This is a genomic window from Streptomyces sp. NPDC054796 (assembly GCF_053611545.1).
The window spans coordinates 57,672-114,474 of record NZ_JBSHAO010000025.1 but is presented as its reverse complement, the minus strand read 5'-3'; the positions used below and the strand labels follow the sequence as shown (position 1 = coordinate 114,474).

General features: G+C 72.5%; 46 protein-coding genes (2 of these 46 only partly in view). 26 read left to right on the top strand and 20 right to left on the bottom strand.

Annotation, left to right across the window (positions count from 1 at the left end):
- Together ACWGJ2_RS21570 and ACWGJ2_RS21565 are read right to left on the bottom strand one after the other, a co-directional pair.
- Window positions 1–343, bottom strand: the beginning of a protein-coding gene (locus ACWGJ2_RS21570; protein WP_453347770.1) for a DEAD/DEAH box helicase. It extends 1,178 nt beyond the left edge of the window; only the first 343 of its 1,521 coding nucleotides appear in the window; it begins with the start codon at window positions 341–343; its stop codon lies off the left edge, out of view.
- A gap of 373 nt (window positions 344–716) precedes the next feature.
- Window positions 717–920, bottom strand: coding sequence for a cold-shock protein (locus tag ACWGJ2_RS21565; RefSeq protein ID WP_453347769.1), 204 nt, complete (start codon window positions 918–920; stop codon window positions 717–719).
- 340 nt (window positions 921–1,260) lie between these two features.
- Between ACWGJ2_RS21565 and ACWGJ2_RS21560 the strand changes: the two genes are divergently transcribed.
- From ACWGJ2_RS21560 to ACWGJ2_RS21510, 11 genes are all read left to right on the top strand, one after another.
- On the top strand, window positions 1,261–1,407 hold the full coding sequence (locus ACWGJ2_RS21560; protein WP_453347768.1) for a hypothetical protein: 147 nt from the start codon (window positions 1,261–1,263) through the stop codon (window positions 1,405–1,407).
- 220 nt (window positions 1,408–1,627) lie between these two features.
- A complete protein-coding gene (locus ACWGJ2_RS21555; protein WP_453347793.1) occupies window positions 1,628–2,398 on the top strand; it encodes a YqjF family protein in 771 nt (256 codons plus the stop codon).
- Window positions 2,399–2,628: 230 nt separating this feature from the next.
- On the top strand, window positions 2,629–4,287 hold the full coding sequence (locus ACWGJ2_RS21550; protein WP_453347767.1) for an ABC-F family ATP-binding cassette domain-containing protein: 1,659 nt from the start codon (window positions 2,629–2,631) through the stop codon (window positions 4,285–4,287).
- A gap of 229 nt (window positions 4,288–4,516) precedes the next feature.
- Complete coding sequence (locus ACWGJ2_RS21545) at window positions 4,517–4,738, top strand: CarD family transcriptional regulator (protein WP_453347766.1); 222 nt, start codon at window positions 4,517–4,519, stop codon at window positions 4,736–4,738.
- Window positions 4,739–4,899: 161 nt separating this feature from the next.
- Window positions 4,900–5,082 (top strand): hypothetical protein, encoded by a 183-nt coding sequence (locus tag ACWGJ2_RS21540; RefSeq protein ID WP_453347765.1) that lies wholly within the window; start codon window positions 4,900–4,902, stop codon window positions 5,080–5,082.
- A gap of 748 nt (window positions 5,083–5,830) precedes the next feature.
- Window positions 5,831–7,423, top strand: coding sequence for a sensor histidine kinase (locus ACWGJ2_RS21535; RefSeq protein ID WP_453347764.1), 1,593 nt, complete (start codon window positions 5,831–5,833; stop codon window positions 7,421–7,423).
- Window positions 7,416–8,105: a response regulator gene (locus ACWGJ2_RS21530; RefSeq protein WP_453347763.1), complete on the top strand. Its 690-nt coding sequence runs from the start codon at window positions 7,416–7,418 to the stop codon at window positions 8,103–8,105. Before ACWGJ2_RS21535 ends, ACWGJ2_RS21530 begins: the two co-directional genes overlap by 8 nt.
- 205 nt (window positions 8,106–8,310) lie before the next feature.
- Window positions 8,311–9,150 carry a class I SAM-dependent methyltransferase gene (locus ACWGJ2_RS21525; protein WP_453347762.1) on the top strand — a complete coding sequence of 280 codons (840 nt, stop codon included), beginning with the start codon at window positions 8,311–8,313 and terminating at the stop codon, window positions 9,148–9,150.
- Window positions 9,151–9,310: 160 nt separating this feature from the next.
- Entirely contained in the window at window positions 9,311–10,126 is an 816-nt protein-coding gene (locus tag ACWGJ2_RS21520; protein WP_453347761.1) for an SAM-dependent methyltransferase, read from the top strand.
- 94 nt (window positions 10,127–10,220) lie between these two features.
- The gene (locus ACWGJ2_RS21515; RefSeq protein WP_453347760.1) at window positions 10,221–11,198 is read left to right on the top strand and encodes a zinc-binding dehydrogenase; all 978 of its coding nucleotides are present in this window, start codon (window positions 10,221–10,223) and stop codon (window positions 11,196–11,198) included.
- A 74-nt stretch (window positions 11,199–11,272) separates the two neighbouring features.
- Window positions 11,273–11,830: a hypothetical protein gene (locus ACWGJ2_RS21510; RefSeq protein ID WP_453347759.1), complete on the top strand. Its 558-nt coding sequence runs from the start codon at window positions 11,273–11,275 to the stop codon at window positions 11,828–11,830.
- A 66-nt stretch (window positions 11,831–11,896) separates the two neighbouring features.
- Here ACWGJ2_RS21510 and ACWGJ2_RS21505 read toward each other — a convergent pair whose 3' ends face one another.
- From ACWGJ2_RS21505 to ACWGJ2_RS21495, 3 genes are all read right to left on the bottom strand, one after another.
- A complete protein-coding gene (locus tag ACWGJ2_RS21505) occupies window positions 11,897–12,808 on the bottom strand; it encodes a helix-turn-helix domain-containing protein (RefSeq protein ID WP_453347758.1) in 912 nt (303 codons plus the stop codon).
- A gap of 100 nt (window positions 12,809–12,908) precedes the next feature.
- Window positions 12,909–13,760, bottom strand: a complete 852-nt coding sequence (locus ACWGJ2_RS21500; protein WP_453347792.1) for an aldo/keto reductase — start codon at window positions 13,758–13,760, stop codon at window positions 12,909–12,911.
- A 196-nt stretch (window positions 13,761–13,956) separates the two neighbouring features.
- Window positions 13,957–15,060 (bottom strand): peptidoglycan recognition protein family protein, encoded by a 1,104-nt coding sequence (locus ACWGJ2_RS21495; protein WP_453347757.1) that lies wholly within the window; start codon window positions 15,058–15,060, stop codon window positions 13,957–13,959.
- 621 nt (window positions 15,061–15,681) lie between these two features.
- Here ACWGJ2_RS21495 and ACWGJ2_RS21490 point away from each other — a divergent pair.
- A complete protein-coding gene (locus ACWGJ2_RS21490) occupies window positions 15,682–17,394 on the top strand; it encodes a chitinase (protein WP_453347756.1) in 1,713 nt (570 codons plus the stop codon).
- Window positions 17,395–17,532: 138 nt separating this feature from the next.
- Here the strand turns inward: ACWGJ2_RS21490 and ACWGJ2_RS21485 are convergent, their stop codons facing one another.
- From ACWGJ2_RS21485 to ACWGJ2_RS21475, 3 genes are read right to left on the bottom strand one after another with little or no spacing between them, the layout of a single operon-like run.
- Complete coding sequence (locus ACWGJ2_RS21485) at window positions 17,533–18,483, bottom strand: aldo/keto reductase (protein ID WP_453347755.1); 951 nt, start codon at window positions 18,481–18,483, stop codon at window positions 17,533–17,535.
- 44 nt (window positions 18,484–18,527) lie between these two features.
- Window positions 18,528–20,318 (bottom strand): IlvD/Edd family dehydratase, encoded by a 1,791-nt coding sequence (locus ACWGJ2_RS21480; protein WP_453347754.1) that lies wholly within the window; start codon window positions 20,316–20,318, stop codon window positions 18,528–18,530.
- A 58-nt stretch (window positions 20,319–20,376) separates the two neighbouring features.
- Window positions 20,377–21,894 carry an Nramp family divalent metal transporter gene (locus ACWGJ2_RS21475; RefSeq protein ID WP_453347753.1) on the bottom strand — a complete coding sequence of 506 codons (1,518 nt, stop codon included), beginning with the start codon at window positions 21,892–21,894 and terminating at the stop codon, window positions 20,377–20,379.
- Between the two features lie 111 nt (window positions 21,895–22,005).
- On the opposite strand from ACWGJ2_RS21475, the gene ACWGJ2_RS21470 reads away from it, so the two are divergent.
- Window positions 22,006–22,866: a FadR/GntR family transcriptional regulator gene (locus ACWGJ2_RS21470; protein WP_453347752.1), complete on the top strand. Its 861-nt coding sequence runs from the start codon at window positions 22,006–22,008 to the stop codon at window positions 22,864–22,866.
- 234 nt (window positions 22,867–23,100) lie between these two features.
- A complete protein-coding gene (locus tag ACWGJ2_RS21465) occupies window positions 23,101–26,250 on the top strand; it encodes a glycoside hydrolase family 2 TIM barrel-domain containing protein (RefSeq protein ID WP_453347751.1) in 3,150 nt (1,049 codons plus the stop codon).
- A gap of 77 nt (window positions 26,251–26,327) precedes the next feature.
- On the opposite strand, the gene ACWGJ2_RS21460 is transcribed toward ACWGJ2_RS21465, so the two are convergent.
- The 3 genes from ACWGJ2_RS21460 to ACWGJ2_RS21450 all read right to left on the bottom strand — a co-directional run bounded on the left by ACWGJ2_RS21460 (window position 26,328) and on the right by ACWGJ2_RS21450 (window position 29,520).
- Complete coding sequence (locus ACWGJ2_RS21460; RefSeq protein WP_453347750.1) at window positions 26,328–27,656, bottom strand: ABC transporter substrate-binding protein; 1,329 nt, start codon at window positions 27,654–27,656, stop codon at window positions 26,328–26,330.
- Window positions 27,656–28,447, bottom strand: a complete 792-nt coding sequence (locus ACWGJ2_RS21455; protein ID WP_453347791.1) for a carbohydrate ABC transporter permease — start codon at window positions 28,445–28,447, stop codon at window positions 27,656–27,658. The genes ACWGJ2_RS21460 and ACWGJ2_RS21455 overlap by 1 nt, the downstream gene beginning before the upstream one ends.
- 122 nt (window positions 28,448–28,569) lie before the next feature.
- Window positions 28,570–29,520 (bottom strand): carbohydrate ABC transporter permease, encoded by a 951-nt coding sequence (locus tag ACWGJ2_RS21450; protein ID WP_453347749.1) that lies wholly within the window; start codon window positions 29,518–29,520, stop codon window positions 28,570–28,572.
- A 362-nt stretch (window positions 29,521–29,882) separates the two neighbouring features.
- Between ACWGJ2_RS21450 and ACWGJ2_RS21445 the strand changes: the two genes are divergently transcribed.
- Together ACWGJ2_RS21445 and ACWGJ2_RS21440 are read left to right on the top strand one after the other, a co-directional pair.
- Entirely contained in the window at window positions 29,883–32,582 is a 2,700-nt protein-coding gene (locus tag ACWGJ2_RS21445; RefSeq protein WP_453347748.1) for a SpoIIE family protein phosphatase, read from the top strand.
- 59 nt (window positions 32,583–32,641) lie between these two features.
- A complete protein-coding gene (locus tag ACWGJ2_RS21440) occupies window positions 32,642–32,965 on the top strand; it encodes a putative quinol monooxygenase (protein ID WP_453347747.1) in 324 nt (107 codons plus the stop codon).
- Between the two features lie 73 nt (window positions 32,966–33,038).
- Here the strand turns inward: ACWGJ2_RS21440 and ACWGJ2_RS21435 are convergent, their stop codons facing one another.
- Window positions 33,039–33,899 carry a class I SAM-dependent methyltransferase gene (locus ACWGJ2_RS21435; RefSeq protein WP_453347746.1) on the bottom strand — a complete coding sequence of 287 codons (861 nt, stop codon included), beginning with the start codon at window positions 33,897–33,899 and terminating at the stop codon, window positions 33,039–33,041.
- 81 nt (window positions 33,900–33,980) lie between these two features.
- On the opposite strand from ACWGJ2_RS21435, the gene ACWGJ2_RS21430 reads away from it, so the two are divergent.
- Window positions 33,981–34,580: a TetR family transcriptional regulator gene (locus ACWGJ2_RS21430; protein WP_453347745.1), complete on the top strand. Its 600-nt coding sequence runs from the start codon at window positions 33,981–33,983 to the stop codon at window positions 34,578–34,580.
- 68 nt (window positions 34,581–34,648) lie between these two features.
- Window positions 34,649–38,185, top strand: coding sequence for an NB-ARC domain-containing protein (locus ACWGJ2_RS21425; protein ID WP_453347744.1), 3,537 nt, complete (start codon window positions 34,649–34,651; stop codon window positions 38,183–38,185).
- A gap of 28 nt (window positions 38,186–38,213) precedes the next feature.
- On the opposite strand, the gene ACWGJ2_RS21420 is transcribed toward ACWGJ2_RS21425, so the two are convergent.
- Window positions 38,214–38,675, bottom strand: coding sequence for a MarR family winged helix-turn-helix transcriptional regulator (locus tag ACWGJ2_RS21420; protein WP_453347790.1), 462 nt, complete (start codon window positions 38,673–38,675; stop codon window positions 38,214–38,216).
- Window positions 38,676–38,945: 270 nt separating this feature from the next.
- Here ACWGJ2_RS21420 and ACWGJ2_RS21415 point away from each other — a divergent pair, with 270 nt between their 5' ends.
- Window positions 38,946–40,475 carry an acyl-CoA synthetase gene (locus ACWGJ2_RS21415; protein ID WP_453347743.1) on the top strand — a complete coding sequence of 510 codons (1,530 nt, stop codon included), beginning with the start codon at window positions 38,946–38,948 and terminating at the stop codon, window positions 40,473–40,475.
- Between the two features lie 65 nt (window positions 40,476–40,540).
- Entirely contained in the window at window positions 40,541–41,986 is a 1,446-nt protein-coding gene (locus ACWGJ2_RS21410; RefSeq protein ID WP_453347742.1) for an MFS transporter, read from the top strand.
- Between the two features lie 35 nt (window positions 41,987–42,021).
- Here the strand turns inward: ACWGJ2_RS21410 and ACWGJ2_RS21405 are convergent, their stop codons facing one another.
- The 3 genes from ACWGJ2_RS21405 to ACWGJ2_RS21395 all read right to left on the bottom strand — a co-directional run bounded on the left by ACWGJ2_RS21405 (window position 42,022) and on the right by ACWGJ2_RS21395 (window position 45,775).
- Window positions 42,022–42,837, bottom strand: coding sequence for a DeoR/GlpR family DNA-binding transcription regulator (locus ACWGJ2_RS21405; protein WP_453347741.1), 816 nt, complete (start codon window positions 42,835–42,837; stop codon window positions 42,022–42,024).
- Between the two features lie 167 nt (window positions 42,838–43,004).
- Complete coding sequence (locus tag ACWGJ2_RS21400) at window positions 43,005–44,360, bottom strand: GntT/GntP/DsdX family permease (protein WP_453347740.1); 1,356 nt, start codon at window positions 44,358–44,360, stop codon at window positions 43,005–43,007.
- A complete protein-coding gene (locus ACWGJ2_RS21395; protein WP_453347739.1) occupies window positions 44,357–45,775 on the bottom strand; it encodes a homoserine dehydrogenase in 1,419 nt (472 codons plus the stop codon). Before ACWGJ2_RS21395 ends, ACWGJ2_RS21400 begins: the two co-directional genes overlap by 4 nt.
- 220 nt (window positions 45,776–45,995) lie before the next feature.
- Between ACWGJ2_RS21395 and otnK the strand changes: the two genes are divergently transcribed.
- Both otnK and ACWGJ2_RS21385 read left to right on the top strand, forming a co-directional pair.
- Window positions 45,996–47,306 carry a 3-oxo-tetronate kinase gene (otnK, locus tag ACWGJ2_RS21390; RefSeq protein ID WP_453347738.1) on the top strand — a complete coding sequence of 437 codons (1,311 nt, stop codon included), beginning with the start codon at window positions 45,996–45,998 and terminating at the stop codon, window positions 47,304–47,306.
- The gene (locus ACWGJ2_RS21385; protein WP_453347737.1) at window positions 47,303–47,950 is read left to right on the top strand and encodes a class II aldolase/adducin family protein; all 648 of its coding nucleotides are present in this window, start codon (window positions 47,303–47,305) and stop codon (window positions 47,948–47,950) included. Before otnK ends, ACWGJ2_RS21385 begins: the two co-directional genes overlap by 4 nt.
- Window positions 47,951–48,068: 118 nt before the next feature.
- Here the strand turns inward: ACWGJ2_RS21385 and ACWGJ2_RS21380 are convergent, their stop codons facing one another.
- Window positions 48,069–49,193 (bottom strand): CDP-alcohol phosphatidyltransferase family protein, encoded by a 1,125-nt coding sequence (locus ACWGJ2_RS21380; RefSeq protein WP_453347736.1) that lies wholly within the window; start codon window positions 49,191–49,193, stop codon window positions 48,069–48,071.
- 157 nt (window positions 49,194–49,350) lie between these two features.
- A complete protein-coding gene (locus tag ACWGJ2_RS21375; RefSeq protein WP_453347735.1) occupies window positions 49,351–50,253 on the bottom strand; it encodes a LysR substrate-binding domain-containing protein in 903 nt (300 codons plus the stop codon).
- A 168-nt stretch (window positions 50,254–50,421) separates the two neighbouring features.
- Between ACWGJ2_RS21375 and ACWGJ2_RS21370 the strand changes: the two genes are divergently transcribed.
- The 4 genes from ACWGJ2_RS21370 to ACWGJ2_RS21355 all read left to right on the top strand — a co-directional run bounded on the left by ACWGJ2_RS21370 (window position 50,422) and on the right by ACWGJ2_RS21355 (window position 55,010).
- Window positions 50,422–51,249: an enoyl-CoA hydratase/isomerase family protein gene (locus tag ACWGJ2_RS21370; protein WP_453347734.1), complete on the top strand. Its 828-nt coding sequence runs from the start codon at window positions 50,422–50,424 to the stop codon at window positions 51,247–51,249.
- A 23-nt stretch (window positions 51,250–51,272) separates the two neighbouring features.
- On the top strand, window positions 51,273–52,898 hold the full coding sequence (locus ACWGJ2_RS21365) for an acyl-CoA synthetase (RefSeq protein ID WP_453347733.1): 1,626 nt from the start codon (window positions 51,273–51,275) through the stop codon (window positions 52,896–52,898).
- Between the two features lie 11 nt (window positions 52,899–52,909).
- Entirely contained in the window at window positions 52,910–54,391 is a 1,482-nt protein-coding gene (locus ACWGJ2_RS21360; RefSeq protein WP_453347732.1) for an MFS transporter, read from the top strand.
- A gap of 124 nt (window positions 54,392–54,515) precedes the next feature.
- Complete coding sequence (locus ACWGJ2_RS21355) at window positions 54,516–55,010, top strand: peptidylprolyl isomerase (protein ID WP_453347731.1); 495 nt, start codon at window positions 54,516–54,518, stop codon at window positions 55,008–55,010.
- Window positions 55,011–55,121: 111 nt separating this feature from the next.
- Here ACWGJ2_RS21355 and ACWGJ2_RS21350 read toward each other — a convergent pair whose 3' ends face one another.
- A complete protein-coding gene (locus tag ACWGJ2_RS21350; RefSeq protein ID WP_453347730.1) occupies window positions 55,122–56,315 on the bottom strand; it encodes an L-talarate/galactarate dehydratase in 1,194 nt (397 codons plus the stop codon).
- Between the two features lie 142 nt (window positions 56,316–56,457).
- On the bottom strand, window positions 56,458–56,803 hold the end of the coding sequence (gene kdgD, locus ACWGJ2_RS21345; protein WP_453347729.1) for a 5-dehydro-4-deoxyglucarate dehydratase. The gene runs 569 nt beyond the window's last position; 346 of the gene's 915 nt are visible here — the last part of the coding sequence; its start codon lies off the right edge, out of view; it ends in the stop codon at window positions 56,458–56,460.

Genomic DNA, 56,803 nt, shown 5'->3' with positions numbered 1-56,803 from the left:
GGCCGAGCACGTCGCGGCCCGCGAGCGAGTTGGGCAGGGTCGCGCCCTGGATCGGGAACGGCTCGGTCACCCCGAGCCGGGTGAGCGTGGCCAACAGCGGCGCGGGCATGTCGAGTTCCGCGAAGGTCGCGGCGGCGGGCAGCGCCGGGGTCTTGGTCTCGGGCAGGGCGAACTCGCCCTGCGGAGCGGCGGAACGGGGACGGCGCGTGGCCTTGCCGCGCTGACGGCCGCCACCGCCACCGCCAAAGCCGCCGCCGTTGCCGCCCGGCCTTCCGCCGCGCGCGGCGTGGCCGCCACCGCGGGAATAGCGGTCGCGGTCCTGCGAACGTGTACTGCGGTTCATGTGGAACCTTCCTCGATACGGCGCGTGTCGAGGAAGACTTGGCGGCGCACAGGCCGCGCGAAGAATCGCAAGAACGAGCCGGGAAACGGTGGCCGAAGCGTGCCGGAGAAGACCGTACGAGAAGCTTCGGAAGCGGTCTGCACGGGGACCGGAGGGGCACCCGGAGGGGTGTCCGGTACCCCGGACCGCGAGATCGGGCAGCCGCGGCTGTCGCGCTGCCCGCCGGCGGGCGGACGGCTGTCGTCCGTCGCCGGGGGAGACGTCGGCGCCGGAAGCCCCGAGGGGCGCGGCGCGTCGTGGCGGGTCAGCGGCCCGCGTGGACAGGCAGAGCCCGCACCGTGCGGTGCGGGCCCCGACCGTACTGAGTCCGGGATCAAGCCGGAACGATGTTCTCCGCCTGCGGGCCCTTCTGGCCCTGCGTGACGTCGAAGCTGACCTTCTGGCCTTCGTGGAGCTCACGGAAACCGTGACCCGCGATGTTCGAGTAGTGGGCGAAGACGTCAGCGCCGCCACCCTCCTGCTCGATGAAGCCGAAGCCCTTTTCCGCGTTGAACCACTTCACTGTGCCGAGTGCCATGTCGAATCTCCTTCGATAGGGGGCAAGGTCGGAAACCGCACTGCGCGGAATCCGTGTCGCCGCAATGAGCCCATCCGGAGATGACCGGTAAACAAAAATACGCCCGCGGGTCACATCCCGTCAGGCGCACAAAAATGATGGGTACCAAAACTGCAACTGACACGAAGGTAGCACGGATCCGCGATCAGTGCGCGGGCCCGTGGGAGCGCGTGGGTCACCGTGGGACACATCACCCGCGGTCGCCGGGGTAGGAGGTGGACGGGCGCCGTGCCGACAGCGGCGTGCCCGTGACCCGCGGCGTCGGCCGTCGCGGGCGAGGGAGAAATCGAGAGGAGGGGTCATGGCAGGAATCGTGAGCCGTATCAAGGCGTTCGCCCGGAGCCCGCAGGGGCGCCGGATCGTGGACTCGGGCAGGCGCGCAGCGGCCGACCCCAGGAAACGTGCCCAGGCGAAGCAGTTTCTGCGGAAGCTGCGCAAGCGCCACTGAGAACCGGCCTCTCGTGCATGCGCCGGGAGCGCCCGGCGCATGACCGCGGCGAGGCAAGCTGAGCGCTGAGTGACGGTGCGTGCCGCTCCGTGATCGCGACGGGGCGGCGCGCACGGCGACGGGGCGGGCGGTGGCGGACGGTGCCCGGGGCCGGGGCCGGGGCCAGGGGGCGGGCCGGAGTGGTGTCCGAGGGGCCTGCGATGCTGGGGCGGTGCCCTCCATACCGGTCACCCCGCAACCCCCGCAGCCCATCACGACCGCCCCGCCCAGCTCCCCCTCCGCGCCCCTGCTCACGCAGTCCTGGCTCGATCTCGCCTTCCTCCACTGGGCGGCCGACTCCGCCGATGTCGCCCCGCTGCTGCCCGAGGGGACCACGCCCGATGTGCACGAGGGGGTGACGTACGTCGGTCTCGTCGCCTTCCGGATGCACCGGGTCGGATGGTTCCGGCTGCCGGGCGTGCCGTACCTGGGGAGCTTCCCCGAGACCAACGTGCGCCTGTACTCGGTGGACGAGCACGGACGGCGCGGGGTGGTCTTCCGCTCCCTCGACGCCTCCCGGCTGATCCCGGTGGCCGTCGCGCGCGCCCTGTTCCGGCTCCCGTACCTGTGGTCGCGCATGGCCGTACGCCACGACAGGGACAGTGGCACCCTCACCTACACCAGCTCCCGGCGCTGGCCGGGGCCGCGTGGCGCGCACAGCCGGATCACGGTCAAGGCCGGCGCGCGCATCGAGGAGCCGACGGAACTGGAGCACTTCCTGACCGCACGCTGGGGCATGCACAACGCGTTCCTGGGGCGCCCGCTCTACCTCCCCAACGCGCACCCCACCTGGCCGCTGCACCGGGCCGAGCTGATCGAGTGCGACGAGAACCTGGTGACGGCGGCCGGACTGCCGGCCCCGGCCGGTGAGCCCGTCAGCGTCCTGTACTCGCCCGGCGTCCCCGTCCGCTTCGGCCTCCCCGCACGCCCCGGCGGCATTCCGACCCCCTGAGCCCAGCGGAAAACCATTGGGCGGCGCCCGAGGCGCGTGCTTACACTCGGCGGCATGGCCAGGTTCTTCTACTTTCTCTGATTCCGGCCGCGGACGCGGCGTGACCGGCTGACCCCTCGCGGTCGGCGCGCGGTCCCCGCATGTCCTCTTCCGCGACCGGCCGACCCCAGCTCCGCCGCCCCCGCGCTCCGTGCGCGGGATCGCGGGCGTGTCACATCAGGGAAAGAACCATGCGCGAACGCGCTCAACTGACCATGAAGGACGTATCCAAGGCGTACGGCGACCGCGCGGTCCTCGACCAGGTGTCGCTGACCGTGCGCCCCGGCGAACGGGCCGCCGTCATCGGCGAGAACGGCTCGGGCAAGTCGACGCTGCTCAGACTGCTGGCCGGTGCCGACCTGCCGGACACCGGAGAGGTCACCGTCCGCTTCCCCGGCGGCGTGGGCCACCTCGCCCAGACCCTCGGCCTCGCCCCCGGGGACCGGGTGCGTGACGCCGTCGACGCTGCCCTGTCCGAGCTGCGGGACCTGGAGCGGCGCATCGCGTCGGCGGAGGCGGCACTCGGCGAGGCGGGGCCCGATGAACTCGCCGCGTACGGCGATCTGCTGACCGCGTACGAGGAACGCGGCGGCTATCAGGCCGCAGCCCGGGTGGACGCGGCCCTGCGCGGCCTCGGGCTCGCCCATGTCACCCGGGAGCGGCTGCTCGGGTCGCTCTCCGGCGGGGAGCTGGCCCGGCTCGCGCTCGCGTGCGTCCTGGCCTCGGCGCCCGAGCTGCTGCTCCTGGACGAGCCCACCAACCACCTCGACGCGCGTGCGACCGAGTGGCTGGAGGGCCGGCTCAGGGCGTATCGCGGCACCGTCGTGGCCGTCACCCACGACCGTGCCTTCCTGGAGCGGATCGCCACGACGATCCTCGACGTCGACCGCGACACCCGCTCGGTGACCCGTTACGGGGACGGCTGGGAGGGCTACCGGAAGGCGAAGGCCGCCGCGCGGTGGCGCTGGGAACAGCGCCACCAGGAGTGGCTGACGGAGGTGGCCCGCACGGAGGAGCTGGTCGCCGCCTCGGGGCAGCGGCTGGCGGCCTCGGGCAAGGATCCGGGGCAGGGCTTCGGCAAGCACCGCAGGTCGCACGAGGCGAAGCTGTCCGGGCAGGTGCGGGCGGCCAGGGAACGCCTGTGGCGGCTCCGTGAGAACCCCGTCCCGGCTCCTCCCGACCCCCTCGCGTTCCGCGCCAGGCCGCTCACCGGAGACGGGGGCGGCGGCGAGGGCGGCGACGGGACCGGCGCGGGTTCCGTCGCGGGTGAGGGCGTGCGCGTGGCCGAGCTGGAAGGGGTCGTGGTCGGGGACCGGCTGCGGGTGGACGGACTGCGCGTGAAGCCCGGCGGGCGGCTGCTGGTGACGGGGCCCAACGGCGCGGGCAAGACCACGCTGCTGCGTGTCCTGGCCGGTGACATCGCGCCGGACGAGGGCACCGTGCGTACCACGGACCGCGTCGGCTACCTGGCGCAGGAGCTGCCGCCCGCCGCGCCACGGCTGCCGCTGCTGGGCGCCTTCGCGGCCGGACGGCCTGGGCAGCCGGAGGAGTACGCGGGGGAGCTGCTGGGCCTCGGGCTCTTCCGGGAGGAGGATCTGGCCGTTCCCGTCGCCTCGCTCTCGGTCGGCCAGCGGCGCAGGCTGGAACTGGCCCGCCTGGTGACCGCGCCGGCGGATCTGCTCGTCCTCGACGAGCCCACCAACCATCTCGCGCTGAGCCTGGTGGAGGAGCTGGAGGAGGCGCTCGCGGCGTACGAGGGCGCCGTCGTGGTGGTCTCCCACGACCGACGCTTCCGTGCCGGATTCCGCGGGGAGCGGCTGGAACTGAGGGCGGGGAGGGTCGAGAACTGAGGACGCGGGCCCGAGTGGACGTGTGCGTGGCGGACACGGGCCGCCTCGCCCGGGCCTCCCCGGGGCCTTGCCCGGGCCCCGACGGGTTCCGGAGCGGTCTCGGAGCAGTCGTGGAGGGCGGATGGGAGGGGGTACGAAGCCCGTCACATCCGTGTTTTCCGGACCACGCCGCCAAGTGGAATCGCTGTGAAGGGTCAAAGAAGGAGCCGACAGGCGCATACTGGTGGAGATGACAAAGCCAGCCGCCACGCGGCGCAACCTGCCTACCAGCCCCTTCAAAGCCCCGGTAGCGCCGCCCATCAAGCGGTTCGCCGTAGGGGACAGGGTCACTCACGATGAACACGGCCTCGGCCGGGTCATCGGCATCGAGGACGAGATCGCGGTGCTCGTGGACTTCGGTCCGTTCCAGAAGCGGATCACCAGTCCGTTCGCCAAGATGACGACGCTCTGAGACCGACGGTCTCCGCGGGTGACTGCGGACCACCGTCGGCCGGTACCGGTCTCCGTCGGCCCTCCATGGCCCACGGGGACCGGTACGAGTGCCGTACCGGCGCGCGGCAACGCACCTCTCCTCAGTCACGCAACATCACCGAAAGGCAGGCATCCACCGCGATGACCTCGCTGTTCTCCGCATCCGAGCCCGTGCGTCCCGCCACGAAGGGCTCGCCGCCCCCGGCGATGAACCCCTTCCAGGCCCCCGCCTTCGACGAGTCGGTCGTCCTCGCGCCCGAGGACCCGGCGGACGACGTCGACGAGCGGGGCAGGCCCCGCACGCCGTTCCTCCCCGCGGTCTAGAAACCCGTACGCGGCGGCCCCGCGCCCTTTTCCGCCCTTCCGGCGGCCCGCGGCTGCTTCCCCGCGCCCCAGCCCCTGACTTCCCGACGCGACGGTCCACGGTGACCCGTCGGGCCGCGTGCCGTGCGCCGTGTGCGGCCCCGCGCCGCGCCGTCGCGCCGGTACGGATGTGAACCTCCGCACACGGGGCGGCAGTTGGGGTGTCAGGCGCATGAGCTCCCGTTGCCTGACGAAGGGCTCGGATCTAGGCTGCCGGTTACGGACCCGCCCCGGACCTCGGCAGGCCCGCCTGATCCGCTCGGTGTGTTCACCGAGCCGCAGGTGTGTGGAAAACAGTGCTGCCGGATCCGTTCTTTCACCGCAGCGAACGCGCGGGTCCGGTATGCCCTTCACGGCCACCACGCTTCCTTCACGCGGGAGCGTGCCGCGGCGGGAGGGCGGAGGAGCGGCCCGGGGCACGAGGGGGGGCCTCACTGTGTCCCGGGCCGCTGCGACCGCCGCCGATGAGCGCGGCGGCGGTCGCACTCCGGGGCCGCCGTCCGGCGCCGCCGTCCGGGGCTCCGAAGGCTCCTCCCACTATGGGCCCCGGGCGCGGACTCTGTACCCCTCCGCCTGCCGGCTTGTTCCTGGCGTCCGTCCCCGTCGCGCGATGGAGCCCTGGAGCCGGGGTGTAGTCCTTGAGATGGAGGCGTCCAGGTGGGTCCTGGGAGGGATGCCAAGGCGTGCGCCGCTGAATAGTGTCGTTCACATGGCTCTCCAGGAAACCCGTGCCTTCGACGAGGAGCGGGACATCACGACACCCGCACGCGGCGAGGCCGCCCCGTCCGGCGGCGCGGACCCGTCCGGTGGTACGGGCGTGGCCGCCACCACCGGCGTGACGGCCACCGCGTCGGCCACAACGGTCTCGCGTGCTCCGTCCGGCTCCGGTCTGCCCGCGCGCTTCGCGCGGGAGGCGGCGGCGGGGCTGGGCCGTGATCTGCTGCTGGGCGCGTTCTCGCCGCGTCCGCTGCCGCCGCTCGCCGGGCTCCCCGTGCCGTCGCGGGTCCGGCGGGCCCTGCCCGGCGCGCTCGTGCGGGCGCTGCGCTGGATCCCGCACGCGGCGGTCGTCGCGCTGACGCTGCTGCTGGTGGCGCTCCAGGCGCAGGCCGAGGTGCCCGTCCGGGACAAGGTGGCCGGAGGGCTGCTGATCGCCGTGCCCCTGCTGCTGACGCTGCGGTGGCCCGTCCTCGCTTCGTGGCTCCTCCTCGCGGCGGCCGGGGTGAGCCTGTTCCATCCCTGGGGCCTGGAGGGGCCCTTCCCGTTCGCCGATCTCGGGGCCTGGCCCGATGTCGCTGGGGGTACGGCAGGGCGCCCCTGGGCGATGGCCGGGCTCCTGGCCTGCACGGCGGCGATGCTGCTCGCCGCGTTCCGGCTGCCGCCGAGGGCGGTCGGATGGCTGTGGGCCCTCACCGTCGTCGTCGCGGCAGCGGGCAACGGCCCGTTCGCCTTCGGCACACTCGCCACGGCACTGTTCGCGGCCCTGATGCCGCTGACCAGCGTGATAGCGACAGGCCGGAGAACGGCACGCGCCGAGGCCGCGGCGCACGCTGCGGCCAGCGAGGAGGAACGCGCCCGGCGCACGGTGCTGGAGGAGCGTGCGGTGATCGCCAGGGAGCTGCACGACGTCGTCGCGCACCATATGTCGGTCATAGCCATCCAGGCCGAGGCCGCGCCCCACCGGGTGAAGGAGCCCCCGCCGGAGCTGGAGGCCGCCTTCGCGACGGTACGCGAGAGCGCCCTGATCGCCCTCACGGAGCTGCGCAGGGTGCTGGGCGTCATCCGGACGGCGCCGTCGGCCGGTCCTGACGCGGCACCCGAGGCGCCGCAGCCCACGCTCGGCGATCTCGACGGGCTGCTCGCCGGGGTACGGGCGGCCGGGCGGCGGGTCGAGACCTCCGTCGGCGGGCGGGCGCGGTCGCTGCCGCGCGGCGTGGAGCTGTCGGCGTACCGCATCGTGCAGGAGGCCCTGAGCAACGCGCTGCGGCACGCGCCCGAGGCGCCCATACGCCTCGAACTCGCCTACTCGGACGGCGGGCTGGATCTCCGCGTCGTCAACGCTCCGCCCACGCGTCCGGCACCCGCCTCACCGGGAGCGGGGCACGGCCTCACAGGGATGCGGGAGCGCGTCACGATGCTGGGCGGGTGGCTGGACGCGGGCGGCACGGAGGAGGGCGGGTTCGCGGTGACGGCGTTCCTGCCGAGCCCCCGTACGGGCGACGGTGCGTCCGGCGCGCGGGACAGCCCCGGGACGCGGGACAGGCATGGTGTGCGGGACGAGCGGAGGGTGGCGGGGGATGGCTGACGAGGGCGCGATCCGGGTGGTTCTGGCGGACGATCAGATGATGGTGCGCGAGGGTTTCTCGGTGCTGCTGGGCACCCAGCCCGATATCGAGGTGGTCGGCGAGGCGGTCAACGGGCGCGAGGCCGTCGAGAAGGCCGTCGCACTGCGTCCCGATGTCGTGCTCCTCGACGTCCGGATGCCGGAGATGGACGGGCTGGAGGCCACCCGCGAGATCTCCGTCGCGGCGCCGGAGACCAAGGTGCTCATCCTCACCACCTATGACCTGGACGAGTACGTCTACCGCGCCCTGCGGGCCGGAGCCAGCGGCTTCCTCCTCAAGGACGCCTCGACGCGTCAGCTCGCCGACGGCGTACGGGTCGTGGCCGCGGGGGAGTCCCTGCTGGCGCCGACGGTCACCCGCCGCCTCATAGCCGAGTTCAGCCGTCTCGTCGGAGAGGAGGCGGGCCCGCGCCGCCCGATGAGGGAGCGGGTCGCGGACCTCACCGAGCGGGAGACGGAGGTGCTGGCGCTGGTGGCGCAGGGCCTGTCGAACGTCGAGATAGGCGCCCGCCTGCTGGTCACCGAGTCGACGGTGAAGACGCACGTCAGCCGGATCCTGGTCAAGCTCGGGCTGCGTGACCGTACGCAGGCGGCGGTCTTCGCCTACGAGAGCGGGGTCGTCGTGGCGGGCGGAGCCGCCTGACCGAGCCGCGGGCGCCCCCCGGCGTCCGCCCGCCTGACCCGCCCCCTCGCCTGCTCCGCCTCCGCCCGGCACGTGTGCGTCCGTCGTCTCGGCGCCCGCGCCCTCACCGTCCGGCCCACCGGGCACGTCGCACGACGTCACGCCACTTCACACCGCTGCACCTCAACCCACATTCCGACCCCTCAAGGAAGAGAGCACCCTCGCGATGCCCGAAAAGTCACGTAAGTCGCTTAAGGTCAACCGGTCGAAGCTGGCGCACAAGGCCGCGTACGCCGTGCGCAACCCCGCACGCATCGCCCCGTATCTGCGGCGGGCCGCCCGTGACGGCTGGCTGCGGTTCCGCAGCCCGGACCACGTCGCCTACTACCGGGCGGTGATGGCCTCGGACACCGCCAGCAACCCGGAGGCCGCGGTCGGGAGCAGGAGCCACGAGCGGTGGCTCGCCCTCGGGCAGATGCAGTTCGACTACCTCCAGCGGCACGGGCTCCAGAAGCAGCACCGCATGCTGGACATCGGCTGTGGCAACCTGCGCGCGGGCTGGCGCTTCATCGACTTCCTGGAGCCCGGGCACTATTACGGCATCGACATCTCGCCCGACATCCTCGTCGCGGCCAAGAAGACCCTGGTCGGCTACGGGCTCCAGGAGAAGGTGCCGTATCTGACGCCCACACAGGACCTCACCCTCGACTTCCTCCCCACCGGCCACTTCGACGTCGTGCACGCGCACAGCGTGTTCTCCCACTCGCCGATCGAGGTCATCGACGAGTGCCTGGCGCACGTCGGCCGCGTGCTGGCGCCCGACGGCTTCTTCGACTTCACCTTCGACCGCACCGAGGGCGCCGAACACCAGGTACTGCGCGAGGACTTCTACTACCGCACGGAAACCCTCACCGGCCTCGCCCGGCGCCATGGTCTCGAAGCCCGCTTCATGGACGACTGGGAGCAACTGCCGCACGGGCAGTCCAAGATCCGCGTCGCCCGCCCGGGGGCCCGGGCGCTGGAGGGGCCGGAGAGGAGGGGAGCGGCGGAGAAGGTGGAGGGGTAGCCCGCGCCCGAAGGGTCGCTATGTCGCTACACAACGCGCGGAGGAGGGGGAAGACTGCGCGGGCACGGGACTTCCGCCCCGGCCCGGACGTGGGTCCGGGCGGTGCCGTACGCGCACCGCACACCGTGCCGCTATCCATCCGTACGCACAGGGAGAGACCATGGTCCAGCAGAACGCCGTGCCACCGGAGCGGTCCGGCCGCGTCGACACCAGCGTTCCGCACTCCGCACGGATCTGGAACTACTGGCTCGGCGGCAAGGACCACTACGAGGTGGACCGTCTGGCGGGCGACCAGTACCGCGAGGCGTTCCCCGGCATCGACGACCTCGCGCGCGTCGCCCGCTACTACCTCATGCGCACCGTCCGCTATCTCGCCGGAGAGGCGGGCGTGCGCCAGTTCCTGGACGTGGGCACGGGCCTGCCGACCGTCGACAACACCCACGAGGTGGCCCAGCGTGTGGCCCCGGACTCCCGGATCGTCTACGTCGACAACGACCCCCTCGTCCTCGTCCACGCCAACGCGCTGCTCACCAGCTCGCCCGAGGGCAGGACCGACTACATCGAGGCCGATCTCCGCGATCCGGAGAAGGTGCTCGAAGGGGCCAGGAAGACCCTCGACTTCACGCGGCCCGTCGGGCTCATCCTCAGCGGGGTCATGGGCCACATAGCCGACTACGAGCAGGCGCGCGGCATCGTGCGGCGGCTCATCGAGGGTCTGCCGCCCGGCAGTTACCTCTCCCACCACGACGCGGCCGACGAGAACCCGGACACCAACGCCGCCCAGGACGACTACAACGACTCCGGCGCCGTCCCGTACATCCTGCGCACGCGCGAGCAGATCGAGGGCTTCTACGAAGGTCTGGAGCTGGTCCCGCCGGGCGTCGTCCGCATCACCGAGTGGCGGCCCGACGCCGACCCCGGCACGGTCCCCCGCGCCGGCGCCTTCGGCGGAGTGGCCCGCAAGCCGTCCCCCTGACGGTCCCGGGGGCGCGGCGGGACGCTTGACTTGAACCTTTGTTCAAGTCGCATGGTCGGGGTGTCGAAACCACCACTCACCCCGGGGAGCCACCATGCACGCTGTCGTTCTGCACACCTTCGGTCCCGCGGAGAACCTGCGTTACGAGACCGTCCCCGACCCCGTGCCCGGCCCTGGACAGGTGCGTATCGCCGTCGCCGCAGCGGGTGTGCACGCGATCGAGGCCGTGATGCGCTCGGGCCGGAAGAACGTGCTCGCGCCGCCCACGCCCCCGCTGCCCGCCATCTTCGGCGGGGAGGTGTCGGGCACCGTGGAGTCCGTCGGGGAGGGCGTCGATCCGAGCTGGGCCGGACGTGGCGTGGTCACCCGGCACGGCGCCCCCGGCGGCTACGCGGAACTCGCCGTCGCCGACGTGACGGAGCTGCACCCGCGCCCGGAGGCGCTGAGCGACGAGACCGCCGTCGCCATGATCGTCACCGGGGCCACCGCGCTGGCCTTCCTGGACGTCGCCCGGCTCACCGAGGACGACGTGCTGCTGGTGACCTCGGCCGCTGGCGGCATCGGCCGCCTCGTCGTGCAGTACGCGCGGGCCCGCGGCATCCGGACCGTCGGCGCCGCGGGCGGCACGGTCAAGGTGGCGGCCGTGCGCGCGCTCGGCGCTGACCTCGCCGTCGACTACGACGAGCCGGGCTGGGAGAAGACCGTCGCGGAGGCACTGGGCGGACGACGCGTCACCGTCGTGCTCGACGGGGTCGGCGGAGACAAGGCGCGCGCCGCGTTCGGGCTGCTGGCCCCCGGCGGACGGTTCGTCTCCATGGGCAGCATCTCCACCGTCACCTTCGCGCCCTCGCCCGAGGAACTCGCGGCCCACGAGGTCACGTTCGTCGACGCACTCTCGCTGCTTCTCGCCCGGCCCGAGGACACCCCCGCACTCGAACGGCGCGCCCTGGAGGCCGCCGCGGACGGCAGCCTGGTGCCCGCCGTCCAGACCTTCGCCCTCGCCCAGGCCGCGACGGCGCACGCCGCGCTGGAGAAGAGGGAGACGACGGGCAAGGTGGTACTCGTCCCGTAGCGCCGAGCCCGGCGGGCGACGGCCCCGGGAAATTCGGGTGCCGACGCGCGCACGCTCCGTCTACCGTCGCCCGCATGGACGTGACCTTCACCCGTACCGGCGAGCGGCGTTACGCGGTCGGTGTCTCCGTGCCCGGGCAGCCGGACCGGGGCATGGATCCGGCGCCGGGCTATGACACGCACATTCCGCACGACCTCGTCCACTACGTCGTGGAGGCCGAACTCGGCCTGGCCGCAGGGCTCTACGGGCGCACGGCCGAGGGCGGCGGCAGCTTCCTCACGCGGGGAGAGGCGGGCGGCAGCGGGCGTGATCTGCGACGGCAGCGGCGCAAGCAGCGCCGTCGCGAGGACCGGCTGCGCGAGGACGACCACGCGCGGCGGGGCGACATGGCCGTCTCGGAGCGGTTCGCCGGGATCTGCGATCTCGCATGGCGGCGTCGGCACGGTCAGCGCGGCGAGGCGGCGGGGTGGGTGCCGCACGAGCCGCTGCCGCCGGAGGACGAGGCGGTGGTGGAACGGATCCTGGCCCGCCTGGACGAGGTCGCGGCACTGTGGAACGGCCTGCCCGTCGGCGGCTCCCTCACCTTCGCCTGGCCCGCCGTGCGACCGGTGGAGGCACCCCGCGCGGGGTGAGCCCGTCCTTGCCCTCCGCTTCGTCGCGTCGCCGACGCCTTTGCCGAGCACGGTCACGGGTGGCGGTCAGGCTTGCTCCGCGGCGCGCAGGGCCCGCGCCAGCCACTCCAGCTCCGCGGTCGCGTCGGGCGCCGAATCCTGTCCGCGCACGCGGGCGACGAGCCTGCGATAGCGCTCGGCGCCCGCCTCGATCCCTGCCTCCAGGCTGCGCAGCACGGCGGCCCGATCAGTGTCGGCGAACAGCTCGGACAGCACCTCGGCCGCCTCCGGCCCCTCGGGGGCGACCCCGCGTTCCCTGGCCTCCGCGACGGTCTGCACGATGTGCCTGGCCCACCAGATGGAAGCGCCGGGGGGACGCTGCTGCTCCGGGGTGGGCGTGTTGAGCCGCAGCCATGTGCGCAGTCGGGTGCGGAAGCCGGGGTCCCGCACCAGTTCGGCCAGCTCGACCCAGGCGTCGACCTGCTCGGGTGTGGGATCGTCGGGCAGATCGACGCTGAAGGTGTGCAGGCGGTCGCGCAGGCGCGGTTCGATGTCGAGACCGCCGAACACCTCCTCCTTGAACTCGTCGATGATCTGCTTGCGTTCGGCGGCGGAAAGCCGCGCCAGCCGGTTCATCAGTGCTGTCTCCTCAGCGGTGGAGTCACGTATCGCCACGGTGGACAGAACGGCCCTGCTCACCTTGAGCGAGCGGATCTGCGCGTCGAGCGCGGCCACGTGCGCGTTGGCGACCTCGGCGACCGTGGTCCGGCCGCTCAGCACACTGCACACGTCGTCGAGCCCGAGGCCCAGCTCCCGCAGGGTGCGGACCAGCTCGACGCGGGCCACGGACCCGGCGTCGTAGAGCCGGTAACCGCTCGCGGAGCGGGCCACGGGCCGCACCGCTCCCTCGTCCGACCAGAAGCGCAGAGTGCGCACCGGAAGTCCGGTGCGGTGCGCGAGCTGGCCGATGGTGAGCACGTCGGGGCGTTCGTCGTCCATGGGCGAGATCCTGGACCCTCCAGTCGCTGGAGACTCAAGAGCATCAGTGCGACAGGGGCCACGGGAACCCACGGGATGTCGCACACAGGCGGTCAGGTGGTCAGAGGATCTCCAGGGGCTGCTTGCCCGGCGGGGGCGGGAAGGCCGCGTCCAGGGCGCGCAGGTCGTCGTCGGTGAGTCGCAGGCCGAGCGCGGCGTGGTTCTCCTCCACATGCTCGCTGGACGACGCCTTGGGGATGGCGATCACCCCGTCGTGCCGCAGCACCCACGCCAGCGCGACCTGCGCGGGCGTCGCCCCGTGTGCCTCGGCGACGGAGCGCAGCGCCGTGTGGCCGAGCAGCCGGCCCTGTTCCACGGGGGAGTAGGCCATGACGGGAACGCCGAGTTCCCGGCAGCGGGGGAACAGGTCGTACTCCGGGCCGCGCCGGGTGAGGTTGTAGAGCACCTGGTCCGTCTGGAGCCCCGTGGCAGCGGAAGGACCGGGCAGGCCGGGCAGCGCGGCGAGGTCGTCCACGTCGAAGTTGCTGACGCCCCAGGAGCCGATGCTGCCCTCCCGCACCAACGACTCCAGGGCCTCCACCGTCTCCGGCAGCGGCACACCGCCGCGCCAGTGGAGCAGATACAGGTCGATCCGCTCGACGCCGAGGCGGCGCAGGCTCGCGTGGCACGCCTCGGACGTGCCGCGGGCGTCCGCGTTCCAGGGCAGCACCTTGCTCACGAGGAACACGTCGTCGTGCCTGCCGCGGATCGCCTCCCCGACCAGTTCCTCGGCGGCGCCGTCCCCGTACATCTCCGCCGTGTCGATCAGCGTCATGCCCAGGTCGATGCCGGTGCGCAGCGCCGCGATCTCCCGCTGGCGGCGCGACGGGTCGTCGCCCATGTGCCACGTCCCCTGGCCCAGGGCCGGAACGGCGGTTCCGGAGGGAAAGGTCACTGTCCGGCCCACGCTCATCGCGCGTCCCTTCTCGTCGTTCTCGCCGCTCGTGCGGCGGTGGTCGGCTCGCGGCACCAGTCTCGCGCATGGCCCGGTCTGGCCTGGCCAGGTCCGGCCCGGGAAGCGGAAGCGGGCGGGGTGGGACGGCCCCATGGCACCGTCCCACCCCGCCCGTACCCGTCCCGCCTGAGCCCGCGTCACAGGCGCGCCGTCGTCAGTCCAGCAGGCGCTTCCAGTCGAGTGCGCTCAGGTCGCCGGAACCGGCGAGGTGTCCGCCCGCGCGGCGCAGGGTGGTCACGGCCTTGCCCACCTCGCTGTTCTCACCGGGCCGCACCCGCGGGGTGATCAGCGGCCACAGGTCCGCGCCCAGGTAGCCCGTCTCGTCCACTCTCTTGTGGTGCAGGGCCGAGCAGGTGTGCTGCTCGATCTCGTGCGACGAGGCCAGCTTGGCGACGGCCGCCTTGGTGCGCTCGCCGAAGACACCGTCGGCCGGGAGGGAGTCGAAGCCGGCGGCCCGCAGCAGGTGCTGCGCGGCGCGCACGCGGGAGCCGGTGTCTCCCGGGCGCAGCAGCGGCCAGATGTCGGGGGTCGCGACGGACGGGGTGCCCAGCTTGCCGGAGACGGCGTCGCGCAGCTCCTGGAGGCGGCCGTAGAGCACATCGCCGGGGCACGCGGTGGAGTTGAAGTCGCGGTGGCCCTTGATGTTCTCGACCGGCTGCTTGTACTGCGCTGCGATCCAGGCGACCAGCCCGACGAGGGAGTCCCACAGCGCGTCGGGGACGTCCACCTCGGTGTAGAGGCCCTCGTTCTCGATGCCGATGACCTCGCTGTTGTGCCCGCCCACGTTGGCGCCCTGCACATGCTGCTTCCCACCGCGCACCGCGGCCAGGCTCTTGTGGCGCCCTTCGAGCACATAGCCGCCGCGGCTGTTGGTGAACTGCTGGCCGGTGTCGGCCCAGCCCTGCCCGTCCATGTGGTAGTCCTGGATGTCCCGGCAGATCTGCTTGGCGTGTGCCAGCGAGTAGTCCTCGCTGTTGCCGGGCTCGGCGGTGTGGTGCACGACGATGTAGGTCGGCACCCGGTCCAGGACGACGATCTCCGACGAGGGCGGACGCGCGCCCCACTCCTCGGTGCTGTAGATGCGGGGCTCTGCGGCGGTGGCGCCGGCCTCCTTCGCGCCGCCCGCGCGGCCCGTGGCGAAGGTCCCCGTGGCCTGTGCGGCACCGACGCCTCCCAGGCCCAGGGCGCCCACGGCGCCTACGGACAGGCCGCCCCGCAGCAGGGAGCGACGGTCGAATCCTCCAGGTTGCGCAGCCATCTCGGTCTCCTTCTGAAGTGGTGGGGGGATGAGGGGAGATGCGCTCTGCCGGACGTCACGGCCCTGGCGTGGTGGCCGTCGGCCGGGGTGCTACGTGTTCCGTCGGGGTGCTACGTGTTCCGTGGCCGAGCGCGGTGAGGGTCCCCAGAATGCCGGGGCGCGGACGGCCGCGGGGTGCACGGCGGGGTGACACCGTGCTCGTACATGTGCGCGCAGCGGGCATGGGCGGTGCGGTGCTGTCCTTTCGAAGGGCCACGGGTTTCGCCGCGCCACGCCAGTAAAGGCAGCGCACATGTACGCGACAACCCCAAACGGCCAACCGGGGGCACTTTTCCGGACGGCTGAAAGAACGGGTGCTGTGCGAATCGCCCGATAGCGCGCGAAGGGGAAGGTGCCTTCTCTGGTCGGACCACTGGAGCGGGCCGGTGGGCCCGGCCCGGGGAGGGCGCGATTCCGTATACGGGCCGTTGTGACGCATCTTGACAAGCGCATTGGTCTGGACCAGCTTTACGTCCACGGTGACCGCCGCGGTCCGCCACGGCATGGCACGTCACAGCACGGCACGACACCGCCCCACCCCCCTCGCCCGTCCCACCCCCTTCCCTCTCCACGGAGGCACCAGTGGACCGCACCTCACGCGATCGCACCTCACGCGTACGAAGATGGCTCGGCGCGACCCTCGCCCTCGTGCTCTCCTCCGGGCTCGCGCTCGCGGGTTCGGCGGGCACGGCGCAGGCCGCCGACGTGAACGTCGCGAAGAACGCGGGCTTCGAGTCAGGGCTCACCTCCTGGGCCTGTTCCGGCGGCAGCGGCAGCACCGTGACGTCCCCGGTGCACGGCGGCACGTCGGCGCTCAAGGCCACCCCGAGCGGCCAGGACAACGCCAAGTGCGCCCAGACCGTCACGGTGAAGCCCGGCTCCACCTACACCCTCAGCGCCTGGGTGCAGGGCGAGTACGCCTACCTCGGCGCCAGCGGCACGGGCACCACGGACGTCTCGACGTGGACGCCGGGCGGCGGCACCTGGCAGCAGCTCAGGACCACCTTCACGACGGGCGCGAACACCAAGGCCGTGACCGTCTATACGCACGGCTGGTACGGACAGGGCGCCTACTACGCCGACGACCTCACCGTCATGGGCCCCGACGGCGGCGGGGGCGGCGACCCCGAGCCCGGCATACCGGGCACCCCCACCGGGCTCACCGTCGGCACCGTCACCTCGTCCTCCGTGACGCTGAACTGGGGCGCCGTCACCGGCGCCACCGGCTACAACGTCTACCGCAACGGCACCAGGGTCCACTCGTCGACCAGTCCCTCGGCCACCGTGACCGGGCTGAGCGCGAGCACCGCGTACCAGTTCCAGGTCACCGCGACCAACGCGGCGGGCGAGTCGCCCAAGTCGGCCACCGTCACGGCCACCACCAGCGGCGGGGGCGGTGACCCGGGGCCCGGCGTGCCCAAGCACGCCGTGACCGGCTACTGGCAGAACTTCAACAACGGCGCCACCGTCCAGAAGCTGCGGGACGTGCAGGCGCAGTACGACATCATCGCGGTGTCCTTCGCCGACTCGACCACCACGCCCGGCCAGATCACCTTCAACCTGGACCCGGCCGTCGGCTACGGCTCGGCCGCCGAGTTCAAGAGCGACATCCAGGCCAAGCAGGCGGCGGGCAAGAGCGTGATCCTGTCCGTCGGCGGCGAGAAGGGCAACGTCGCCATCAACAGCGACGCCTCCGCCACCGCCTTCGCGAACAGCGCAGCCGCGCTCATGAACGAGTACGGCTTCGACGGGATCGACATCGACCTGGAGCACGGCATCAGCTCCACCTATCTGACGAAGGCACTGCGCCAGCTCTCCGCCAAGGCCGGGCCCGACCTCGTGCTGACCATGGCGCCGCAGACCCTGGACATGCAGTCCACGTCGACCGAGTACTTCAAGACGGCACTGGCCGTGAAGGACATCCTCACCGTCGTCAACATGCAGTACTACAACAGCGGCGCGATGCTCGGCTGCGACGGCAAGGTCTACTCGCAGGGCTCCGTCGACTTCCTCACCGCGCTCGCCTGCATCCAGCTGGAGGGCGGTCTCGACCCGTCACAGGTCGGCCTCGGCGTCCCCGCCTCCACGCGCGGCGCGGGCAGCGGCTACGTGGACCCGCAGATCGTGAAGAACGCCCTCGACTGCCTGGCGCGCGGCACCAACTGCGGCTCGTTCAAGCCCGCACGGACCTATCCCGCGCTGCGCGGCGCGATGACCTGGTCCACGAACTGGGACGCGACGGCGGGCAACGCCTGGTCCAACGCCGTCGGCCCCCACGTCCACAACCTGCCGTAGCGGACCCCGGTGGGGGCGGGCCTCCCGCCGTCGCCGCACCCGCGGCGCTCCCGTGCCACCGTCACGGCACGGGAGCACCGCGCGCAGGGGAGCGCGCCGTGGGGCGGGTGCCCCGTCGTCAGCCGCGTCCGCCCGCCGTCAGGCGGACGCGGCGTTCAGGGCCTCCACTTCGGCGTCGGACAGCCGCAGATCCTGGAGCGCGACGAGGGCCGGCACCTGCTCCACCAGCCGCGCGGAGGCGATCGGCGCGGCCACCGTCGGCTGCTGGGCGAGCCACGCGAGTGCGACGGTCGCCGGCTCGGCGCGGTGCGCCGAAGCGACCTCCTCCACGGCGGCGAGGACCTTCATGCCGCGCTCACTGTCCGCGTAGCCACCGGCCAGGCCGGGGATGTTGCGCACGTTGTCCACCGTCCGGCCGGGCCGGTACTTCCCGGTCAGGAAGCCGGAGGCGAGAGCGAAGTAGGGAACACAGGCCAGCCCCTCCCGCAGTGCGATGTCCCGGCGCTCGCCCTCGTAGGTGTCGCGGGAGACGAGGTTGTAGTGAGGCTGGAGCACCTGGTAGCCCGCCAGGCCCTCGCGGCGCGCGAACCGCAGCGAGGCGTCGAGGCGTGCCGGGCTCATGTTGGAGGCGCCGACGGCCCGCACCTTCCCGGCCCGCACCAGCTCGTCGAGCGCCGTCACGATGTCCTCGACCGGCACCGACTCGTCGTCGAAGTGGACGTAGTACACGTCGATGCGGTCGGTGCCCAGGCGTCGCAGGGAGTCCTCGGCCGCGGCCTTGATGTTGTCGGGCCGCAGGCCCTTGCGCTGCGGGTGGTCCCCTACCTTCGTCGCGACGACGACCTCGTCCCGGTTGCCGCGAGCGGCGAGCCATCTGCCGATGAGGCTCTCGGACTGGCCCGCCTCGTTGCCGGGGAAGTGGTACATGTACGCGTCAGCGGTGTCGATGAAGTTGCCGCCCGCGGCGGTGTAGGCGTCGAGCACGGCGAACGACTGCTCCTCGTCGGCCGTCCAGCCGAACACGTTCCCGCCCAAACACAGCGGGGCCACCGAGAGCCCCGTCCCGCCCAGAGTCTTGTGATCGAACATCGCCCCATTAAACCCGCGCCCATCCGTTCTCCCGCCCCCGTGCCTCAGTGCGAGTCGCGGGGCACCTCGTGGCCTCGGCAGCCGCGCAGGAAGCCGAAGTCGGCGCCCTTGTCGGCCCCCTCGACGTGCTGGGTGTAGAGCCACGCGTAGCCGCTGGTGTGCCGGGGCTCGGGCGCCCGCCATGCCGTACGGCGCCGCTCCAGCTCCGCGTCCGTCACCTCCAGCCGCAGGGCGCGCTCCGGCACGTCGAGGACGACGGTGTCCCCGTCCCGCACCAGTGCGAGCGGGCCGCCCGTCGCGGCCTCGGGGGAGACGTGCAGGACGACGGTGCCGTAGCCCGTGCCGCTCATCCGCCCGTCGCAGACGCGCACCATGTCGGTGACGCCCGCCTTCAGCAGCTTGGTGGGCAGCGGCACGTTGGAGACCTCGGGCATGCCGGGGTAGCCCTTGGGCCCGGCGTTGCGGATGACGAGGACGGTGTTCTCGTCGACGTCCAGCTCGGGGTCGTCGCACACCGCGTGGTACGCCTCAGGGGAGTCGAAGACCCGCGCGGGGCCGCGGTGCGTCAGCAGATGCGGGGAGGCGGCCGACTGCTTGATGACCGCGCCGTCAGGGCACAGGTTGCCGCGCAGCACGGCCGTGCCCGAGCCCGCGGGCTGGAACGGCGCGTCCAGTCCTGTGATCACCTCAGAGCCTGTACGGGTGGCGCCCGCGACGTTCTCCGCGATGCTCGCGCCGGTGACCGTGAGCTGTCCGCCGTGCAGCAGACCGCCCCGCTCCAGCTCGTCCAGCACGGCGGGCAGGCCGCCCGCGTAGCAGAAGTCCTCCATCAGAAAGCTGCCGCTGGGCATCAGGTTGACCAGCGTCGGCACATCGCGCGCGAGGGCGTCGAAGTCCTCGGGGGCCAGCTCGACGCCGGTACGCCCCGCCAGTGCGGTGAGATGGATGATCGCGTTGGTGGAGCCGCCGATGGCCGCGTTGACGCGGATGGCGTTCTCGAAGGCCGCCCTGGTGAGGATCCGGGAGGGGCGCAGCTCCTCGTGCACCATCTCCACGATGCGGTTGCCCGCGTTCTGGGCCGTCTCGAAGCGCCGCGCGTCCACGGCGGGCCACGTCGCCGAGCCCGGCAGCTGCATGCCGAGCGCCTCCGCCACACAGGCCATCGTGGAGGCGGTGCCCATGGTCATGCAGTGCCCGTTGGACCGCGCCATGCAGCCCTCCGCGAAGAAGCACTCCTCCTGGGTCATCCGCCCCGTCTTCAGATCCTCCTCGAACTGCCACACGGCGGTCCCCGAACCGACGTCCCTGCCCTCGTACTTGCCGTTCAGCATCGGTCCGCCCGTCACCATCAGCGCCGGGAGGTCCACGCTGGCCGCGCCCATCAGCATCGCGGGCGTGGTCTTGTCGCACCCCGACAGCAGCACGACGCCGTCGAGCGGGTTGGCCCGGATCAGCTCCTCGACCTCCATGGCCATGAGGTTGCGGAAGAGCATGGCGGTCGGGCGCATCAGCGTCTCGCCCGTCGCCATCGTGGGGAACTCCAGCGGGAAGCCGCCCGCCTGCCACACGCCGCGCTTGACGGCCTCCGCGACGCGGGTCAGATGCGCGTTGCACGGCGCGAGTTCCGACGCGCTCGTCGCGATGCCGATGACGGGGCGGCCGTCGAAGACACCGGGGCCGAAGCCCTGGTTGCGCATCCAGGAGCGGTACACCATGCCGCCCCGGCCGCTCGCCCCGAACCACGCCTGACTGCGGCGGTTCCGTGCGCCCGTGGTGTGCTGCCGCTCGTCGGTTTCGCGGTGCTGCCCGTCCGTCGTACGGCCCGTGTCGCTCATACGGCTCAGTTTCCTCTCGTCGCGGGGGTGGGGGTGACCGGCGCCGGGGAGGCGCCGGTCAGCCGAAGAGGTCGAGGAACTGCTGCCGCACCGTCAGCACGGACAGCGCGCCGAACAGCACGATGCCCCACACGAGCGCGGCGGCGCGGTAGCCGCGCACCTTCAGCGGCGCGGGCAGCGCCCTGCGGTTCATCACGAGCAGCAGCGCGGAGTAGACGAACATCATCAGCCCCGCCACACAGGCCGAGATGACCAGCAGCACCAGCGGCTGGTCGAGCCCGAGGAGCAGGACGGTGACGCCGATCGCCACGAGCCCCCACACCAGGCAGAAGTACAGGCGGCTCTCGGAGTGCCGCGAGCGGCGCAGATACGTCGACTTGAGGACATCGGCGGCGAGCCTGCTCGTGTAGTCGACGATGCCCGTCGCCGCGCTGAACAGGGAGAACGCGCCGATCAGCCAGAAGAACACCCCGAACCAGCCGCCCACCTGGGCCTGGAGCACCTGCCCCTCCTCCTCGACGAACCCCACGTCGTTGGAGAGCCCGGGGGTGCCGAAGAGCGTGGAGTGCGCGAGCAGGGAGGCGAGGACGATCGTGACGACGGTGACGAGGCCGAAGGTGAGCGCCTGCTCGGTGTTGGCGAAGCGCCACCAGCGCTTCCAGCGGGCGAGGTTCTCCCCGGTGGGGACGAAGACGTACCCGGCCGCCGAACGGGTGGCGTCCTCCTCCTTGCCCGTGACGGGGCTGACCAGGCGCGGTACGTAGTGGCCCATGCCGAAGCCCTTGTCGCGGATCCAGTTGCTCTGGCACAGGTTCTGCCCGCCCCCGGCGCCCGCGTAGGCGATGGCCCCCATGAGCACGGCGATGCCCAGCTCCGTCGGGAACTGCCCCACGTGGGTGACCGCCTTCGGCAGCTCACGCCAACTGGCCGCCTCCACGGCGAAGATGACGGCGAGCAGGAAGAAGACGCCGATCACCGCCACCTTCAGGAACAGCATCCGTTCCAGCGCCGTGTAGACGACGGGCGCGAGGGTGAGGATCGCGCCGATGAGCAGCAGCAGGCCGATCGCGATGACGGTGGGTTCGCCGCCGAAGACGTAGGACAGCATCGTCGCCGAGCTGGTCGCCCAGCCGGGCCAGAGGTTCGACGCGTACGTCAGCGTGGCGAGGACGGCGCCCCAGTGCCGCCACATCCGGTTGAAGCCGGTCATGGCGGTCTCGCCGGTGGCGAGGGTGTAGCGCTCGACCTCCATGTTCAGGAACCACTGCGTGACGACGCCGACCACCGCGCCCCACAGGAAGAAGAGGCCCGCCTGCGAGGCGATGTAGGGCCACAGGATGAACTCCCCCGAGGAGAGGCCCACTCCGGCCGCGACGACGCCGGGCCCGATGATCCGCCACATCTTCGCGGGCGGCTCCGGCAGCTCCCTGACCTCGGGCGCGGGGAGGTGGCGGGTGCTGAGGGGGAAGGGGGCGGGGGCGGCGGGTGCGGTACGGGCGTCGGCTGGGCTGCCTGGGCCACCTGCCCCGTCGGATCCGTCCCCGCCGGGCGCGGGGGTGTGCTCGGCGTGCGTCATCGCGGAATGCCTCCTCGGCCGGGGCGGACTTCGGGTGGACTCACGGGCGCGCAACGCGGGTGCAATCATTAAATGATTCGATGAATGCCGTCCAGGGGGTGCGCACAGACAATGCCGCGGAACGGGACCGGACACGGGGACACGCACGGGTGCGGGGTCGGGTGCGGGGACACGCACGGGCTCACGTCCGGCGGCGCGACGGCGCCCGCGCCCAGGGTCGCGACGGGACCCGCGCCCAGGACCCCGCCGTCCCCGCCGTCCCTGCCGACCGCGCACGAGCGGGTGGTCGCCGAACTGGGCCGCCGCATCGTCGCGGGCCGCCCGGCGCCGGGGCAGCCGCTGCCCGTCGAGGACGACCTCGCGAACGAACTGGGTGTCAGCCGGGGCGCGTTGCGCGAGGCGGTCAAGGCGCTCGCGGCCAAGGGGATGCTGCGGACCAGGCCGCGCACGGGCACGCGCGTGCTGCCGCCTGAGCACTGGAACCACCTGGACCGGGACGTGCTCCGCTGGCAGCAGGACTGCGACCCCAGGCCGCTGCTGCGCGAGACCGGCGAACTGCGCCGCATCGTCGAGCCCGAGGCGGCGCGGCTGGCCGCAGAGCGGAGCACGGCGGAGGACGTGCGCGCGCTGCGCCAGGCGCTGGAGGCGATGGAGGTGGCCGCCGCACACCCCGAGCGCAGCGGCTACGTCGAGGCCGACAGCGCCTTCCACCGCGCGCTGCTCGACGCGAGCGGCAACCGGCTGCTGGGCTCGCTGGGACGCGGCATCGAGGTCGCGCTGGAGCACAGCTTCGCGGTGAGTTCGCAGACGCACGGCGCGGTCGAGGCGTCGCTGCCCGCGCACCGGGCGATCGTCGACGCGGTGGAGCGGGGCGACGCTGCGGCGGCCTCTGACGCCATCTCGGGCATCATCGCCGCCGCGGAACGGGAGATAGCGCAGTCACCCGTGCTGCCTCCCGACGCCGCGCCCTGACCCGGCAACCTTCCGGCCCTCGGCGGCGACCGAGGGGTGGAGCGGACCGTGCGGAGCCGTGCGAAGGGCCGTGGCACGCGCGGCGGCCGAAAACACCTGTAGCTACTTGCCAAGTTTTGTTGCATTCATTGACATAATCAATCAAGAGGCGACACGCTCACGGTCGTTCAGCCGCCGTGGCCGACGAGAGGCCGCGGTTTCTCAGGGGACAGACGGACGAACCGGGAGACACGCATGGCCATCTCACGAAGAGCGGTCCTGGGCGGCGCGGGCGCCACCCTCGGCGGTGCGATCGGCGCGTCGGCGCTGGGCGCCGTTCCCGCGGCGGCCGAGGCGGGCCCGTCGGCCGCGGCCCTGGCGCTCTCCTCGGGACGGAGCACCGACCTGCGCCAGGGCTGGCGGTTCGCGCTCGTCAACACCAGCGGCGCCGACGCGGAACGGCCGGGCGACGACGACCAGGGCTGGCGCGACGTGGACCTGCCGCACGACTGGAGCGTCGGCCTCGACCCGCGCAGGAGCGCCGAGACCACGGCGGGCAGCGGCTATCTGCCGGGCGGCCTCGGCTGGTACGTGAAGACGTTCACGCTTCCGCGCGAGGCGGCGGGCAAACGCCTGTCCGTCGAGTTCGACGGCGTCTACATGGACGCGCACGTCCACTTCAACGGCGAGGAGATCGGCGCCCACCCCTACGGCTACACCGGCTTCGCGCTCGACCTCACCGACCTGGCCCACACCGACGGGAAGACGCCGAACACCCTCGCCGTGAAGGTGCGCAACCAGGTGCCCAGCAGCCGCTGGTACTCGGGCAGCGGCATCTACCGAGACGTGCGCCTCGTCGTCACCGACCCCGTCCACGTCGTGCGCCACGGGGTGACCGTCACCACGCCGGGCCTGACGGGCGGCTCAGGACCCGCGACGGTACGGGTGGAGACGAGGGCGGTCAGCGCGGAGCGCCCCGTGCGGGCCGAGCTCACGGTGACGCTCAAGGACGCGGCGGGCCGGACCGTGGCGACCGGGAGCGGGCGGGTCGGCCTGGACGCCGAACCCGTCAGCGAGGCCCTGGAACTGAGCGTCACGAAGCCGCGTCTGTGGTCGACGGCCGAGCCCCACCTCTACACCGCGCACGTCAGGCTCTCCGTCGACGGAAAGGTGGCCGACGAGACCAGCGCCCGCTTCGGCTTCCGCACCTTCGCCCTCGACCCCGAGCGCGGCTTCTTCCTCAACGGCGAGGCCATGAAGCTGAAGGGCGTCAACCTCCACCACGACCTGGGCGCGCTGGGCGCCGCCTTCCACGTGGACGCCGCCAGGCGCCAACTGGAGATCATGCGCGCCATGGGCGTCAACGCGCTGCGCACCTCGCACAACCCGCCCGCGCCCCAGGTGGTGGACCTGTGCGACGAGATGGGCATCCTGTTGCAGGTCGAGGCGTTCGACTGCTGGAAGACCCCGAAGAACACGTACGACTACGGCCGGTTCTTCGAGGAGCACGGCGTGGCCGACATCAAGGAGATGGTGCACGCCGCGAAGAACTCGCCCGCCGTGGTGATGTGGTCCATCGGCAACGAGATCCCGGACAGCACCAGCGAGGCCGGAGTCGGCATGGCCGAGCGGCTCATCGAGGCCGTCCGCTCCGTCGACACCACGCGGGCCCTGGTGATCGGCACCGACAAGTACCGCAGCGTGCCAGCCGACGGTTCCCCGCAGGACCGGATCCTGCGCATGCTCGACGGCATCGGCCTGAACTACAACACGGCGGCCTCGATGGACGCCCTGCACAAGAAGTACCCCGACACCTTCTTCTTCGAGGCCGAGTCGTCCTCCTCCACCTCCACCCGCGGTGTCTACGACAACCCGGACCAGCTCAACACCGGCGAGAACTACACACCGGGCAGGCGCGGCACCTCGTCCTACGACAACAACCTGGAGTCGTGGACGATGAGCGGCGAGTACGTCCTCAAGAAGGACCGCGACAGGGAGTATTTCGGCGGCCAGTTCGTGTGGACGGGGATCGACTACATCGGCGAGCCCACGCCGTACGACGACGTCTACCCCGTGAAGTCCTCCTTCTTCGGCGCCGTCGACACCGCGGGCTTCCCCAAGGACCAGTTCTCCCTCTTCCGCAGCCAGTGGCGCGACGAGCCGATGGTGCACCTGCTCCCGATGGACTGGACGGGGCACAGGCCCAAGGAGGAGGTGACGGTGTGGGCGTACACCAACGCCGACAGCGTCGAACTCTTCCTCAACGGGACCTCACTGGGCGAGCGCCGCTACGACCGCAAGACCACGCCCTACGGCAAGGAGTACCGGGAGACGACGGAGGCGACCGGCGACGACAAGACCGTCACCTCCGGCCCCTACCCCGGCAGCTACACCAGCCCGAACGGCAGCGCCGGAAAGCTCCACCTGACGTGGAAGGTGCCCTTCCGCCCCGGCAAGCTCGTCGCCGTGGCCCGGCGCGGGGGCAAGGAGGTCGCGCGCGACACGCTGCGCACGGCGGGCGAGGCTGCGGCGCTGCGGCTGACCCCCGACCGCGAGAAGGTCACGGCCGACGGGCGCGCGCTGGTCTTCGTCACCGCCGAGGTCATCGACGCGCGGGGCGTGCTCGTGCCGGACGCGGACCACGCGCTCACCTTCACCGTGACCGGGGGCGGCCTGCTCGGCCTGGACAACGGGCAGCAGGAGAGCGCGGAGAACTACCAGTCCGACACCCGCTCCGCCTTCCACGGCAAGGCCCTCGCCATCGTCCAGGCGGACGGTTCCGGGGGCTCGGGCGGCGCGCTCACGGTGACCGCGCGCTCGGAGGGGCTGCGGTCCGACTCCGCCAGGGTCCGCGTGACCGGGGGCGGTGGCGGGGGAGGCGGCCGGGGCGCGTCCGTCGCCACGGGTGCGTCCGCCGCCGTCGCCACGGGCCGGGGCTCGACGGCCGCCGAGGAGAACCCGAAGGCGGACGCGAGCTTCTCCGGGGCGCCCGGCACCGTGCCCGCCGCGATGCTCGACGACGATCCGGCGACCGGCTGGTCGAACGCCTACCGCATGACCGCGACGGCCGTGCTGCCCGAGATCAGCCTCGCGCACGCCAGGGACTGGGTCTCACTGAGCTGGCCGCGTGCGCGCCGGATCGCGGGACTCGAAGCGTCGTTCACCACGGACGGTACCCACGCGCTGCCCGAGTCCGTCGCCGTCAGCTACTGGAAGAACGGCGAGTACGTCCCCGTCGACCACCTCGACGTCACCTGGGCCGACGGCTCGGGCGAGCTCACCCGGATCACCTTCGACCCGGTACGGGCCGGCCGCGTGCGCCTGGAGATGACGAGCCGTCACCCGCACGAGCCCAACGGCTTCCTGCGCATTGTCCGCCTCGCCCCGCTCCCCGCCACGCCCTGATCCCACGTCCTGACCACGCGCCCCTCGGCGGCCGGAGAACGGCCGCCGAGAGGGCGCGCTCGCCGTTCGGCCGCCCGTCAGCGCTGGTAGCGGGCCAGCACCCGGTTGCCGTCGCCGACCAGCCGTTCGCGCAGGCCCGCCACGTCCGTGCCCCCGTTGTAGAACTCCTGGAACGCCGGGGTGGCCACCTTGTCCAGCCACTCCGGGTAGCCGCGGACGCCCAGCGAGGGCGAGGCGACCAGGTCGGGCGCGCTGAGCGCGCCCGTGCGCCAGCCGTGCGCGCGGGTGCGCAGCCCGGGGTCCCGCAGCGCGGTCTCACCGGTCGGCAGGATCCAGTCGCCCTTGGCGAGACGGGCCAGCGGCCCAGGCCGGGCGAGGAAGGCGATGAACGCCACCGCCGCCTCCTTGTGCGCGCAGTCCTGTGCGACGGAGAGGGTCTGCGGGCTGATGCCCTGCTCGGTGCCGCCGCCCGAGGCCGCTTCGCCCCTGGGCAGCGGCAGGGTGACCCAGTCGAACCCCTTGGGCGCCTGCTGGCGCACCTGCTGACGGTACGAGAGGTTCAGCGGGACCATCGCGTAGCGCCCGGCGAAGAAGCCGGGCAGCACGTCGGAGCCCGACATGCCCAGGGTGCCGGGCGCCGCCGTGCGATCCTGGCGCAACTGGCGGCGTATCAGCTCCGGCACGGCCGCGTCGCGAGCCCCGAACCGCACCACGTTCTTGCCGCCCTCGCGGTAGAAAACCCGCCCGCCCGTCGTCAGCGCGAGGTTGAGGGACTGCGCGACCGGTTCCTTGAGCGCCCACGCGACCCCGTAACGGCTCCGCCGCCCGCCTCCGCGCGCCTCGCCCGACAGCCGCCGCGCCATCTCCTCGAACCGCTCCCACGTCCAGGGCGCCCCCGCTTCGGGGGGCTCCACCCCAGTGCGCTCCAGCAGCTTCCGGTTGGCGACGAGGACGCGCGGCTCCTGGAGGATCGGCACCCCGTGGACACCGCCCCGGAAGGTGGTGGTGCGCCAGAGCCGGTCCGGGATCTCCTCGCGCAGCGCGCGCGGCAGCAGGTGGCGCAGGTCGGCGAGATAGCCGCCGTACGCGAAGTCGGTGAGGTCACCCGCCTCGTCGTGGATGACGTCGGGCGCGCTGCCGCCCTCGAACGAGGTCAGCAACTGGTCGTGGACCGTGTCCCAGCTCCCCTGCACGTAGCGCACGCGGCTGCGGGGGTGCGCCCGGTTCCACTCGGCCACGAGCGCCTTGTTGACCTGGACCGACTCCTTCTGCCAGGCCAGGCTCAGATAGTCCAGGAGCACGCCGTCCGGGCGCGGCGACCCCGTACCGCACCCGGCCAGCGCGCCACCGCCCACGCCGCCGGCGGCGGCCGAGAGCGCCGCGCCCAGCAGCCGTCGGCGCCGCATCAGCCCTTCACCGCCCCGGCCATCATGCCGCTGACCAGGCGGCGTTGGAGGAAGGCGAAGAAGAGGAGGCTCGGCAGGGTCGCCAGCAGCGCCGCAGCCGCGAGGGGGCCGAGGTCGGCCACGCCCTCGGCGCCCAGGAAGCGGGTGAGGATGACGGACATGGTCTGTTTCTCCGGCGACTTGAGCAGGACGAGAGCGAAGAAGAACTCGTTCCAGGCGGTCACGAAGGAGAACATCAGCGTTGCGGCGACCCCGGGCGCCAGCAGCGGCAGCACGACGCTGCGCAGCACGCGCAGCCGCCCGCAGCCGTCCACCGCCGCGGCCTCCTCCAGCGAAACGGGCAGCGCCCTGACGTAGCTGCGGAGCATCCACAGCGCGAAGGGCAGGTTCCACACCACGTACACGGCGGTCAGGCCCGTCAGCGAGTCCACCAGGCGCAGGCCCTTCAGCACCATGAACAGCGGGATGATGACGAGGACGAACGGGAACATCTGGCTGACCAGCACCCAGCCCGAGGCGGTGCGGGTCAGCGGCGAGCGGTACCGCGCCATCGCGTAGGCGGCGGGCACCGCGAGGGCGACGGAGACGAGCGCCGCGCCACCGGAGACGAGCAGGCTGTTGAGTGCGGAGCGCAGCAGCGGCTGCTGGTCGAAGGCCGCGTCGAAGTTGTCCAGGGTGGGGTGGCGGGGCAGCCAGCCGGGGTCGACGCTGGCCAGTTCGGGCGGCGGTTTGAAGGCGGTGGACAGCAGCCACAGCAGCGGGAGCCCGAGGAAGGCCAGGTAGCACAGCAGCGCGGCGTACTGTGCGCCGCGCGTGGTGCGCTTGGCGCGTGCCCGGCGCCTGACGCGGGGGGCCGTGGCCCTGGCGCGGCCGGTGCGGTCCGTGCGGCCTGCGCGGCCGGTCGTCGGCGCGGTCACCTGTCGTCCTCCTCGTCGAGGCGGTTGCGCAGGAAGACGGTCAGCAGGACGGCGATGACGGCGACCATCACCAGCCCCATCGCGGCGGCGTAGCCGTACTGCCCGTAGCGGAACGCCTCCTCGTAGGCGAAGAGCATCGGCAGCCGGGTCTGCGCGCCGGGGCCGCCCTGGGTCAGCACGTAGACCAGGCCGAACGAGTTGAAGTTCCAGATGAAGCTGAGCGCCGTGATCGCCAGGACGACGGGCTTGACGGCGGGCCAGGTCACCGCGCGCAGCCGCCGCCACGCCCCGGCGCCGTCCAGCGCGGCGGACTCGCGCAGCTCGCCCGGCACGTTCTGGAGGCCCGCGAGCAGCACGACGGTGGTCTGCGGCATGCCCGCCCAGACGCCGACGACGATCACGGCGGGCAGCGCGAGGGAGGGGCTGGAGAGCCAGGCGGGGTTCTCGCCGATGAGCCGCAGATCGCGCAGCGCGCTGTTCAGCAGCCCCGCGTCCGGGTGGTAGACGAGCCGCCACATGATGCCGATGACCACCTCGGGCATGGCCCACGGGACCAGCGCCAGGGTGCGGGCCAGCCACCGCCACCGCAGGTTCGCGTCGAGGAGCAGCGCCAGCCCGGACGCCAGCACGAGCTGGAGCGCCGTGACGCACACCGCCCACGTCAGCCCGACGCGGAAGGAGTCCCAGAACAGCGAATCGAGCCGCAGGTCAGCGAAGTTGGCCAGGCCCACCGCCTTGGTGGGGTCGGTCCTTCCGGCCTGCGCGTCCGTGAACGCGAGGGAGATCCCGTACAGCAGGGGCCCGACGCTGAGCACCAGGATCGGCACCAGCGCGGGCAGCAGCAGGAACCAGCCGCTGCCGTACGGGCCCAGGGCCGAGCCGCGTCCGCTTCCGCTTCCACGGAGGGGGCGGGCGCCGGGTGGTGCGGTACGGTCCCGGCCCGTCATGGCCGTCCCGAACGGTGCGCGGGGTGCGCGGCCCTCGGCCCTCCGCCGTCCGTCATCGCAGCTCCCCCTCGTCGCACCGCCCCGGACGGCGGAGACGGTAGCAGGGCCTCGCGGGCGCTCCTAGACGAGGGAGACCATGTTCAGGCGGGCGCCCCGCCGTCGCGCCGCCCCCCCCGGACGGAGCACGGGGACGAGCGGCTTCCCGGCCGCCCGTTCCGCACCGGAGTACGGGGCTTCTGGGGCGCGTGCCCCGCTCGCGGGCGCCCTGGCTGGCTTCCCGGCGACTGAGCGCGTGTGACCTTTCGCGGTTTGAATGGGGGCGAGTGGACTACGGACGGGATGTCTCGGAAGCGGGCACGCCAGTGAGCGCCAGAACCGACCTGCACGACCCCGGGCGGGCCCAGCGCGGTGGTACGGCCGTGCTGGTGGTCGACCGGCACGGCCGTGTGACCATGTGCGCGGGCGCGGTGCGGGAGCTGACGGGGGAGCCGCCCGAAGCGGTCTGCGGAAGCGCGCTGGCCGACCTCCTCACGCCCCCGCCTCCTGGGCGTCCCGCGCCTCCCGGGGGCTCCGCCGCCGACCGCACCGGGGACGGCCGGGACGGCGGCGGCCCGCCGGAGGACGCCGCCCGCCGCCTCGCCCCGGACGGGCGCGCCGTGCTGCGGCGCCGCGACGGCGAGCCGCTGGAGGTGCGCGTCGAGACGCGCCGGATGCGGACCACCGAGGGCGCCGCGCTCCTCGTCGAACTCGTGCCGGTCCCCGTCGCCGACCGCAGGGACGAGAACGAGGCGCTGGTCAGGGCGCTGTTCGAGCAGACCAGGGTCGGGCTGGCGATCCACGATATGGACCTGCTGACGACGCGGCTCAACCACACCCCGCAGTCGACGGGCCCGCCGACGGAGGCGGGCGTCCACGTGTACCCCGTCGGACGCGGCATCGAGGAGATCCTGCTGCCCGGCGACGCCGCGGCGGTACGGGAGCGGCTGCGCCGGGTCGCGGAGACGGGCGAGCCGCTCGTCGACTGGGTGACAACGGCGCGGCGGCGGAACGCGCCCGAACGGGAGCGGACGCTCAGCTTCTCGGCGTTCCGGCTGGAGGACCGGCAGGAGCGGCCGATGGGGGTGGCGGTCATCTTCACCGACGTCACGGACCAGCACGTGGCCCGCGCGCGGATGGAACTGCTCCACGCGGCGGCGGAACGCATCGGCCACAGCCTGGACGTCACCAGCGTGGCAGGGGAACTCGTGGACGTGCTGGTCACCCACGGGTTCGCCGGGCTGGCTGCGGTGGACCTGTCCTCGCGCGTGCTGCTGGGCGAGGAGCCCGAGGGCTTCCAGCCGGGGGCATCGCTGCGGCGGGTGGCGGTGGCCTCGGCGGCGGGCGAGGGGCACTGGCCGTCGGAGATCCACCCCCTCGGCGCCACCATCAGGCCCCGCAGCCTGGAGACCGACAAACTGCGGCAGGGCGCCGTCGTCTTCCAGTCCGACCTCGCGGACTGGCGCGAGGACCTGGCGGGCGATCCCGAGCGCTCCCAACTGCTGCTCCCTTCGAGCGCGACGTCCTTCATGGCCGCGCCGCTGACCGCGCGCGGCCTGGTGCTCGGCGCCCTGGTGCTGTGGCGCACGGGCGACCAGCCCCCGTTCGGCGGGAGCGACGCCGATCTCGTCGAGGAGATCGCCTCGCGCGCCTCCCTCGGCCTGGACAACGCGCGCCGCTACACGCGCGAGCGCCGTACCGCCGAGACCCTGCAACGCAGCTTGCTGCCCCCTGCGGTGACCGACACGAGCGCGGCGCACACGGCGGGCATCTACCGTCCCGCGGGCATGATGGAGGGGATCGGCGGCACGTGGTTCGACGTCATCCCGCTCTCCTCGACCCGGCTGGCGTTCGTGACAGGCGAGGTCGCCGGGCACGGACTCGGCGCGACGGCGGCCATGGGCAGGCTGCGTACGGCGGTCCAGACCCTCGCCGATCTCGACCTCACGCCCGGCGAACTGCTCAGCCATCTGGACGACATCGTCCTCAGACTGGCCGACACCGAGACGCCCTTCGCGAATCCGGAGGAGGGGGGTGCGGGGCATGCGGGGGGTGCCGGAGGCGCTGCCGGTACGGAGGAGGGCCCGTCGGATCCACCGGGCCCGCCGGATCCGGGGGAGTCCGGACCGGGGGAGTACGGGGAAGAGGACCGGATGCAGTCGGTGGGGCGGCAGGTGGCAGGGGCCACTTGTCTGTACTGCGTCTACGACCCCGTCACGGGCCGCTGCGCCGTCGCCAGCGCCGGGCATCCGCCGCCCGTCCTCGCCAGGAGCGGGGAGGAGGCCGGGGCCGTGCGGCTCACACCGGGGCCGCCACTGGGCGGGGGAGCCCTCCCGTTCGAGTCCGTCGAGTTCGACGTGGGGCCCGACGGCCTGCTCGTCTTCTACAACGACCCCCTCCTCGCAGGCGGGAGCGGCACGACGCGGGAGGAGCGCGTGGCCAGGCTGGGCGCCGTGGTGGCGGAGGCCGCCACGCGGCACAGCACGCCGACCGGGGCCGGTCAGGAGATCCTGCGACGGCTCCTGCCAGAGGCGCCCGCTGACGACGTCTCCCTGCTCCTGGCCCGCACGCGGCTCCTCCCGGACGACGCGGTGGCGGCGTGGGAGTTCTCCGTCGACCCGGCGGAGGTCGCGCGCGCCCGCGTCGCGGTGCAGGAGCGCATGGCCGCCTGGGACCTGGAGCACCTGGCCGACACCACCGAACTGATCGCGAGCGAGCTGCTCACCAACGCGATCCGCTACGGCGGAGCACCCGTCGGACTGCGTCTGATCAGGGATGAGACCCTGATCTGCGAGGTGTCCGACTCCAGCCAGACCCAGCCCCGGCTGCGCCGCGCGCAACTGTCCGACGAGGGAGGGCGCGGGCTGTTCCTGGTCGCGCGGCTCACCCACCGCTGGGGCAGCCGCTACACGGACTCGGGCAAGACGATCTGGGCCGAACAGTCGCTGGACCCGCAGGAAGCCGACGATCCCCTGGGCCCCGTGGATCCCCTGAACCTCCTGGAGTCCCTGGGGCCGCTGGAGTGAACGGGGGAGCCCCCGGCTCCCGGGGGCGAGCCGTTCGGGTGGCGTCCTACAATCGAGAAATGATCTTTATTGTCGTCAAATTTCCGGTGAAGCCCGAGCATGTCGAGCAGTGGCCCGAGCATGTCGCGGCCTTCACGAACGCCACCCGCGCGGAGCCGGGGAACCTCTGGTTCGAGTGGTCCCGCAGCATCGAGGAGCCCGACACCTACGTCCTGGTGGAAGCCTTCCAGGACGACGCGGGCGAGGCCCACGTCAACTCCGATCACTTCCGGGCCGGACTGGAGACCATGCGTCCGCTGCTGCGCCGTACGCCCGACATCGTGAGCACCACGATTCCGGGTGCGGAGGGCTGGAGCGCCATGGGCGAGCTGTCCATCGGCTGATCCGCTGTTGATCCCGCTGTCACCGGCCTCCCCCGCCCACGGGACCCGTGGGCGGGGGAGGCCGGTCAGGCGGTCAGGTGGCGGCGCCGGTGCGGGCCGCGCCGACCGCCACCGTCGCGTAGCGCATGGTGAAGCTGCCCCCGGCCGCGTCGACGGCGTCGCCCGCCGCCTCCAGTATCGGCGCGAGCTGGTCCGGCGGAAGCCGGGTGAGGATGCCCAGGGTGGGCAACTGGTCCAGCCACGCGTCCCTGGTGCACAGGTGCTCCCAGTCGAACCGCCACCGCTCCGCCGCGCCGAAGGCGCCCGTCCGCTGGATGCCGTCCGCGGCCCTGGTGAGGATCTCCTGATACGGGTCGGTGTCCTGGCTCAGCGCGGCGCGCAGATCGAACGGCGAGTCGGGCACCGCTCGCCGGTAGGCGTCGCCGCAGGCGTCCGCCAGCTCGGGCGGGAGCCGGAAGACGTTCCAGAACACCGCCAGCAGACCGCCGGGACGCAGCACCTCGGCGGCCTTGGCGGCACCCGCCACGGGGTCGATCCAGTGCCACGCCTGGCCCGCGACGACCACGTCGAACTTCCTGCCGCCCGCGTCCCACCCCTCGAACGCCGCCGTCTCGACCTCGACCCCGAACCGCCGTGCCACCTCGGCCATCCGCGCGTCGGGCTCCACCCCGAGCACCCGGCCGCCGAGGGCCTGGAACTGCCGGGCCGCGATGCCGGTGCCGCAGCCGACGTCGAGGATGTCGGGGCCTGGGCGGGGGCTGGGTCCTGGGCGGGGGCTGGGGCTGTTGGCGATGACGCGCTCCAGCAGCGCTTCGGGATAGCGGGGCCGGGCACGCTCGTAGCGCTCGGCGTCCGTGCCGAACGACTCCGCGTACTGCCGGAAGGAGGGGTCGGAGCCGGAGGGGGCAGGGGGCCCCGGCGGTATAGTGGGCATGTGCCCACTATGAGTGGGCGCATGCCCACTCGTCAATGGGCGGGCCGGAACACGTGAAGAAGCAAAGAGACGGGAGACAGGGTGCCGACAGGAACGGCCATCCGCGATGTGCGCGAGCAGCTCTTCGACGCCGCCGAGCGCGTACTGCTCCGCGACGGGCCGAGCGCGCTCACCAGCCGCGCCGTCACCGCGGAGGCGGGCTGCGCCAAGGGCGTGCTGCACCGTCACTTCACCGACTTCGACGCCTTCCTCGCCGACCTCGTGCTGGACCGCGTCGCCCGGATCGGCCACCAGGCCGACGCGCTGCGCGACGCGGCCGGGACCGGCACCGTGACCGGCAATCTCGCGGGCGCGCTGACGGAGCTGTTCGAGTCGGTCGCGGTGGCGATCGTCGCCCTGATCACCTCACGGGACGAACTGCGCACCCGGCTGCGCCGGACCACACCGACCGGCGTCCCGGTCCTGACGGAGGCCACGGCCATGATCGCCGCCTACCTCACGGCGGAACGCGAACTGGGCCGTCTCGCGGCGGACGCCGACATCGACGCGCTCGCCCCCACGCTGATCGGCGCGGGACACCTCCTCTTCGCCGACCGGGAAAGCGCCGCGCCGGACGCGGCGGCGGTCGGCAAGGTCGTGACGACGGTTGTCGGTGATGCGGTGCGGGAGCAGCGGGCGTAACGTCCGGCCCGCCTCCCGCTGGTTTAATGCCCGGACACGTGCGGACGGTTCGGACACGGGGGTACGTGATGGCGGGCGGAGCGGAGCAGCCGTCCTCGGACGGTTCGACGTGGCCGACGGCGCAGGATGGCGGCGCGGTGCGCAACGAGATCGCTGGCACGGCGGTCTACGGCCCTACGGTCATGGGGCGGGACATCCGGGACATCGTGGTCAACGTCGGTTCGTGGCCGTCCTCGGAGGGCGGGCCACTGCCGTTCCCTGACCGTCAACTCGCCCTGTCCGCAGGGCCGTTGTGCATGGTGCCCGCGAGGACGCACCGGATCGTGCCGCGCGCGGAGCTGGCCGACGAGATCGTCGCACGCCTCCTCGCCGAGGACGGGGACGGGCTCGTCGCCCTCACCGCCGTCTCCGGCATGGGCGGCATCGGCAAGACCACCATGGCCGCCGAGTGCTGCCGCGATCCGCGCACGCTGCGGCGGTTTCCCGACGGCGTGCTGTGGGTGACGCTCGGCGAGCAGGTCGAAGGCGCCGAGCTGGCAGGGAAGATCAACAACCTGGCCTCCCAGCTCTCCGGAGGCCACCCGCCGTTCACCGACCCGGAGCAGGCCGGGCACCACCTGGGCCGGCTTCTCGCGGACCGTCGCCTTCTGCTCGTCGTGGACGACATCTGGCGGGCCTCGCAGCTCGCACCGTTCCTGCTGGGTGGCCCCGGCTGCCGCCGTCTGGTCACCACCCGGGTGCGGGCTGCGCTGCCGGACGCCACCGACCCCGTGCTGGTCAACGCCATGACACCCGGGCAGGCGTGGGAGCTGCTGACCGACGGCCTGCCCGCCGCCCGTGCGAGCGACCTGGCGGCGCTGTTCGCGGGGACGGGCTCGTGGCCGGTGCTGCTCCGGCTCGTCAATGGAGCGCTGCGCCGGTATGTGCGCGGCGGGCTCGCGCTGCCCACGGCCGCAGCGCGGATCGCGAGGCAACTGGCGGATCGCGGGCCCGTCGCGATGGACGTCACCGACGCGGACCAGCGCGGCGCCGCCGTCGCCGCGACCGTCGAGGCAAGCCTGTCGCTGCTGGACCCCGCGAGGCTCCAGCGCTACCTCGAACTCGCCGTTTTTCCTGAGGACGTGGCCGTTCCCGAGTCGACTCTGGCCGCGTACTGGGCGCACACCGGGGGCCTCGGCCCGGCGGAGACGGAGCGCCTCTGCCAGGACCTCGCTGACCTCTCCCTCGTCGACCTCACGGTGACCGAGGCCGAGGTGGCGGGTGACGGCCCTCCGACCCTCGCTCTGCGTCTGCACGACATCATGCGCGCCTACCTGCGCCATCGCGCGGCCTCCCAACTGCGCGACCTGCACCGGGCGCTGCTCGACGCGCACCGGGTCGCCCTGCCGCGTGAGCAGAGCGACGACGTACCGGTCGAGCCATCGTCCGAGGTGTTCCCCTGGTGGCGGCTCCCGCCGCAAGAGCCGTACCTGTGGCGCCAGTTGAGCCACCACCTGCAACAGGCGGAGCTGACGGCCGAGTTGAACGATGTGGTCTGCGATCCGCGCTGGGTCCTGGCCGTTCTGGACCAGCATGGTCCGGCGCCCCTGGAGTCCGACCTGAGCCGTGCCACGGGCCCGCTCGCCGAGGCGCTGGGCCGGGCCGTCACCCAGAACGCGCATCTGCTCGCGCGCGCCGACGCGGCGGGCGGCCTGGGCAGCACGCTGCTCGCCCGGCTGAGCGGCCACCCCTCGCTGGACGCTTGGCGGACCGCGGCCCAACGCCTCCTGCCGACACCGCTGCTGATCCCCGCGTGGCCGCTCCCCGACTCCCACCACCCGGCGTTCCTCCGGGCGTTCCACCACGACACCGACAGCTTCCATGCGGTGGCGATCAGCCCGGACGGCACCTGGGTCGCCTGCGCCGTAGGCGAACGGACCGAGCTGTGGACACTGTCCGGCACCCGGATCGGCGAGCTTCCGGGCACCGGCGAGCTGGCGACCGACGTGGCGATCACGCCGGACGGCACGATCGTCACCGCGTCGCTGGACGGCACCGTGCGGCTCTGGAATGCCGACGGCACGCCGCGTGTCGCCCCCGTCGGCAAGCTGCGGTCCCCTTCCAGAGTGGCCATCAGCCCGGACGGCAGTTGGTTCGCCGTGGCCCACCATGACCCGGAACCCACGATCCATCTGTGGGACGCCGACGGCACCCCGCGCGCCGTCATCACCGGTACCGGCACGGTGTACGACCTGACGGTGAGCCCCGACGGCAGTTGGCTCGCCGCCTGCGTCAGTCCGGGCGGCGTGTTCGGAACCGTTGGCCACACTGTCCGCTTCTGGGACGCCGACGGCACCCCGCGCCGCACTATCCACGGCGTCGGCAGCTCGGTCTACACTCTCGCGCTCTCGCCCTGCGGCACCTGGCTCGCCACCGGGAGCCGGAACATCCGGGGTACCCGGACATCCATCCGGCTGTGGGACATCGACGGCACTCCTCGCGGCGAGATCGACGACACGAGTGAGGTCTTTTGCCTCACGGTGAGCCCGGACGGCAGTTGGCTCGCGGCAGGTACCGGTCACGGGGCCGTGCACCTGTGGAACACGGACGGCACCGCGCGGGGCGTCCTCAGCGGCCACTCCGAGGAGATCGCCGGTCTGGCCATCGGCCCGGACGGCAGTTGGCTTGTCTCGACCAGCCACGATAAGACGCTGCGCCTGTGGAGCGTCGAGCGCGCGGGACGCCCTCCGGAGGGCTTCGCCCGCAGGGTACGAGAGGTGGCGGCCGGGCCGGACGGCAGTTGGCTGGCCGTGGTGGACGGCGGCCGTACCGTCCGGCTGCTGAGCGCGGACGGCGCCGAACTGCGCGACTTCGCGCGCGAAGGCCATGCTGATTTGCTCGAAACCGTGGCCATCGCCCCGTGCGGCACCTGGCTGGCCGTAGCGGGGAGCGGGGGGTTCGTCGAACGGTGGAACAGCGACGGCTCCCTGCGCGCCGTGATCAAGGAGGAGGAAGCGAACTGGATCAACGCCCTCGCCATTGCGCCGTGCGGGACGTGGTTCGCCGCCGCGGGCGAGGATGGCACGGTCCGGTTGTGGGAGGCCGACGGCACCCCGCGCGGCGAACTCCCTGTTTGCCGCGGCGATTCCTACGCGGACAACAATGTTTGGGACGTGGCGATCGCGCCGTGCGGCACATGGCTCGCCACCGAGAGCGGGGACGGCACGGTCCGGTTGTGGGAGGCCGACGGCACCCCGCGCGCCACGCTTGGCGAGAGGACCGGCCTGGTCTACCCCAACACCGTGGCCATCGCCCCCTGCGGCACCTGGCTGGCTGGTCCCGCAGAAAAGGGTGCTGTGCGGCTGTGGCACGCGGACGGCACTCCGCGCGCAACGCTCACCGGTCACGTGGGTGAGGTCACGGGCGTCGCCGTCAGTCCGGACGGCCGGTGGCTTGCCACCAGCAGCCGGGACAAGACCCTCCGCCTGTGGGACACGGCGACGCTGCGCTGCGTCACCTACCTCCGGGTGGACTCGGCGCTGGGCCGCCTGACGTGGTTCCCCTCGGGAGACCGCCTCGCGGTCTGCGGCGAACTGGGCCTCTACGTCTTCGACGTACGCACATGAACCCGGCGGCCACGCCGGGGTGCCGGGCTCAGCCGCCTTCGCGAGCTGATGAGGCGGACGACGCGTCTGACGCGTCAGGCTCCGCGAGGCGCAGCAACAGCCCGTGCAGCAGCTCGCGTTCGGCAGCGTCGAGCGGTGCGAGCAGGCCGTCGCTCACGCGCAGGCTCGCGGCGTCCATGTCGCGCAGGAAGTCGCTCCCCGCCTCCGTCAGGACGACGACCCGGCTGCGCCGGTCGGCGGGCGCCGGGCGGCGCTCGACCAGTTGCAGGCGTTCCAGGTCGTCGACGAGGCCGACGATGGCCGACGGGTCGTAGCCCAGCCGCGTGCTCAGCTCCCGCTGGAGCGCGCCCTCGACGGTGGCGAGATAGCGCAGCACCGCGTAGTGGCGCAGCCGCAGCCCCGACTCCTGGAGCGTCGCGTTGAACAGTTGGCCCGAGCGCAGGCCGAGCCGGTAGAGCAGATAGCCGGTGTCGGAGTGCAGCGAGCGCATCCACGGCTCGTCGGCGTCGAGGCTGCGGCTCGCGGGGGTCCTGCCCGGGTCCTTCGCCGAGCGCGTGTACGTGATGGCCTGCTCCCTGCTCACCGTCGTCCGTCCCCTGTCACTCGTCCGCCGCTGTGCTTCGCGGCCCGCCGTACGTCAAGGATGGTCCACGAAGGTGTCGGCGACAACTATTGACGTCGACAATTATTGGTCCTAGCTTCCTCTCCGCACCCCGCACGTGGCGGACCACCGGCTCCGGCTCCTGACGAGGAGAGTGTGATGCGCAACGAGGGACTGGGATCCTGGCCCGCACGCCGCGCCCGCAAGACCCCCCATCGCGCGGCCCTTCTCCACGACGGACGCACCGTCACCTTCGCCGCGCTCCACGACCGCACCACGCGGCTCGCCCACACGCTGCGGGAGCTGGGGGTGCGGCGCGGGGACCGGGTGGCCTTCCTCGGGCCCAACCACCCCGCCTACTTCGAGACGTTCTTCGCGACGGGCCTGCTCGGCGCCGTCTTCCTGCCGCTCAACACCCGGCTGAGCGCCCCCGAGACCGCGTACCAGCTCACCGACTCCGGCGCCCGCCTCCTCGTCCACACCCCCGAACACGCGCCGCTCGTCCAGGAACTGGCCGGGCAGCGCGGCGGTTCCGTCCCCGTAGGCGACGTCCCCCGGACGCTGCCCGTCGACGTCGCCTACGAGGACGCGATCGCGGCGGCACAGGGCGAGCCACTGGACGAGACCGTCGACCCGGACGACCTGTGCCTGCTCATGTACACCTCGGGCACCACGGGCCGCCCCAAGGGCGCGATGCTCACCCATGGGAACCTCACCTGGAACGCGGTCAACGTCCTCGTCGACCACGATCTCGTCGCCGACGAGGTCGCCCTCGTCTCCGCGCCGCTCTTCCACACCGCCGCGCTCAACATGCTCGCCCTCCCCGTCCTGCTCAAGGGCGGCTGCTGTCTGCTCACCGGTTCCTTCGAGCCCGACGCGGCCTTCGACCTCGTCGCACGCCACCGCGTCAGCTTCATGTTCGGGGTCCCCGCGATGTACCAGCGGCTCGCGGCGCACCCGCGCTGGCCGGACGCCGACCTCTCCTCACTGCGGCTGCTCACCTGCGGGGGCGCGCCCGTGCCCCGCTCCCTGATCGAGACGTACCAGGCGCGCGGGCTCACCTTCACCCAGGGCTACGGCATGACCGAGGCGGCACCCGGTGTCCTCTTCCTCGACGCAGCGCACAGCGTCAGCAAGGCCGGGAGCGCGGGGGTGCCGCACTTCTTCAGCGACGTGCGAGTGGTGGAACCGGGCCCCGGACTGCGCCCCGTGGGACCGGGCGAGACCGGCGAGGTGGTCGTGCGCGGCCCCCATGTGATGCCCGGCTACTGGGGGCTGCCGGAGGAGAGCGCCGAGGCGTTCACCGACGGCTGGTTCCGCAGCGGGGACGCGGCGCGCAGGGACGAGGACGGCTACGTCACCATCGTCGACCGCTACAAGGACATGATCATCTCCGGTGGCGAGAACGTCTACCCGGCCGAAGTGGAGGCGGCCCTCCTCGACGATCCCGCCGTCGCCGAGTGCGCCGTGATCGGCGTACCCGACGAGAAGTGGGGCGAGGCCCCGCTGGCCGTGGTCGTGCCCCACGAAGGCGATGCGCCCGACCCGGACCGGATACGCGGCACGCTCGCCGGGCGTCTCGCCGCGTACAAGGTGCCCAGGTCGGTCGTCGTCGCCGACGCCCTGCCCCGTACGGCCTCGGGCAAGCTGCTCAAGTCCGCGCTCCGCGAGCGCTACGGCACCCCCTGATCCCTGAACCCCGGAACCCGTGACCCGCCTCCCCGTTCCTCCGCGCGGCGCCGAAGGAGACGACCGTGGCACCGAACCCACCACCCACCGCAGCCGCCGACTCCGTGCCCGTGCCCGGACCCGACAGCACACAGTTGCGCCGGGCCGTCACGTCCAGCTTCCTCGGCAGCGTCATCGAGTTCTACGACTTCCTGCTCTACGGCACCGCCTCGGCCGTCGTCTTCAGTCAGATCTTCTTCTCCGGCCTGGACCCGCTGGCCGGAACGGTCGCCAGCTTCGGCACGTTCGCCGTGGGCTATGTCGCGCGGCCCCTCGGCGGCGTGCTCTGCGGGCACTTCGGTGACCGGTTCGGGCGCAAACGCGTGCTCGTCGCGACGATGACGCTGATGGGCGCCGCCAGCTTCCTGATCGGGCTGCTGCCCACGTCCGAGCAGATCGGGAGCTGGGCCGCCGTCATCCTGGTGCTGCTGCGGCTCCTCCAGGGCATCGCGGTGGGCGGGGAGTGGGGCGGCGCCGTGCTGGTCTCGGCCGAGCACAGCACCTCGCGGCGCGGCCTGTGGGCGGGCTTCACCAACGCGGGCGCGCCCTGCGGCATGGTGCTCTCCACGGCCGCCTTCAGCGCCGCCGCCTCGTTCACCACCGAGGAGCAGTTCCTCGCCTGGGGCTGGCGCATCCCCTTCCTGCTGAGCGTCGTGCTGCTCGCCGTCGGCCTCTTCGTACGGACGCGGGTGGAGGAGACGCCCGTCTTCCGGGCGGTGCGCGAGGCGGAGGCGGAGCGCGAGAAGGGACGGGAGACGGGGCGCGACGCGAAGCGTGAGACGGCGCCGCCGCGCACTCCGCCCCTGCTGGAGGTGCTGCGCCACCACCCGCGCGACCTGCTGCTCGCGATCGGCACCGGACTCGGCGCCTTCGTCGCACAGGGCGCGCTCACCACGTACTTCATCGCCTACGGGGTCCAGGCGGGCCACCCGCGTCAGACCGTGCTGAACGCGCTCACCCTTTCCTCGGCGCTGGCCGTCCTCGGCATCCTCGGCTGGGCCGCGCTGTCCGACCGTACGGGCAGACGCCCGGTCGTGCTGAGCGGCGCCGTGCTGATGGGCGGCTTCGCCTTCGCGCTCTTCCCGCTGATGGACTCCGGCAGCGCCCTGCTGCTCACCCTCGCCGCCGTCCTCGGGCAGGCCGTGATCCACCCGATGATGTACGGGCCCCTCGCGGCCCTGTACGCCGAGCTGTTCGGCACGCGCAGCCGCTACACGGGCGCCTCGCTCGGCTACCAGCTCGCCGGTCTCGGCGCGGGCTTCGGGCCGCTGCTCTTCGCCGAGGTGAACCGCTCCTCGTCCGGCGGGGGCGGGCTGTTCATCTCTCTCGTCATCGCCGGGTTCTGTCTGCTGACCGTGCTGAGCATCCTCCTGCTGGGGGAGACCAGCGGCCGGGTGCTGGACGACAGCGGTCCGGCGGGGCTCCCGGCCGTGGACGAGGACGAAGGGCGCCGCGCGGCTCCGGCACCCTGACCGGAATGGCCCGGGGCCCGGGGCCCGCCCCGGGCTCACTCGGAGGGCGACGTCAGACGCAGATCCGCGCCCGCCGCGCGGATCCCCTCGGCAGCCGCCTCGGTGAGGGCGGTGTCGGTGACGACGGTGTCGAACGCGCCGAGCGCCGCCACCCTGTACATGCCGAAGGTCCCGTACTTCGAGGACCCCGCGACCAGCACCGACGTGGACGCCGCCGCCATCGCCGCCTGCTTGACCTCGACCTTGCGCTCGGAGGGTGTGGTCACCCCGCGCAGCAGGTCCCATGAGCTGGTGCTGATGAAGGCGATGTCGAAGGCCAGTTGGCGGACCGTGGCCGCCGCTAGCCGCCCCACGCTGGAGTGGTTGTCCGGCTCGACCTGCCCGCCGACGTGGATGACGTCGAGATGGCGCGCCCCGAAGAGCTGCTCGACGGCGCCGAAGTCGTTGGTGACCACGGTGAGTTCGTCGTGCTCGGCCAGCAGCGGCACCATCGAGAGCATCGTCGTGCCCGCGTCGAGGTAGACGGTCATGCCGCTGTGCACCAGGCGCGCCGCCTCCTCGGCCATGGCGCGCTTCTCGGAGCGCTCGACCTGGGACTTCGCCTGGAAGCTGGGTTCGGAGTGCACCTGACTGGCGATACGCACCCCGCCGGGCACGGAGAAGACCAGGCCCTGGCGCTCCAGTTCGGCGATGTCGCGCCGTACCGTCATGTGCGAGACGCCGAAGATCTGGGTGATCTGCTGGACGCTGAGCACCCCTTCGCGGCGCAGATGCTTCACCAGCAGCTCGCGGCGCTGGTCGGGGATGAGCGGGAGCCCCTCCGAGGAAGCCGTGCTGCCCGAGGAAGCCATGCTGCGTTCTCCGTCCCGGTCTCGCGGCTTCGGGCCGCGTCCTGCGTGTTGCGGTTCTGCGTGTTCTGGTTCCGCTTGTTCCGGTTCTGCGTGTTGCGTTCTCATCCTGCCCGAACCGCCGTACGCGCTGCGGTCCGGGCTCCTCCGCCACGGCTTGGCTGCGGCCCTCAGCCGACCACCGTGCTCAGCAGCAGGATGCCGCCGAGGCTCAGGACCGACTGGAGCGAGAGCATCAGGGTCCAGGTGCGGAAGGTCTGCGCGATGCTGAGCTGGAAGTACTCCTTGAACAGCCAGAACCCCGAGTCGTTGACGTGCGAGAGCATGACCGCGCCGGAGGCGGTGGCCAGCACCAGCAGCTCGGGCGACAGCCCGGGATAGGCGCCGATGAGGGGCGCCACGATGCCCGTCGCGGCGGCGGTCGCCACCGTGGCCGAACCCAGGCAGATCCGCAGCAGCGCCGCGACGGCCCAGGCCAGCACGAGCGGGGGCACGGACCAGTCCACCGCGTAGTGGGAGATCACGTCGTCCACGCCGGTCGCCGACAGCATCTCCTTGAGCGCGCCGCCCGCGCCCAGGATCAGGATGATGGAGCCGACGGGCCCCAGGCCCTTGCCCGCCATCTTCTGGAGCTGGCTCAGCCCGAACCCGGAGCGCACACCGAGTGCGAAGAAGGCGAAGACGACGGCGGCGATGAGGGACAGCACCGGTGTGTCGCACGCCTCGAAGAGGGTGTAAGCCCAGGTGCCCTTGTCCACGACGGCCGTGCCCAGGGTGCCCGTGAGCATCAGCGCGGCGGGCAGCAGCACGGTGATCAGGGCCAGAGCGAGGGAGACGGGCCGCTTGCCGTCCTGCGGCGCGGGCCCCGGATCGGGCACCGGGCCCTTGTCCAGGTCGGGCGCCGGGCCGAACCACCGGGACGCGAACCGCGTGAGCAGCGGGCCGCTGACGGCGGCGAGGGGGATCGCGATGATCAGGCCGTAGAAGAGGGTGAGCCCGGTGCTGGCGTCGTACGCCTGCACGGCCAGCGTGGGGGAGGGGTGCGGGGGCAGCAGCCCGTGCGACACGTAGAGGCCGGCCGCCATGGGCAGCCCGACGAACAGCAGATGGGAGCCGGTGCGCTTGGCCACCGCGTAGACCAGAGGCACCAGCATGACGAAGCTGACGTCGAACAGGTGCGGCATGCCGATGAGCAGCGCCGCCGCGGCGATGGCGGTGGGGATCCACTTGACGGGGCGGGCGCCGATGAACGCGGTGGCGATCCTGTCGGCGCCGCCCGAGCCGAGCAGGATGCCGCCCAGGATGGTGCCGAGTCCGATGACGGGACCCGTGCCGCTGAGCGCGTCGCCGAAGCCGGTCTCGAAGTGCTCCACCGTCTTGGCGGGGCCTATGCCGTTGGCGAAACCGAGCCCCAGCGCGGCGAACGCGAGCGCCAGGAACGGGTGCAGCTTCGCCTTGGTGATCAGCAGGACGAGGAAGACGATCGCCGCACCGGCGAGCAGCAGATGACGGACGTCGTCGCTCATGACCGCGCTCCGGTGGTGCTCGTGCTCGCGGGCGTGGACGGGCGGGCCGCGCGGCCCTCGGCCCACGCTGCGGCCAGCGCGGTGTCGTACCCCTCCAGGTCGTCCAGCGTGAGCAGCCCGCCCTCGGGTACGGCGCGGCGCAGCCTGGTACCGGCCGCGAGATAGAGCGGGGCCACGTCGTCCGGGGCTTCCTCGTCGCGCAGCAGCACGGCCCGTACCCCGGACACGTCGTGGTGGTGACCGCCCATGGGCAGCGGGCTCCCCGCCGAGAGCTCCCGCTCGGCGCGGCCCGCGAGCACGGCGTGGCCGCGCGGGTCCGTGCCGCCGGAGGGGCGGCCGTGCAGGACGGCGGAGAGCAGAGTCATGGGCGTTTCCACGCCCATGAGGTGGTACGGGAGGTAGACGGCCGCGTACTTCCCGTTCCGGCTCACCACGTGCCCCTTCGCGGCCAGGGTGCGCCAGGTCTCCGGGTCGTGGGTGCGGACGACGACGAAGACGCCGCCCGCGAACGACGCCTCGCCGACGGGCCGGAGCGCGGTGAACACGTCGACGGCTCCGGCGCGGTGCAGGACGCCGCCGTCCTCGCGGAGCGCGTAGACGTCGGCCAGCTCGGCGACGCGGGCCACGGGGTAGTGCAGCCGCTCGGTGTCGGGGCGGAAGCCGGTGCTGGTGGCGACGACGGCCATCTCGCAGTAGTCGGCCGTCGCGCCCGTGGGCAGCGCGGCGACGGCCTCGGCGCGGGCGCGCAGCGTCGCGCGCACATCGTCGCCGAGCTGGAGCAGCCCGGCCAGCTCCGGGGCCTGGATGGTGGTGTCGAGCTGGGTGACGGTGCCCTCGGCGGGGTCGAGGACGAGGTCGTACTCCGTCGACTTGCCGATCGCGACGATGTCGAGCCCCAGGGTCTCGGCCCAGGTCACCAGGCCGATGAGGTTGGCTGGCTGGTCCCCGTCGGCGGTCGTGTAGACGAGCCCGCGCTCGTCGGCGAGCTGGGCGAGGTGGAGCCCCGCGACGGAGTCGACCTCCTTGCTGACCATGGCGACGTGGCGCCCGGAGCGCAGCGCGTCGCGTGCCATCGCGAAGCCGTGCGCGGGGCTGCCGGTGGCCTCGACGAGGATGTCCCAGCCCGTGGCGCCGAGCAGCGCCGCGTCGGCGACGAGGGCGGTCCTGCCCTCGCGCCCGGCCTCGGCGACGGAGTTCGCGTCGGCGCAGACGGCCAGCTCGTCCTCGCCGTAGCCCAGCTCGGCGCAGACGGCGCGCAGCCGCTCCACGTCGACGTCGCACAGGACGGCGGGCGTCAGACGCGGGATGCGCCGGGTCTGCGCGAGCAGCGTCCGGGCGAAGCCGCCCCCGGCGCCGGACAGCGCGTAACGGACCGGACGGTCGCCGGTGTCGGCGAACAGGTGATGCACGTTCATGGAGCTCCTCGGCGAAGTGCGCGGCGCGGTGACGGGGCCTCGGGGACCTGGCGGGACCTGGGGGACCTTGGGGGCCGGGGGCCGACCCTCACCGGTTAACAAAAACTATGCAGCATTTAACGTGAGCGTCAAGACTGGTAACATTTTTTCACATGCATGCACCACGGACCGCCGCCCTCGCGGCGCCGCAGAACACGCGAACGCGAACTCGGGAGAGCCGATGCCGTTTCTAGGGGCCATCGCCGATGACTTCACCGGCGCGACGGATCTCGCCACGATGCTGGTGGCGCGCGGATTCCGTACGGAGGTGACCGTCGGCCCGCCCTGCGCGGAGGCCGCCGGGAACGGGACCGGAGACGGGGTCGGGGACGGGGACGGCGATCTGAGCGAGGTGGACGCGGTCGTCGTCGCGCTCAAGTCCCGCACGGCGCCCGTCGAGGAGGCCGTGGCCGACTCCGTCGCCGCGCTCCGCGCCCTGCGCGCCGCCGGCTGCGCGCGCTTCTACTTCAAGTTCTGCTCCACCTTCGACTCCACGCCCCACGGCAACATCGGCCCCGTCACCGACGCGCTGCTCGACGAGCTGGGGGAGCGGCGCACCGTGGTCGTCCCGTCCTTCCCGGCCACGGGACGGACCGTCTACCGCTCGCGGCTCTTCGTCCACGACGACCTCCTGGACGAGAGCCCGATGCGCGACCACCCGCTCACCCCCATGCGCGACAGCCACCTCGGCCGCCTGCTCGCGCCGCAGACGCGCCGCCCCGTGCACGCCGTCGGGCACGACACGGTGCGCGCGGGCGAGTCCTCCGTGCGCGAGGCGCTGGCCGCGCCCGGACTCCAGGACGGGCTGATCGTCCTCGACGCCACCACGGACGCCGATCTGCGCACCCTCGCCGCCGCCACCTCGGACCTGCCGTTCGTCACCGGAGCCGCAGGGCTGGCCCTGGGCCTCAGCGGCCCGCAGCCCGACGCGGCCACCGCGCGCGCCCGCTCCGCCGGCGGTACCCACGGCGTGATCCTCTCCGGCAGCGCCTCCGCCGCCACCCGAGCGCAGGTCCGCCACGCGCGGGAGCGTCTGCCGCACCGCAAGCTGGACCTCGCCGCGCTGCGCGCGGACTTCGAGGCCGCCGTCGCCGCGCTCACCGCCTTCGTGCGCGAGAGCTGGCGCGAGGACCCCGGCAGCCCGCCGCTGATCTACGCCGTCGGCGAGGAGTCCGACGTCGAGCGCGGCACCGGAGGCGGCGGCGCGGAAGCCCCGGTCCTGGTGGAGCGCGCACTCGCCCGCTGCGCGGCCGACCTGGTCGGCGCGGGGGCCCGGCGCCTGCTGGTGGCCGGAGGGGAGACCTCGGGCGCGGTGGTGACGGCGCTCGGCGCCCGTACGCTGCGCCTCGGCGCGCCCATCGCGCCCGGCGTCTCCTGGGCGGTGGCCCGGACGCACGTCGGGGGTGGGCGCCAGGCGGTGGACCTCGCGCTGAAGTCGGGGAACTTCGGCGGTACGGACATGTTCACCACGGCCTGGGACGTGCTGTCGTGAGCGGGCCGCGCGACGAACTCGCCGCGGCCGGCGCCCGGCTCGCGGGGCTCGGCCTCAGCCCCGGCTCCTCCGGCAACCTCAGCGTCCGGGAGGGGGACCGGATACTCATCACGCCGACCGGCGCCGACCTCGCGGCGCTCGACACCGGCGCGCTCAGCGAACTCTCCCTGGACGGCACCCTGCTGGCGGGGCCGCGGCCCTCCAAGGAGTTCCCCCTGCACACGGCCTTCTACCGCAGGGACCCGGAGCTGACCGCCGTCGTCCATCTGCACTCGCGGCACGCGGCGGCCGTGAGCTGCCTGCCCGCCTGGTCGGAGCGGAGCGCGATCCCGCCGCTCACTCCGTACTTCGTGATGCGCGTCGGCCAGACCCCCCTCATCCCCTACGCGGCCCCTGGCGACCCCGCGCAGGCGGAGCTGCTGGAGGGCCTCCGGTTCGGCTTCCGTGCCGCGCTGCTACAGAACCACGGCCCCGTCGTGGCGGGCACCTCGATGGGTGCCGCTGCCGACGGGGCCGTGGAACTGGAAGAAGTCTGCGCGCTGCGCCTCCTGCTCGGCGGCGGTGAACAGCGCCTGCTGGCGGACGGGGAGATCACCGAGCTGACGGGACGCTACGGCTCACCCTGGGACGTCGAAGCCGCCTGAGCCGCCTGAGCCGCCTGAGCCGCCGGAGCCGACTGGGCCCTGGCGGCGTCGGAGACGTCGGAACGGCGCCACCGCGCGAAGCGGGGGCGCCGGGGACGCTCGGCGGGCGGTCAGTCCTTCACGTCGCGACGGGGAAACGCGCCTGGTCCGTACCGGCAGGGCCCGTGCCCATGCCCGGCAGATCCGTACCGGCGAGGTGCGTGACGGGCGCCAGTGCCTCGGCGCGGGCCGCGGCCTCCTCGCGCTCCTGCTTCTCCCGCTTGAAGGAGTCGATGGTGCGGGTGAAGTCACGGGTGGAGAGCAGCAGCTTGTAGATGATGGCCAGCTCGAAGACGAGCAGCAGCACGCCGGAGACGATCGTGACCGGCAGCACGATGTTGAAGAGCGGGCCGATGATGAACACGGCCATCTGGAACTCGATGCCGCTGATCAGGTGCGTGCGGATGCGGTGCCGGAGCATGAAGGAGCGGAACCGCAGGTAGGACGGGAAGCGGTGCCGGAACTCCTGGTGCAGGTCGATGACCTGGGCGCGCGGGGTCTGCTCCTGGGAGCCGGACGCGTCGTTCTCGTCGGCCCCCGGCGTCTCCCCGGTCCTCTCCGCGTGCGAAGCCTCCTCCGCCTGCTCCGCCTTGGCGAGGTCCTGCTCGATGTCGGCCTCGGGGTTGTTGCGCAGCAGGTCTTCCATGAAGGCGAGATCGGCCGAGTTCTCGGCACGCCGGGCCTCGCGCACATGGGCCTTGATCTGCTTGCGCATGGTGTGGCGCGTCTTGAAGATCTCCAGAGAGTTGATGTACCGCAGGCCGTCCAGGAAGATGACGACGGCGGCGAGCCAGATGTAGAGGGTGTCGCCGGTCCGCTGGTACTGGCCCGCCATCAGCGCGACGGCGCAGGCCATGACGCGGATGCGGTCGAAGACGTAGTCCAGCCAGGCGCCGAAGACGGAGCCGGTCCCCGTGAGACGGGCGATCTTCCCGTCCATGCAGTCGAGAACGAAGCTCAGGTGGTAAAGGACGGCACCGGCGACGAGCCAGCGCCAGTCACCCGTCGCGAAGCAGGCGGCGGAGACGAGTCCCAGAAGGAGCGCGGCCCAGGTGATCTGGTTGGGAGTGATCCTGGTACGCGCGGCGGTGAACCGGACCAGCGGTGTGGCCACCGGGTCGACGAGCAGGACGGTCCACCACGCGTCGCGCTTCTTCTGAGTGATGCGCCGCACCTCGGCAAGGGGCGGTATTTCTCTGAGCATGCTCAAACTTCCCGGTTTTTAGGAGGGCTTCACCTTCAGTTAAGGAGATGGTTGTCTGAGGCACAAGGTTCACGGGATGCAACCTTTTTCTTGAGATAAAGGTCATTGCCGGATCTAAATATCCCTTGAAAGCCCTTTTGTTCCTTTTCTTCTGGCCTCAGCCCGGGTGGACGTGGCCCGCGGCCAGCAGGCCTGAGAGCGCCGCGTCGGCGAAGGTGGCGACGACGTCGGCCGTATGGGCGCGGGGCCACACGACCGACGTGGACCACGTCAGGCTCCGCTCGTCCACGGGGCGCCACACCAGCCCCGGCGGCAGCCCGGCCGACGGCTCCTCGTTGAGGTGCACACCGCGCCCCGCGAGGACGAGGCCATGGATGAAGTGCGGGTTGCGGGCGTGCCGGATCGCGCCGGGGAGGAAGCCGTTGTCGCGGCAGACCGTCAGCATGTGGTCGTAGAGCTTCGGCGCCATCAGCCGCGGAAAGATCACCAGCGGTGAGCCGTTGAGACGGCGCAGCCGCACCGTCTCCGCGCCCGCCGCCGGATGCTCCTCGGGGAGGACCACGCCCAGCGAACGGTGCACCACAGGACCCGATTCCAGGCCCACCGTGTCGGCCGGGTGCCGGATCATGCCGACGTCCAGCTCGCCCTCCCTGAGCCTGGCCAACTGCTCGTCCGTGGTCATCTCGTTGAGGTCGATCAGGACGCTGGGCTCCATCGAGGCGAAGGTGCCCACCAGCGTCCGCAGGGTGACGGGTGCGGTGTCCGGGGGCACGCCCGCGCGCAGTACCCCGGCGGCGCCGGGCCGGATGCGGCGCATCGCCTCCCTCGCCGCGTCCGCGCTCTCCAGCACCGGCCTGGCGTGCTCCAGCAGCAGCGCCCCGGCCTCGGTCAGCCGCACCCGGTGCCGGGTGCGGTCGAAGAGCCGCACTCCCAGTTCGCGTTCCAGATCGCGGATCCGCTGCGAAAGCGGAGGCTGCGCCATGTGCAGTCGCTCGGCCGCGCGGCCGAAGTGCAGCTCCTCGGTGAGCACCACGAAGTACCGCAGATGTCTCAGCTCCATCCGCGCACCATACCGATGCGATATCACTGCCGGTCCGGATTGGTGTTGGTCAGCCCCGGCCGACGGCTGCTTGTATTCCAGGCGACTCGCGAGTGGCCAGCGGAAACACACGGCGGAAAGGCCAGCACTGTGAACTCCCCCTCCTCCGACAGCGTGCACACCCCCGACATGACCCCGGCGACCCCGGCGACGGCCCATGCGGCCTCAGCGACGGCGGAAACGGAACCCGGAGCCGGGACGGTCCTGCTCACCCGCGAAGGACCCGTCGCCGTCGTCACCCTGAACCGGCCCGACAAGCTCAACGCCTGGACCGCCGCGATGCGCGCACGCCTCATCGCCGTACTGGGCGAGGTCGCGAAGGACCCGGAGGTGACCGCCGTCGTCCTGACCGGCGCGGGCCGCGCCTTCTGCGCGGGCCAGGACCTCGGCGAGACCAGCGGCATCGCACCGGACGACCACGCGGCGGCCGAGGCATGGATCGACAGCTTCGACGTCCTGTACCGCGCCGTGCGCGACATCGACAAGCCCACCGTGGCGGCCGTCAACGGCGTCGTCGCGGGCTCCGGATTCCAGTTCGCGCTCCTCGCCGACCTGCGCATCGGCCACCCGGACGTGCGGATGGGTCAGCCCGAACTCCTCTCCGGCATTCCCAGCATCACCGGGATCTGGGCGATGTGGGAGATCCTCGGCCGCGCCAAGACGACCGAGTTCGCGCTGACCGGTGACCTCGTCGACGGGGAGGAGGCGCGGCGGCTCGGCCTGCTGACCCGCCTGGTCGACGCCGACGAGGTGCTGCCAGCGGCCGTCGAACAGGCCAGGAAGCTGGGCGAACTGCCCTCGGGCGCGGTCGCGCTGACCAAGGGCCGCATACGCGAGCTGGACGAGGCGGCGCTCGTCGAGGCGGTCGAGTCCGCGAAGCGGGTGCACGCCGCCGCGTACGCCACCGGCGAGCCGCAGCGCGAGATGGCCCGCTTCCTCGCCGGCCGCCGCCGCTGAACCGCCGACGGGAGACGCACACCATGAACACGACGGACACCACCGGCACGACGGACACCACAGAGCCCGCCCGCGCCCAGCGCGTGCCGAGCCCCGCGCCCGGCACGCCCCCGCACCCCGGCTGGGACGTGCCCGAGCGCTACAACATGGCCGCCGACGTGGCCGACAGACACCCGCGCGAGAAGCTCGCGCTCCTCCACGAGGACCACACGGGCGCCCGCCGCGAGGTGCGCTGGGGCGAGATCCAGGACCGTTCGCGGCAGGTCGCCGCGCATCTGCGTGACCTGGGCGTACGGCCGGGGGACCGCGTCGCAGTGCTGCTGCCGCAGCGCCCCGACACCCCGGCCGCCTACCTGGGCGTGCTGCGCACCGGCGCGGTACTGGTCACCATGTCGCTGCTGTGGGCCGACGGGCCCGTCCGCTACCGGCTGGAGGACTCCGGCGCCACGGTCCTGCTCACCGAGGCCGGGGGAGCGGCACGCGCCCCGGAGTTCACGGGCACCGTCGTGGACGTGGACGACCCGGCCATCGACGCGCTGCCGCCAGAGTTCACCACCGTGGACACCCGCGCCGACGACCCGGCGCTGATCTTCTACACCTCCGGCACGACGGGCGCGGCCAAGGGCATCGTGCACGCGCACCGCACCCTGCTCGGCCACAACGAGTTCCAGCACTGCCACGACCTGCGCCCCGGCGACGTCTTCTACGGCGCGGGCGACTGGGCGTGGTCCATGGCGAAGCTGATGGGGCCGCTGCGCGCGGGCGCCGTCCACCTCGTGTACCGGCCTGCCGGGGGCTTCGACCCGGCCGGGCTGCTCGCCTCGATGTCCCGCAACAAGGTGACGACGGCGCTGGTCAACCCCACCTTCCTGCGCAAGACCCGGGCCGAGGTGCCGGACGCGGGCACCCGCTTCCCGCAGTCGCTGCGGGTCGTGTGCTCCTCCAACGAACCGCTGACCGAGGACCTCATCGGCTGGTTCCGCGAGCAGTTCGGGATCACCCCGCTCGACTACTACGGCTCGACCGAGTCCTACCCCCTCGTCGGCAACTTCCCCGGCGTCCCCGTCAAGGACGGCTCCATGGGGCGCCCGCTCCCCGGCTGGGACGTCGCGCTGCTGGACGAGCGCGAGCGGCCCGTGCCCCAGGGCGAGGCGGGCGAGATCTGCCTGCGCGCCAGGTCCAACCCGCAGTTCCCGCTGGGCTACTGGAACCGTCCCGAGGCATCGGAGGAGACCTTCGGCGGCGAGTGGTTCCACACCAAGGACCAGGCGGTCGTCGACGAGGACGGCTACTACTGGTTCCTCGGCCGCGCCGACGACGTCATCAAGACCTCCGGGTACCGCGTCGGCCCCTACGAGGTCGAGGAGGCGCTGCGGGCACACCCCGCGGTGGCCGACGCCGGGGTCGTGGGCGTCCCCGACCCGGTGCGGGGCCAGGCCGTCAAGGCGTTCGTGCAGCTCGCCGAGGGACACGAGCCCGGCGAGGAGCTGGCGGACGCCATCCGCGCCTTCGCCAAGGAGGGTCACTCGCGCTTCGCCTATCCACGGCACATCGAGTTCGTCGCCGACCTGCCCCGCTCGTCCACCGGGAAGATCCGCCGTGCCGAGCTGAGGGCACGTGAGGCGGGCACCCGGCTGAGCGCCGACTGATCGAGGTTCCCATGACCCAGGACGCGCAGGACCCAGGGCGGTCGGTACCCCCACCGCCACCCTCGCCCCCGCCACCCTCGCCCCCGCCACCCTCGCCCCCGCCACGGACGGCGAGCCCCGCGAAGCGGCCGGCCGCCGACCGCCGCAGGATCACGCTGGCCACCGCCATCGGCAACTTCGTCGAGTGGTTCGATTCCGGCGCGTATGCCGTGATGTCGGCGACCATCGCCGGGCTGTTCTTCCCCCAGTACGACGCGACGGCGTCCCTGCTGGCCACCTGGGCGATCTTCGCCGGAGGCTTCATCGCCCGGCCCGTCGGCGCGGCCTTCTTCGGCCACTACGGCGACCGCCTCGGCCGCAACAGGGCGCTCGCGCTGAGCGTGCTCCTGATGAGCGGGGCCACCTTCCTCATCGGGGTACTGCCGACGTACGCGTCGCTCGGCGTGGCCGCGCCCGTGCTGCTGTTCGTGCTCCGCACGGTGCAGGGCTTCTCGACCGGCGGCGAGTACACGGGGGCCTCGGCCTTCATCGTCGAGTACGCGCCCGACGGCAAGCGCGCCCGGTTCGCCGGAGCCGTACCGATGACGGTGGGAGTGGCCAGCGTGGCGGGCTCCCTCGTCGGCGTGACGCTCACGGCCACGCTCAGCACCCCGGCGATGGAGAGCTGGGGGTGGCGCGTCCCGTTCCTGATCGCGGCGCCCCTCGGCCTGATCGGCCTCTATCTGCGCTCGAAGGTGGAGGACACGCCCGTCTTCCGCGAACTGGAGCGGCGCAGCGAGGTCGAGGCCACCCCGCTGCGGGACGCGGTGCGGGTGTGCGGGCGGCAGATCGCCACGCTCTTCGGCTACAGCATCACCAACGCGGTCGGCTACTACCTCATGAGCAGCTACATGATCGCGTACATGTCGGAGGAGCTGGGCTACAGCAGCAGCCTCGCCATGCTGACCAGCGTGGTCGCGATGCTCGCGTACTGCGTGGCCTGTCCCGTCGCGGCGCGCGCCAGCGACCGCTACGGGCGCAAGCCGCTGCTGCTCGTCGCCTGCGGCGGGTTCGCCGTGCTCACCCTGCCCGCCTTCGCGCTGATGGGCACGGGTCTTGCGGGGGCCATGGCGGGCACGGCCGCGCTGGCCGTTCTCGTCGCGGTCATCGGCACCTCGAACGTGCCCGCGCTGGTGGAGATGTTCCCAGGGCATCTGCGCGCCAGCGGCTCTGCCATCGGCTACACGGCGGCCTACGTGCTGTTCGGCGGCACGGCGCCCTTCGTCGCCACAGGGCTCGTGGCCGCCTCCGGCACGGCCCTCGCGCCCGGCTTCTATCTGACGGGGCTCGCCGTCGTCTCCACCCTGGTGGTCCTCCTCGCCTTCCGCGAGACGCGCCACCTGTCCCTGTCCAGAACGACGGTCCTGGAGCCAGGGCCCGACGGCGGCTCCGGCACGGACTCCCCGGCGGCCCGGCCCCCGGACCCGCCCGCGCGGGTGACCCCGGCGCCCTGACCGGGACACGGCCCGGCGCGCGCCCCTCCCACGACGGGGGCCGTGCCGGGCCGGAGCCGGGGCCGGGTGCCGCATCGGCGGGTGGTGTCACGGGCCGGTCCGGTGCGATGACAGGATGGTGGTCATGGCTAGCAACGTTTTCTTTGACGTCACCCTGAACGATCAGCCCCTGGGCCGGATCGTCTTCAAGCTGTACGACGACGTGGTCCCCAAGACCGCGCGCAACTTCCGCGAGCTGGCGACCGGCGAGCAGGGCTTCGGCTACAAGGACTCCTCCTTCCACCGCGTCATCCCCGCCTTCATGCTCCAGGGCGGCGACTTCACCCGTGGCGACGGCACCGGCGGCAAGAGCATCTACGGCGAGAAGTTCGCCGACGAGGGCTTCACCCTCAAGCACGACCGCCCGTTCCTGCTGTCCATGGCGAACGCGGGCCCCAACACCAACGGCTCCCAGTTCTTCATCACCACGGTCGAGACGCCGTGGCTGGACGGCAAGCACGTCGTCTTCGGCGAGGTCGTCGAGGGCAGCGACATCGTGAAGCAGATCGAGTCGCACGGCTCCCGCAGCGGCAAGACCGACGCCAAGATCACCATCAGCGACAGCGGCACCCTGGCCTGAGCATCCGCTCCGGCTCTCCGGCCGGTGTGCGGTCCGCCGCACACCGGCCGGGGCCCCTGCCTCCGCGCAGGTCAGGGACGGCCCCCTGTGCTGCCCCTGACCCCGGTTCCGTCAGGGACGGGACCCGGTCTCGTACTCCTCCTGGGTCCAGGCCCGCGCCTGGTCGCTGAGGGTGATGCCCAGGCCGGGGCGCGAGGGCACGTGCATGCGGCCCCCGCTGATCTCCAGGCGCTCGTTGAAGAGCGGCTCCAACCAGTCGAAGTGCTCCACCCACGGCTCGTGCGGGTAGGCAGCGGCCAGATGCAGATGGATCTCCATCGCGAAGTGCGGGGCGAGCTGGAGATGCTGGTGCTCGGCGAGCGTGGCCAGCTTCAGGAACTGGGTGATGCCGCCGATGCGCGGCGCGTCGGGCTGGATGACGTCGGCGGCCCCGGCACGTATCAGCTCCCAGTGCTCGGCGACGCTGGCGAGCATCTCGCCGGTGGCGACGGGGGTGTCCAGTGAGGCGGCCAGCGCCGCGTGCCCCGTCGCGTCGTAGGCGTCGAGGGGCTCCTCGATCCAGACCAGGCCGAAGTCCTCGAAGGCCCGGCCCATGCGCTGTGCCGTGGCCCGGTCCCACTGCTGGTTGGCGTCGACCATGAGGGGCACGTCGTCGCCCAGGTGCTCGCGTACGGCGGTCAGCCTGGCCAGATCCTCCTTGCGGTCCGGGTGGCCGACCTTGATCTTGATGCCGCCGATGCCGCTGGCGAGGGAGGCGGTCGCGTTGTCCAGGAGCTGTTCGCGCGGGGTGTGCAGGAAGCCGCCCGAGGTGTTGTAGCAGCGCACCGAGTCGCGGTGCGCGCCCAGCAGCTTGGCCAGCGGGAGCCCCGCGCGCTTGGCCTTGAGGTCCCACAGCGCGACGTCGAAGGCGGCGATGGCCTGGGTCGCCAGCCCGCTGCGTCCCACCGATGCCCCGGCCCAGACCAGCTTGGTCCAGAGCCTGCCGATGTCGCTGGGGTCCTCGCCGATCAGCGCCGGCGCGATCTCCTTGGCGTGCGCGAACTGGCCGGGGCCGCCCGCGCGCTTGGAGTAGCTGAAGCCGATGCCCTGGTGCCCGTCGGCCGTGCCGACCTCCGCGAACAGGAACGCCACCTCGGTCATGGGCTTCTGCCGCCCCGTGAGGACCTTGGCGTCGCTGATGGGCGTGGAGAGGGGCAGGGCGACGGAGGAGAGCCGGATCCAGGAGATCGTGTCGAGCGTCGCCTCGCCCGCCTGCTGCGCGGCCTGGACCTCGGCCTGGACTGTCGTGTGCGTCGTGGTCACCACTTCGTGTCCCTGGGGGTGAGAGGGGTGCGCACGGCTGCGGTCGCGCGCACCGGGTGGTTGCGGAGGAGGGTGGGGGGAGGGGGAAGGGGCCCGAATCCGACGGTTGCCGGGCTCCGCCGTACGGGGTTCCCCGCTCCGCGGTCTACTCGGCCTTCTTGACGAGGTCGGCCAGCTCCGCCACCTCGGCCTCCGTCAGATCGGTGAGCGGGGCCCGCACGGGCCCCGCCGGGTGGCCGACGACCTTCATGCCCGCCTTGACGATGCTCACCGCGTAGCCGGGGCTGCGGCGGCGGATCGCGCAGAACGGCAGGACGAACTCGTCCAGGCGGCGGCGCACCTCGGCCCTGTCCTGGGCGCGCACCGCGTCGTAGAACTCGAGCGCGAAGCGCGGCAGGAAGTTGAAGAGGGCCGAGGAGTACGTCGTCACGCCCATCTCCAGGTACGGGAGGGCGAACATCTCGGCCGTGGGCAGCCCGCCCACGTGGACG

Excerpts from the sequence above, each read along its gene's own strand:
- ACWGJ2_RS21565 (WP_453347769.1), bottom strand. The coding sequence starts at position 920 with ATGGCACTCGGCACAGTGAAGTGGTTCAACGCGGAAAAGGGCTTCGGC.
- ACWGJ2_RS21560 (WP_453347768.1), top strand. The coding sequence starts at position 1,261 with ATGGCAGGAATCGTGAGCCGTATCAAGGCGTTCGCCCGGAGCCCGCAG.
- ACWGJ2_RS21550 (WP_453347767.1), top strand. The coding sequence starts at position 2,629 with ATGCGCGAACGCGCTCAACTGACCATGAAGGACGTATCCAAGGCGTAC.
- ACWGJ2_RS21545 (WP_453347766.1), top strand. The coding sequence starts at position 4,517 with ATGACAAAGCCAGCCGCCACGCGGCGCAACCTGCCTACCAGCCCCTTC.
- ACWGJ2_RS21540 (WP_453347765.1), top strand. The coding sequence starts at position 4,900 with ATGACCTCGCTGTTCTCCGCATCCGAGCCCGTGCGTCCCGCCACGAAG.
- ACWGJ2_RS21535 (WP_453347764.1), top strand. The coding sequence starts at position 5,831 with ATGGCTCTCCAGGAAACCCGTGCCTTCGACGAGGAGCGGGACATCACG.
- ACWGJ2_RS21530 (WP_453347763.1), top strand. The coding sequence starts at position 7,416 with ATGGCTGACGAGGGCGCGATCCGGGTGGTTCTGGCGGACGATCAGATG.
- ACWGJ2_RS21525 (WP_453347762.1), top strand. The coding sequence starts at position 8,311 with ATGCCCGAAAAGTCACGTAAGTCGCTTAAGGTCAACCGGTCGAAGCTG.
- ACWGJ2_RS21520 (WP_453347761.1), top strand. The coding sequence starts at position 9,311 with ATGGTCCAGCAGAACGCCGTGCCACCGGAGCGGTCCGGCCGCGTCGAC.
- ACWGJ2_RS21515 (WP_453347760.1), top strand. The coding sequence starts at position 10,221 with ATGCACGCTGTCGTTCTGCACACCTTCGGTCCCGCGGAGAACCTGCGT.
- ACWGJ2_RS21510 (WP_453347759.1), top strand. The coding sequence starts at position 11,273 with ATGGACGTGACCTTCACCCGTACCGGCGAGCGGCGTTACGCGGTCGGT.
- ACWGJ2_RS21505 (WP_453347758.1), bottom strand. The coding sequence starts at position 12,808 with ATGGACGACGAACGCCCCGACGTGCTCACCATCGGCCAGCTCGCGCAC.
- ACWGJ2_RS21500 (WP_453347792.1), bottom strand. The coding sequence starts at position 13,760 with ATGAGCGTGGGCCGGACAGTGACCTTTCCCTCCGGAACCGCCGTTCCG.
- ACWGJ2_RS21495 (WP_453347757.1), bottom strand. The coding sequence starts at position 15,060 with ATGGCTGCGCAACCTGGAGGATTCGACCGTCGCTCCCTGCTGCGGGGC.
- ACWGJ2_RS21485 (WP_453347755.1), bottom strand. The coding sequence starts at position 18,483 with ATGTTCGATCACAAGACTCTGGGCGGGACGGGGCTCTCGGTGGCCCCG.
- ACWGJ2_RS21480 (WP_453347754.1), bottom strand. The coding sequence starts at position 20,318 with ATGAGCGACACGGGCCGTACGACGGACGGGCAGCACCGCGAAACCGAC.
- ACWGJ2_RS21475 (WP_453347753.1), bottom strand. The coding sequence starts at position 21,894 with ATGACGCACGCCGAGCACACCCCCGCGCCCGGCGGGGACGGATCCGAC.
- ACWGJ2_RS21470 (WP_453347752.1), top strand. The coding sequence starts at position 22,006 with ATGCCGCGGAACGGGACCGGACACGGGGACACGCACGGGTGCGGGGTC.
- ACWGJ2_RS21465 (WP_453347751.1), top strand. The coding sequence starts at position 23,101 with ATGGCCATCTCACGAAGAGCGGTCCTGGGCGGCGCGGGCGCCACCCTC.
- ACWGJ2_RS21460 (WP_453347750.1), bottom strand. The coding sequence starts at position 27,656 with ATGCGGCGCCGACGGCTGCTGGGCGCGGCGCTCTCGGCCGCCGCCGGC.
- ACWGJ2_RS21450 (WP_453347749.1), bottom strand. The coding sequence starts at position 29,520 with ATGACGGGCCGGGACCGTACCGCACCACCCGGCGCCCGCCCCCTCCGT.
- ACWGJ2_RS21440 (WP_453347747.1), top strand. The coding sequence starts at position 32,642 with ATGATCTTTATTGTCGTCAAATTTCCGGTGAAGCCCGAGCATGTCGAG.
- ACWGJ2_RS21435 (WP_453347746.1), bottom strand. The coding sequence starts at position 33,899 with ATGCCCACTATACCGCCGGGGCCCCCTGCCCCCTCCGGCTCCGACCCC.
- ACWGJ2_RS21425 (WP_453347744.1), top strand. The coding sequence starts at position 34,649 with ATGGCGGGCGGAGCGGAGCAGCCGTCCTCGGACGGTTCGACGTGGCCG.
- ACWGJ2_RS21420 (WP_453347790.1), bottom strand. The coding sequence starts at position 38,675 with ATGCGCTCGCTGCACTCCGACACCGGCTATCTGCTCTACCGGCTCGGC.
- ACWGJ2_RS21415 (WP_453347743.1), top strand. The coding sequence starts at position 38,946 with ATGCGCAACGAGGGACTGGGATCCTGGCCCGCACGCCGCGCCCGCAAG.
- ACWGJ2_RS21405 (WP_453347741.1), bottom strand. The coding sequence starts at position 42,837 with ATGGCTTCCTCGGGCAGCACGGCTTCCTCGGAGGGGCTCCCGCTCATC.
- ACWGJ2_RS21400 (WP_453347740.1), bottom strand. The coding sequence starts at position 44,360 with ATGAGCGACGACGTCCGTCATCTGCTGCTCGCCGGTGCGGCGATCGTC.
- ACWGJ2_RS21395 (WP_453347739.1), bottom strand. The coding sequence starts at position 45,775 with ATGAACGTGCATCACCTGTTCGCCGACACCGGCGACCGTCCGGTCCGT.
- otnK (WP_453347738.1), top strand. The coding sequence starts at position 45,996 with ATGCCGTTTCTAGGGGCCATCGCCGATGACTTCACCGGCGCGACGGAT.
- ACWGJ2_RS21380 (WP_453347736.1), bottom strand. The coding sequence starts at position 49,193 with ATGCTCAGAGAAATACCGCCCCTTGCCGAGGTGCGGCGCATCACTCAG.
- ACWGJ2_RS21375 (WP_453347735.1), bottom strand. The coding sequence starts at position 50,253 with ATGGAGCTGAGACATCTGCGGTACTTCGTGGTGCTCACCGAGGAGCTG.
- ACWGJ2_RS21370 (WP_453347734.1), top strand. The coding sequence starts at position 50,422 with ATGACCCCGGCGACCCCGGCGACGGCCCATGCGGCCTCAGCGACGGCG.
- ACWGJ2_RS21365 (WP_453347733.1), top strand. The coding sequence starts at position 51,273 with ATGAACACGACGGACACCACCGGCACGACGGACACCACAGAGCCCGCC.
- ACWGJ2_RS21360 (WP_453347732.1), top strand. The coding sequence starts at position 52,910 with ATGACCCAGGACGCGCAGGACCCAGGGCGGTCGGTACCCCCACCGCCA.
- ACWGJ2_RS21355 (WP_453347731.1), top strand. The coding sequence starts at position 54,516 with ATGGCTAGCAACGTTTTCTTTGACGTCACCCTGAACGATCAGCCCCTG.